Consider the following 55,011-nt stretch of genomic DNA (forward strand, 5'->3'; position numbering starts at 1 on the left):
AGAGATCGTGTCCGGTGAGCCGCTCGCTCGACAGCCTTCGGCAGGCTTCGCGGATGGCCAGCATCTCGGCATGGGCCGTGGGATCGGCAAGCTCCCGGGTGCGGTTGCCGGCACTGGCCACGACCGTGCCGGCGCTGGCGATGACGGCGCCGACCGGCACTTCGCCGCGCGAGGCTGCCGCTTGCGCCTCCTCCAGCGCCAGCGCCATGAAATCGGGCCGCTTCACGCGGGTTTCCATTCCGATTATCTCCTCGCCACTCGACGGTGATCCTGTTATTGAGCGCATAACCTCGAAAATCGGGTACGGTTTTCGGAAATGATCATGCGCCAAATCAAAAATGCTACAGCGTTCGTTGCGCGCCCGAAAGGATGCGCCACGCTGTAGCAGCGCAAACGGACAAAGGCCACATGGACGACAACGACAAGAAATCTCCGCGCCAGAAGGGTCCGGGCAAAAGCGGTCCGAAACCGGCGGGCGCGCGTGGGCGCGATGCCGGCAAAGGCGGCAAGCCAGCCTTCGGCGCCAAGAAACCGTTTGCCAAGCGTGGCGACGGCGGCAAGCCCTTCGAAAAGCACGAAGGGCCGCGCAAACCCTACGCGCCGCGCGGTGAGCGGCCGATGGCCGCCGATGGCGAACGGCCCCAGAAGCGTGAGTACAAGCCGCGCGAAGGCGGGGAAGGCGGGCGCTCGGAGCGGCCCTTCAACAAGGGTCCGCGTCCGCAAGGCAAGTCTTATGAAAACCACGAAGGCCCGCGCAAGCCCTATACACCGCGCGGCGGGCGGCCAATGGCGGCTGAAGGCGCGGCGGGTGAAAGACGCTTCGATCGTCCTAAGCGTGATTTTGCCGATCGGCCCAAGCCCGACTTCTCTGACCGTCCGAAGCGCGATTTCGCAGACCGTCCGAAGCGCGATTTCGCTGCCGACCGGCCGCAAGGCGGTTTCAAGTCCCGTCCCCGTCCTGCGGAGGCGCCCGAGGAAGCCGGCGAGCGGATCGCCAAGCGGCTGGCTCGCGCCGGGCTTGCCTCGCGCCGCGACGCCGAGGAGTTGATCGCGGCCGGCCGCGTCAAGGTCAACGGCCGGGTTCTGTCTTCGCCGGCCTTCAATGTGATGCCGGGCGACATCATCCATCTCGACGGCATGGAGATCCCGCCGATCGAGCGCACTCGGCTGTTCCTGTTCCACAAGCCTGCCGGTGTCGTGACCACCAACCGCGACCCCGAGGGCCGCAAGACCGTCTTCGATGTGCTGCCGGCTGAATTGCCCCGGCTGATGACCATCGGCCGGCTCGACATCAACACCGAAGGCCTGCTGTTGCTGACCAATGATGGCGGCCTGTCTCGCGTGCTCGAACTGCCGGCCACCGGCTGGCTGCGCCGTTACCGGGTGCGCGTCCATGGCAAGGTCGAGGAAAGTGCGCTTGCGGGTTTGCGCGAAGGCATTGCCGTGGACGGCGTCTTCTATGGCGCCATCGAGGCGAGCCTCGATCGCGAGCAAGGCTCGAACGCCTGGCTGACCATCGGCTTGCGCGAGGGCAAAAACCGCGAGGTCAAGAACATTCTCGGCGCGCTCGGCCTCGACGTGACGCGGCTGATCCGCATCTCCTACGGCCCGTTCCAGCTCGACGAGCTCCCCGAAGGCCATGTGCTGGAGATCAAGGGCAAGGTGTTGCGCGATCAGCTCGGCGAACGCCTGATAGAGGAATCCGGTGCCAATTTCGATGCCGAGATAACAAAGCCGTTTTCCAACCTGCCGGTGGGGCGGGTCGAGCCGCGGCGCGAGGAGGCCGAGCGGCCGAGATTTTCGCGCGAGGGTGACCACCGGCCGATCGGCGAGGGTGGCCTGATCAAGAACCGCAAGCGCCGCGAAGGCAGCCGTGACGAGGCGCTGGGCAAACTGTCGACCAGCCCCGACAGAGGCGCGAGGCCGGAAAAAAGCTTTGGCGACCGCGGCCCGAGACCCGAACGCGGTAGCTTCGGCGACAAGCCGCGCGGTGGTTTTGGCGGCAAACCGGGCGGCAAGAAATCCGAGCGCGAGCAGCGGCCGATCGAGCCGCCCGGCCAGCGCAAGGCCAATGTCTGGATGGCGCCGGGCGCGCGCCCAATCGGCAAGGGCAGGGCGGAAGCGGACGCTGCCAAAGCCGCTGAGGCCAAGGCCCGCAAGGCGTCTTTCAAGCCGGCCTATGGCAAGCCCGGCGGCCCCAAGCCGTTCGGCAAGCCGCGTGGCGAACGTCCGGGTGGCGGCGGCGAGCGGCCGCGCGGCGGTTTCAAGGGTCCAAGGGCGAAATGAGGATCGTCGGCGGCGAGTTTCGCGGGCGCCCGCTGGCGACGCCCCGCGGCAGCGCCATCCGCCCCACCACTGACCGCACCCGCGAGGCTGTTTTCAATGTGCTGGCGCATCGCTTTGCCGATCGGTTGCAGCGCGCGCGCGTGCTCGACCTGTTCGCAGGCACAGGCGCGCTCGGGCTCGAGGCGCTTTCGCGCGGCGCGTCCTATGGCGTCTTCATCGAGGAGTCGGCCGAAGGCCGCGGCCTGATCCGCGACAATGTCGAGGCCTTCGGCCTGACCGGCCGCACCAAGATATTCCGGCGCGACGCGACGGCTCTGGGCGAGGCCGGCACGCTGGCGCCGTTCGACCTCGTTTTCGCCGATCCACCTTACGGCAAGGGTCTTGGCGAACGCGCGCTGAGGTCGGCCAAGCAAGGCGGCTGGCTGCGTCCCGGCGCGCTGTGCGTGGTCGAGGAGGCAGCGGCGGCGCCTTTCGAGCCGGGACCGGGATTTTCAGTTGTCGACGAGCGCCACTATGGCGAGACGCTGATCCGGCTTGTCGAGGCCGCCTGAGTTAAGCTTCATTTGCGGGCGAAGATGGAATGCGAGCCCTCTTCCCAGGGGAGCAGGTCGTGCCATGCCAGTAATCAACAATTCACTTTCACAACATCGGCTCGCCGCCTATCGTCCGTCATGAGAAACCGGAGCCATTGATGACATTTCAGGCTGAATGGCTGCGCAAGACGCTCTTGGCCACATCGCTGGCTTTGGTCATTGCCGGACTGGCCCCGGCGACCTTCGCCGCCGACAAGCGGCCGGCCGAGTTCAAGGTAACGGATTTTCTGCTCGACAATGGCATGGAAGTGGTCGTCATTCCCGACCATCGCTCACCGATCGTCACCCATATGGTGTGGTATAAGGTGGGCAGCGCCGACGAGCCGCCAGGCAAATCCGGCATCGCCCATTTCTTCGAGCATCTGATGTTCAAGGCGACGGCCAATCACGCCGCCGGCGAGTTCGACCGCGCCGTCTCCGACATAGGCGGCTCCAACAATGCCTTCACCTCCTACGACTACACCGCCTTCCACGAGACGGTGGCGCCGTCGGCGCTCGAGCTGATGATGAGCTTCGAGGCCGACCGCATGCGCAACCTCATCCTCACCGACGATGTCATCAAGACCGAGCGCGACGTCATCCTGGAGGAGCGCCGTTCGCGCATCGACAACAGTCCCGAGGCGGTGCTCGAAGAGGAACTCGACGCCACGCTGTGGCAGAACCAGCCCTACCGAATTCCGGTCATTGGCTGGATGCAGGAGATGGAGCAGTTGAACCGCACCGACGCCATCGCCTTCTACAACAAATACTACCAGCCCAACAACGCGGTGCTGATCGTGGCCGGTGACGTCGAGCCCGACACGGTCAAGGCTCTGGCCGAGAAAACCTACGGCAAGATCGCGCGCGGGCCCGACCTGCCGCCGCGCGTCCGCCCGGTCGAGCCGGAGCAGAATACCAGGCGCACGGTGACGCTGTCCGACGCCCGCGTCAGCGTGCCGAATTTCTCCACCCAATGGGTGGTGCCATCCTACCACACGGCCGAGCCCGGCGAAGCCGAGGCGCTCGACCTGCTGGCGGAAATACTGGGCGGCGGCAACCGCAGCCGGCTGTATCAGGCGCTGGTGGTCAGGCAAGGCATCGCTTCCAACGCCGGGGCCTATTTCCAGGGCACCATGCTGGACGACACCAACTTCACCGTCTATGGCACGCCGCGCGGCGACGCCAGGCTCGTCGATGTCGAGGCGGCCGTCGACGCGGAGGTCGTGCGCATCGCCAGGGAAGGCGTCACCGTCAAGGAGCTGGACAAGGCCAAGGACCGCTATGTCCGCTCGATGGTTTTCGCCCGCGACAAACAGGATTCGATGGCCAATATCTATGGCGCCGAGCTTGCCACCGGCGGCAATGTGCAGGACATCGAGCAATGGCCGGAGCGCATCCGCAACATCACTCCCGGCGAGATCAAGGCCGTCGCCGCGCGCTATCTGGTGCTGGCCCGGTCGACGACCGGCTATCTCTTGCCGCAGCAACAGGCGGGGAATTGATGATGAAGAGCGAGCAACACGGCTCTTTCCCGTCTCCCAAACGGGGAGAAGGGAGGGCACGCGCAGCGCTTGTCACTTTGCTCCTTTCCATCTTCTTCCTGGTCCTGCCGGCGCTTGCCGCCCGCGCCATGGACATCCAGCAGGTCACCTCGCCCAAGGGCGTCACCGCCTGGCTGGTCGAAGACTATTCGGTGCCGATGGTGGCCATCCGTTTCGTCTTTGGGGGCGGCTCGACGCAGGATCCGCCGGGCAAGGAAGGGCTGGCCAATCTGATGACCGGTCTGTTCGACGAAGGCGCAGGCCCTCTGGACAGCGACGCCTTCCAGGTGAAGCTCGACGACGCCGGCGCCGAGATGAGCTTCGAGGAGACCCGCGACGGCATCTACGGTTCCATGCGCATGTTGGCCGAGCAGCGCGACGAGGCGTTCGACCTGCTGCGGCTGGCGGTCAACGAGCCGCGTTTCGACCAGGCGCCGATCGATCGCATCGGCGCTCAGATCCTGTCCGGCATCATCGCCGGAGAGAACGACCCCGACACGATCGCGCAGGACAGATGGGCGCGCGCGCTCTATGGCGATCATCCTTATTCGCGCTCCGATCAGGGCACCAGGCAGAGCATCGCCGCCATCACGCGGGACGATCTGAAGGCGCTGCACAAGGCGGTCTTCGCGCGGAGCGGGCTGCATGTCGCGGTGGTCGGCGCCATCGACCCGGAAACGCTGAAGAAGAAACTGGACATGGTGTTCGGCGGGCTGCCGCAGAACCAGGCGCTCGCGCCGGTTGCCGACGTCGAGCCGAATCTGGCGCGGCATATCGAGGTCGACTACGACCTGCCGCAGACCTCGCTTCAGCTTGCCTGGCCTGGCGTGAAGCGCAAGGCGGCGGATTTCTTCCCTGCGGTTCTGATGAACGAGATTCTCGGCGGCGGCACCTTCACCTCGCGCCTGTTCCAGGAGGTGCGCGAGAAGCGCGGGCTGGCCTACAGCGTCAATTCCTCGCTGATCAACCAGGACCATGCCGACGCTCTGATCGTCACCACCGGCACACGATCGGACCGGGCCGCCGAAACCCTTGGCATCGTGCGGGACGTGGTCAAGCGGCTTGCCGAGGACGGCCCGACCGACGCGGAACTGGCGGCGACCAAGAAATACATGATCGGCGCCTACGCCATCAACAACCTGGATTCCTCCAGCGCCATCGCCGCGACCCTGGTCGAGCTGCAGCTCGACGACCTCGGCGTCGATTACATTCAGCGCCGCACCGGCCTCATCAACGCGGTGACACTCGACCAGGTCAAGGCCGCGGCGAAGAAGCTTTTGTCGGCCGAGCCGACCATCATGGTCGTCGGACCGCCCTTGGCCGGAGCCAATAAGGGATGAGCCTCACCTTCGGCATCGCCTTTGGCGGCGGCGGCGCGCGCGGTCTGGCGCACATCCATGTCATCGAGGCGCTGGACGAACTGGGCATCAGGCCGGTCGCAATCGCCGGCTCGTCGATCGGCGCCATCATGGGCGCCGGCATGGCCTCCGGCATGACCGGCAAGGACATCCACGATTATGCCCGCTCGATCCTCGGCCGTCGCGCCGAGGTGGCGAGCCGCATGTGGCGGGCGCGGCCCGGCACCATCGCCGAGGCCATGCAGGCCGGCATCCGCGTCAGCCAGTTCAATGTCGAACGCATCCTCAAGGCATTCCTGCCCGAAGCCATTCCCGAAACCTTCGCCGAGCTGAAAATCCCGCTGAAGGTGACGGCGACGGACTATTTCGGCCACAAGCTGGCCGTGTTCGCCGAAGGCGACCTGCATTCGGCGCTCGCGGCGTCAGCGGCCATTCCTGCCGTGTTCCGCCCGGTGATGCGCGACGGCCGGCTGCTGATCGATGGCGGCATCTACAACCCCGTGCCCTTCGACCTTATCGAGGATGATGCCGACATCATCATCGGCGTCGACGTGGTCGGCGCGCCGGAAGAGGCCGACCACAGGCGGCCGACCTCCGTCGACCTGATGTTCGGCGCCACTCAATTGATGATGCAGTCGATCATCGCCAACAAGCTGAAGCAGTGCCAGCCCGACATCCTGATCCGCCCGGCGGTGTCCAAATACCGCGTGCTCGACTTCCTCAAGATCGAGGTCCTGATGACCGAGACGGCGGATATCAAGGACCAGCTGAAGCGCGAGGTGGAGAGGGTTGTGGAGGCTAGGGAAAGTGCTGCTGTCGAGCAAAGACGGGGAAAGCAGACCGGGTGACGCGAGGTCCACACGTTGCCTCACGTCACCGCTATAGTTTTGATCCCGAAAGCCAGGCGCCCTCCAGTCCTCTCTGGAAGAAGGGCACTCTAACCGATTACGATTTCGCCAGCACCGGCGCATACTCCAGCGCCACCACCCCATTGCTGAATGGCTTGGCGGAAATCAACTCAAACGACACCGGATCGCCGGCCGGAAACAGCTTTTTGCCTTGGCCAACGGTGCCGGGGTAGCTCAGCAGCCTGACGCGGTCGACCAGACCATGGCGCAACAGTTCCTGCGCGACGCTGAGGCTGCCATGCACATAGATGTTGCCGCCGCTACCTAGCTTCAGTGTCCTGACCGCCTCCGGCAGCGGCCCCCTGAGCAGCTCGGCCGGTTTCCAGTCGAGCACCTTCAAACTGCTGGACGCGACGTATTTCGGCAGCGCGTTGAACCGGTCGGCGAAGTCTCCGGTTTCGCTCGGCCACGAGCCGGCGAAAATCTCGTAGGTTGTGCGTCCCAAAAGCATGGCGCCGCTGTCAGCCAGCTCGTCCTCCTTGAACCTGTTCATCTCGTCGTTCCAGGTCACGCCAGGCAGTTTCTCGACTTCGGCGATGCCATCGACGCTGATGAATTCGGTGACGATAAGCTTTCTCATTGGCGTTCTCCTTCTTCACCCAAAGGACGAACTGCGCGAGCCATTTGCGACAGCTCTGTAAAAATCCGGGGAAGTTTATCGGAGAGGGGAGTTTCTCAAGGTAGAGTAAGCTCCCAAGATCGAGTTTTGGTGCTACATCTCCACGGATATCCCCCAAGCTGCAGGAAGATAATGGGATTCGGGGTCTTCATTCACCGGTCAGATTCGATCTACGATGACAGTCCCGCTGAGCGATATCAGTTTCCTAGCCAGTATCTGCGTCGTGTGGAAGCATGCGTCGGTGACTGGATCATCTACTACGAACCTAGCAAAGTAGACGATACCCGTGGCTATTTCGCCGTAGCCAAGGTCCAGCAGGTTCTCCCAGATCCAGTAGCGCCTGGTATGTATCTGGCTCTGATTGAGCCGGGAACCTACCTCGATTTGGCCACTCCTGTTCCCTTCAATGGGACGGATGGTCTCGTTGAACGCGGCCTGCTTAACGACCAAGGAAGGATTTCTGGTCGCGCCCAATCGGCCGTCCGACCAATCAGTCCAAGCGACTTCAATCGCATTATCGATCTGGGCTTTGACGACCATGAGCCGTTGCTGCCACGTGTGGATCAGATCGGCATTTCATCCGGGTTTCAGGACGAAAAGGCTCCATTCCAGTTCGAGGAGGGCCGTAGTCGTGTAAGCTATATCGGATCGCGAATTGTGCGGGATCGCATTTTTCGTCGCGTTGTCTTGCGCGCCTATGACGAGCGTTGCGCGATCTCAGGTCTCAAGTTGATAAATGGCGGCGGCCGGGCGGAAGTTTCTGCCGCCCACATTCGACCGGTTGAAAAGAACGGACCCGACATCGTCAACAATGGCATCGCGCTATCCGGCACAGCGCATTGGATGTTCGATCGCGGATTGATCAGCCTGTCCGATGATCTGGAAATACTGGTATCAAGGCAGGTTAACGACCTGGAGAGTGTGCAGGGATTCATAAACAGGAGCCGCCGCGCGCTTCCACCCCGTCGGCAGGTCGAGCGCCCACATCCTCGCTTCCTGCAATGGCATCGCGAACACTGTTTCAAACAGTGAGGCGGCGCTGGCTTCCGGGTAGACGTAAGAGTTCGCCTCAGTCCTTCGCGCGCTCCACATAGGACCCATCGGCCGTCATCACCACCACGCGGGTGCCCGGCGCGATATGCGGCGGCACGGCGGTGCGCACGCCGTTGGAGAGCAGGGCGGGCTTGTAGGAAGAGGACGCCGTCTGGCCCTTGGTCGTGGGCTCGGTCTCGACCACTTCGAAGGTGGCCCGCTGCGGCAGCACCAGGGAGATGGCGATGCCGTTGAACTGCGAGACCTGAACCGGCATGCCTTCCTGCAAATAGGGGGCGGCATCGCCGACGACGGCTTCCGACACCGCCACCTGGTCGTAGGTCTCGGGGTTCATGAAGTGATAGCCTTCGCCGTCGGCGTAGAGGAAGGTGTGCTCGCGCTCCTCGACATAGGCGCGCTCCACCTGTTCGGTGGTGCGGTAGCGTTCCGAAACCTTCACCCCGTCGCCGATGCGGCGCATGTCGAGCTGCGTCACGGGCGTGCCCTTGCCTGGGTGGATGTTTTCGGCAAAGAGGATCACATAAAGCTTGCCGTCCTTGTCGACGACATTGCCTTTGCGGAGCGAACTGGCGATGACTTTCACCACGGTTTTTTATCCTGCGAGAGTTGACGGGTCTTTGCCGGCTTGTGCGGCTTTGGATGGGGGCCTAGCGCATCTCGGCGCGAACCGCCAGCCCCCAACGCGAACCAGCGCGCCTTCAAACCGCCCATGACCGCCGCTTCGCCCTGGTGGACGCCGCATGTGCATGCCGATCGCCGTTCGCGCCTGATGCTGCGCAACGGCCTTGCCGCCGCCTTGCGCGACTGGTTCGCCCGTCGCGATTTCATCGAGGTGCAGGCATCGGCCCTGCAGATATCGCCCGGCAACGAGGCGCATCTGGCGGCCTTCGCAACCGAGGCGGTCGCGCCGGACGGGCAGCGCAAGCCGCTCTATCTGCACACGTCGCCGGAATTCGCCTGCAAGAAGCTGCTCGCTGCCGGCGAGACCAGGATCTTCAGCTTCGGCCCGGTCTATCGCAACCGCGAGCGTGGCCCTTTGCACCATCCCGAATTCACCATGCTCGAATGGTACAGGGTCGGCGAAACCTATGAGAGCCTGATGCGGGATTGCGCGGATCTGCTGGCGCTGGCCGCGACAAGGGCAGGGGCCACGCGCTTCAGCTTTCGCGGCCGCGACTGCGATCCTTTCGCGGAGCCGGAGCGGCTGACGGTGGCGGACGCCTTCGCGCGCCATGCCGGGATCGATCTGCTTGCGACGGTCAGCGCCGACGGCATCACCGACCGCGATTCGCTCCATCAGGCCCTGACCGGTGCCGGCCTGCGTACCGCGCCCGACGACGGCTGGGCCGACCTGTTCAGCCGGGTGATGGTGGAGAAGATCGAGCCCAATCTCGGTATCGGCCGCGCGACCATCCTTTGCGAGTACCCGGTCGCCGAGGCGGCTCTGGCGCGACCGAGCCCACGCGACCCCCGCGTCGCCGAGCGCTTCGAGCTCTATTGCTGCGGCGTCGAACTTGCCAACGGCTTCGGCGAGTTGACGGACGCCGAGGAGCAGCGCCGGCGCTTCATCATGGAAATGGACGAGAAAGAGCGCGTCTATGGCGAGCGCTATCCGCTGGACGAGGATTTTCTCGCGGCACTCGCGGTCATGCCACAGGCCAGCGGCATCGCGCTCGGCTTCGACAGGCTGGCGATGCTGGCCACCGGCGCGCAAAAGATCGAGGATGTGATCTGGACGCCTGTTGCCGGGTCCTGAGTCCGCGCGCCACGGCTTGCACCATGTCAATGCGCGAAAATCTGCTCCAGCGAACGAAAGCCCTTGAATTCCAGCGCGTTGCCCGAGGGATCGCGGATGAACAGCGTCGCCTGTTCGCCGGGCTCTCCCTTGAAGCGGATCATCGGCCGCTCCAGCCAGTCTATGTCGGCGCGTGCTTCCAGCCGCGCGGCAAGCCGCTGCCAGTCATCCATCAAAAGCACGGCGCCGAAATGCGGGATCGGCACCGCCATGCCGTCGACCTTGCCGTCGCTGGCAGCCGGCGCGGCCGGTGGCCGCAGATGCGCCGACATCTGGTGGCCGAACAGGTCGAAATCGACCCAGGTCTCCGAAGAGCGGCCGATGGCGCAACCCAGCACCTCGCCATAGAAAGCGCGTGTTTCATCGAGATCACGGACCGGGAAGGCAAGATGGAAAGGCGTCATTGGAAATGCTCCGTGCTGGCGATGCGGTGCCGCGCTTCGCGATGGGCGGCTGAACCGATGCATTTTGATTGAAGCTTGTGCCATTGCACAAGCCGGACCGGAACAATAGATGGGGGACGGCGGCTCTCGGGCCAGCCGCAACAGCAGGATCACGCGCATGAGCGATATATCGGACGCATCAAGATTGACCGACCGCGTCGCGGCCCTGGTCGAGGCTGCCAAAAAAGCTGGCGCCGATGCCGCGGATGCCGTCGCGGTGCGTGGCCGCTCGACCGGTGTGTCGGTGCGGCTGGGCAAGATCGAAAACACCGAGGCCTCGGAAGGCGACGACGTTTCGCTGCGTGTCTTTGTCGGCCAGCGGGTGGCAAGTGTTTCCGCGACTGCCGCGTCCGACCCGAAGGCGCTTGCCGAACGTGCCGTCGCCATGGCCAGGGTCTCTCCCGAAGATCCCAACCAGGGCCTCGCGGATCCGGCGCTGCTGGCCAGGCAGACGCGCGATCTCGACCTGTTCGATGCAACAGAAGTATCGGCCGACCAGTTGAAGGAAGCGGCACTGGCCGCGGAAGCGGCGGCTCTGGCCGTCAAAGGCGTGACCAATTCGGCGGGCAGCAATGCCAGCGCCGGGCTCGGAGGGCTGGTATTGGCCACCTCGCACGGCTTCCTCGGCCATTATGTCGCCTCGCGCTTCTCGCGCTCCACGAGCGTCATCGCCGGCGAGGGTACCGGCATGGAGCGCGATTATGAATTCTCCTCGCGCCAGCATTTTGCCGACCTGGATGCGCCGGAAGACATAGGCCGCAAGGCCGGGGAACGCGCCGTGCGCCGGCTCGGCGCGCGCAAGGCCGCGACCGGACCGGTCGACGTGGTGTTCGATCCGCGCGTGGCGCGCGGCATTGCCGGCCATCTCGCGGGCGCCATCAACGGCGCTGCCGTCGCGCGCAAGACGTCGTTCCTGCGCGACATGATGGGCAAAAAGGTGGCTGCATCGGCCATTACCGTCACCGACGAGCCGCTGAGGCGGCGCGGCCAGGCCTCGCGTCCGTTCGACGGCGAAGGCGTCGAAGGCGACAAGCTTTTGATGATCGAGAACGGTGTGCTCAACCACTGGTTCCTGTCGACCTCGGCGGCGCGGGAACTGGGTCTCGTTACCAATGGACGCGGTTCGCGCAGCGGCTCCTCCGTCTCGCCGTCTTCGACCAATCTTGCCATCGAGCCGGGCGAGCGCTCGCCGGAAGAACTGATCGCCTCGCTCAAGACGGGCTTCTACGTCACCGAGGTGTTCGGGCAAGGTGTCGACATGGTGACCGGCGAATACAGCCGCGGCGCTTCCGGGTTCTGGATCGACAACGGCCAGCTTGCCTACCCCGTCGCCGAAGTCACGATCGCCTCCAACCTGAAGACGATGTTCCTCAACATGGTGCCGGCAAGCGATCTCGATCGCAATTTCGGCACCGCCGCCCCCACGTTGCTGATCGAAGGCATGACCCTTGCCGGAGCATGATCTGACCACGACTGGCGCCACGGAGGATCTGCCGCTGCTGCGCGACGCTGCCCGCAAGGCCGGCGTCATCGCCATGCGTTACTTCGGGAACAGCCCGCAGGTCTGGATGAAAGGCGGCACGTCGCCGGTCAGCGAGGCCGATCACGCCGCCGATGCGTATTTGCGCCAGACCCTGCTTGCGGCGCGACCGGATTATGGCTGGCTGTCCGAGGAGACGGTCGACGATCCAGTGCGGCTTTCGGCGCGCCGAACCTTTGTCGTCGATCCGATCGACGGCACCCGCGGCTTCCTGGAAGGCCAGCGCACCTGGTGCGTCAGCGTCGCCGTCGTGGAGCATGGCCGTTCGCTTGCCGGCGTGCTCGAGTGTCCGGCGCTTAACGAGACTTACTGGGCGCTGCCTGGTCAGGGCGCCTTCCGTAACGGCAGGCGCATCGCGGTGCGCCAGCCCGGCGACAAGGCCGAAATTTCCGGATTGAAGCAGTTGCTCGACAGGATACCGGCCGGCTGGCAGGAACGGCTGAAGCGGGCGCCCTACAGCCCTTCGCTTGCCTATCGCCTGGCAATGATCGCCAACGGCACGCTCGATGCCACTTTCGTAAAGCCGAACGCGCACGACTGGGATATCGCCGCCGCCGACCTTATCCTGCGCGAGGCGGGCGGCCAGTTGCTCGACCCGCATGGCCGCGCGCCGCTCTATGCCGGCGAGGTGACCCGCCACGGCGCGCTCGCCGCCGGCAGCGGTGAACTGCTGGCGGTGCTCGTGAGCGTCATTGCCGGACTGGATGATTGAAAGCATTATCGAAGGTTCCAAAGTCGGCGGCTTTGGTCTAGACCTGTCACAAACTCACAATATGTGAAGGACCGAAATGGCCGCGGAAGACGGAAAGAAACAGCTTTTGCACCTGGTGTTCGGCGGCGAACTGAAGAAGCTTGGCGGCACCGAATTCCGCGATCTTGACGCGCTCGACATCGTCGGCATCTATCCCGACTATCAATCCGCCCATACGGCATGGAAAGCCAAGGCACAGGCCAGCGTCGACAATGCCCATATGCGTTATTTCGTCGTGCACCTGCATCGGCTCCTCGACCCCGACCACAAGGCCGTCGGTTGACTTCGATGGACAATGATCTGGCGAAAGCGCCGCCCGGCCAGGCAACGCCAACGGGCAGGGGCCGCAGCCGCGCCACCAAGGCCTTCTGGCGCAGGATCCGCAAGCCGCTGGCGCAGTCGCGATTCGTCAAGAACATCATTGTCAGCCTGCTGGCGCAGTTCGTCCGGCTTGTGCGCCTGACCAACCGCATCGTCGACGGCTCGGCGAAGTTGACCGGCGGTGCCTATGCCCAGTTCGAGCCCGGCATCATTGCGCTCTGGCACGGCCAGCATCTGTTGACGCCGGCCTACTACCCCAAGGGCAGGCCGTTGGTCGCCATGGTGTCGCGCAGTGCGGATGCCGAACTCAACGCCCTGATGATCGAGAAATTCGGCATTGAGGCCGTGCGCGGCTCCGGCGGGCGCGATAATGCCAAACATCTCGACAAGGGCGGCGCCAAGGCGCTGATCGCCCTGAAAAAGTCGCTCGTCGCCGGCAAGAACGTCGCCATGATCGCTGACATCCCCCATGGCACGCCGCGCGATGCGGGGCTTGGCATCGTTCTCCTGGCGCGGCTCTCCGGCCGGCCGATCCTGCCGGCGGCCATAGCCACCAGCCGCCGCAAGGTGCTGGAGAAGAGCTGGGACAAGACGACCATCAACCTGCCGTTCGGCCGCTCGTCCATCATCATCGGTACACCGGTTTTCGTGCCGGCCAATGCCGATGACGCCGAGATGGAGCGCAAGCGCCTCGAAGTGACGGCCTCGCTCAATGCCGCGACCGCCGAGGCCTACCGTCTCGTGGATGCCCCGCGATGAGCGGTCGCTGGGCGCGTACCATGCTGACGGCATATCGTTTGGCGGGCGCTGTCGCCTATCCGCTGGTCGGACCCTATGTTGCCTGGCGCACCTCGCGCGGCAAGGAAGACCGCAACCGCCGCCGCGAACGCTACGGCGTCGCCGGCCGGCCTCGCCCCGATGGGCCTGTTATCTGGATCCACGCCGCGAGCGTCGGCGAAACCATAGCTGTCGTTCCCCTGGTCGAGAGCATACTCGACTACGGCGTCAATATCGTGCTGACGACCGGCACCGTAACGTCGGCCAAGGTCGCCGACGAGAGATTGGGCGACCGCATCATCCACCAGTATGTGCCGCTCGACCTCAAGCCGGCGGTCAGCCGTTTCCTCGACCACTGGAAGCCGGATCTGGCGATCATCGCCGAATCGGAGATCTGGCCGATGACGATTCTCGAGCTTGGCGCCCGCCACGTGCCGCAGGTTCTGGTCAATGGCAGGCTGTCCGACCGCTCCTTCACGTCCTGGAAGAAGCGCCCCAACATCGCCGAGGCGCTGTTCGAGAACCTTGCCCATGTCGTTGCCCAGTCCGATGTCGACGGCGAGCGTTTCCGCGCGCTCGGCGCCCGGCCGGTAACCGTTTCCGGCAATCTCAAGGTCGACACCAACCCGCCGCCCGTCGACGAACGGGCGCTGGCCACCTTGCAGCGGCAGATTGGCGGCCGTCCGACCTGGGCGGCGATCTCGACCCATGACGGCGAGGAAGTTGTTGCCGCCGAGGTTCATGCGATGCTGCACAAGCGTCACCACGGCCTGCTGACGATCGTCGTCCCGCGCCATCCCGACCGCGCCGGGGCCCTGGCCGAGCAGATTTCCGGCATGGGCCTCAAGGTCGCGCGGCGCAGCAAGGCCGACAGGATCGGGCCCGACGTTGACATCTTGCTCGGCGATACGATCGGCGAGATGGGGCTCTATCTCAGGATGACCGAGATCGCCTTTGTCGGCCGTTCGCTCACCTCCGAAGGCGGCCAGAACCCGCTCGAGCCAGCGATGCTCGAGACGGCGGTCCTTGCCGGACGCAACGTGCAGAATTTCCGCGAGGCCTACCAGCGCCTGCTCGACAGCGGCGGCGCCAAGCTGGTGCGCGACCGCGACATGCTGGCCGGTGCGGTCAACTTCCTGCTCACCAACGAAGTCGCACGCCATGAGATGATGGCGGCCGGCGCCGCGACCGTCGATGAGATGCGCGGCGCGCTGGCGCGCACGCTGAAGTCGCTTGAGCCCTACATCCAGCCACTGGTCGTCAAGGCGCGCCTGAAGGGCGCGAACGGGCGCTAAAATGGCCTCCGAAGCACCGCCATTCTGGTGGGAGGAGCCGGACTGGCGCGTTTTCGCGCTGTCGCCGCTGTCGGCAGCCTATGCATTTGTCGCCGGACGTGGCATGCGGCGGGCCAGGCGCGAGAAGATCGAAGCGCCGGTTCTGTGCATCGGCAATTTCACCGTCGGCGGAACGGGCAAGACGCCGGTGGCGATCGCCATGGCCGAACACGCCAGGCGCATGCGGCTCAAACCCGGTTTCCTCTCGCGCGGCCATGGGGGCTCCTTCGCCGAGCCGCATGTCGTCGACATCAAACACGACAGCGCCAGGCATGTCGGTGACGAGCCGCTGCTGCTGGCCGAACACGCGCCCGTGGCAGTGACGCCGCACCGCGCTGCCGGAGCACGGCTGCTCATGGAAAACCATGGCTGCGATTTCCTGATTATGGATGACGGTTTCCAGAGCGCGCGCATCCATATCGACTATGCGCTGGTCGTCGTCGACGCGCGCTACGGCATTGGCAACGGCCGTGTCATCCCGGGCGGACCGCTCAGGGCCAGGGTCGTCGATCAGCTGGTCTTCACCAGCGGGTTGCTGAAGATGGGTGACGGCACCGCCGCCGACGCGGTGGTGCGCCAGGCGGCGCGCGCCGGCCGGCCGATCTTCGAGGCTCACACCGAGCCGAGCGGCAAGGAGCGCCTCGCCGGCAAACGTTATCTTGCCTTCGCCGGCATCGGCCACCCCGAGAAATTCTTCGACACGGTAGAGGAGGCCGGCGGCGAGGTGGCTTTGAAGCGGCCGTTTCCGGATCATCATTTCTACGCCGAGGATGAGCTTGCTGAACTGGCGGCCACCGCGCGCGCCGAAGGGCTCGGCCTCATCACCACCGCCAAGGATGCCGCCCGGCTGCGCCACGGCGCTTCGAAGGACTTTCTCGATCGTCTCGACGTGCTGGAAATCGACGCGGTCTTCGAACTCGACCACGTTCCCGAACGTATCATCGAGGAGACGCTCGATGCCTGGCGCCAGCGTAAGCTTAAGCTTAAGGGCTAAGGCGTTCAGCCTTCGATGGAATCGCCGACCCGCTCTGCTTCTTGGTTTTTACGCAACGGCGGACAGAAACGGCTGCGCATTCCGGGATTTGCTCAGCTTCGCTTGCGCAATTCCGGATGCGCCTCGATCTCGCGGCGCAATGAGGCCGCGGCGTTGATGTAGGGCTCCTGCCTCTCAACGCTCCAGTACTTCAGCTCGTCGAGCGGAATGCTTTCGCCGGTCACCGCGCAGCGCACGAACGCGCCCGGGCTCGTCACCTGGAAGTCGCCGTCGAGATAGCGAATACGGGCTTCCTTGCCGCCGGGGCCTTCGAAACGGTTCATCATGCTTTGGTGCCGAGCTTCATGCCGAGTTCATCGCCACAAATTGCCGGCAAGGTCAAGCATGGGACAAGCTCGAGGCAATGCTGATATCCTATTTGATGAGCCGAAGGGTACCATTGGTGGGGACATGATAGACATTTCTTCCGCTCGGCTGGCTTCCTTGCTCAAGGAGGCGATGACGCCGCAGGCGGTGCCGTCGGCGAAACCCGATGCGCTCAAGGCAGCGCTGGTCAAGATGGCCATGCAACCGCCGCTGCCGGCCTTGCGCCCGCAACCGCCCTTGGAAGCGCTGGCGGCCCTGCCGCCCGCGTCGGCCGAGACGTCGCAGCAATTGGCCGCACCGCAGATCGTACGGGCCTATCAGGCGGCGATGGAGCCGGATATGGACACCGCCGGAAAGGCCGTTTCCGAGATTGCGGCGCGCAAGCAGACGTCGCCAGGCGACGAGGCTCAGCGCGGCGTGCCAGTGGCCGTCACAAGAGCCGAAGACGGCGGCGCTGCACGGCCCGCGCCGCTCTCGTGGCCGGCGTTCGTCTCGCCCCGGGTATCCGTCGTGCAAAAGGCGTCAGCCGACAATGTGGTGCCGGGGTGCATGAGCGGCCAACCAAAGGGAGCCGCACCGGGGAATCGCGAACAAGGCGCGGTCGGCATCGGCCCCATCGCAACGGGCCTGCTGGTTGCCGCGCTCATTGCATTTGTCTGGTTGGCCATTCGCTAAAGCAAGTGTGTACGGTTTTCCCGGGAAAAGCGCGTAGCGCTTTCCCTATGGAATTGCGCAAAACAAAGACATAGAGCGGTTCGCCGTTTCCGTGAAACGGTGAACTGCTCTGAAACCTACGTGTCGGCTTCGATGAAGTGTTCGATCTTTTCCGCCGACACACCGGCCTGCGCCGCGATGCGGCGCGACAGGTCGGCGGCAGCGGCGCGGGGCCTTCCGGCGGGACGATCGAGCCAGTAGGAAACGGGATTGAGCACAACGCGATCGTCGACGGCCACGACGCGCCCCGACCGTATCTGGTGTTCGGTGAGCGGCGGACGCGCCAGGGCGATGCCCAGGCCGTGTGCGGCGGCATCGAGCACCAGATTGTAGTCTTCGAAGCGTCGGTCCTGCGGGCGCGGCCGGTAATCCATGTCCTGCGCGGCGAACCATGCGCGCCAGCCGGATGCGTCGGAATCGTTGATCAGCGGGAATTTGAGCAGCCGGGCCGGGTCGCCGCAGCCGATCTCCGGCGCGAGGCTCGGCGAGGCGATCGGAAACAGATACTCCTCGAACAACTGCATCGAAACGCGGCCCGGGATGCGGCCGCGTCCGCAGCGCACCGACAGATCGATGCCTTCGTCGGCGAGATCGGCCTGGCGGTTGTCGACATCCAGCACGATGCGCAGGCGGGTGGGATCATTCTCAAGCGCCGCCATGCGTGGCATCAGCCACAAGCCGCTCACCGAAGGGATCGAAGCCAGCCGCACCACTGCGGTGCCGCGCGGTTCAACCCAACGGTCCGAATTGACCGAGATCAACGCGAAGGCTTCTGTGGTCCTGAGATGCAGGCGATTGCCTTCGTTCGTCAGCGTCACGCCGCGCGCCCCGCGTTCGAAAACCTTCAGGCCAAGCCAGTCCTCCAGCTTGGCGATCTGCCGGCTGACAGCGCCATGGGTAAGGTGGAGCCTCTGCGCGGCTGCCGAAAAACTCCCCGTGCGTGCCGCTGCATCGAAGGCGCGCAGTGTCTCGAGCGGCAAGATGCCGTCTAAGCTGTGATCCATAGTCACAGCTGACCCTCGATTTGGTCGTTTGTCAATTGGTCCGAAAAAGCGTTTTCTCCCCATCGAGAGGCGAAAGAACGGGAGGACGATGAGATGAGGGCGATGACGAGCACGTTGAATCCAGCACAGCGGATGGACACCACCGCGGCCGTAGCGGTGGCGCTGACGGTGATTGGCTGGGCCTCGGCCTTTCCGGCGATCCGGGCTGGCCTCGCCGCGTTCGGGCCGCTCGAACTCGGCGCCCTGCGCTTTGCCATCGCCGCGGTACCTGCGGCGATCTTCCTTGCTGTCAGGCGGCCGACGCTGCCGCACATAGGCGAGTTGTGGCGCCTTGCCTTTGGCGGCGCCGTTTTCGTCGCGCTCTACACCGCCATGCTCAATTTCGGGGAACTGACGGTTTCGGCCGGCGCTGCCGGCTTCATCATCAATGTCAGCCCGATCTTCACCGCCATCATGGCGATGGCGCTGCTCGGCGAACGATTCTCGACGATGGCCTGGGTCGGCACCGCCATTTCCTTCAGCGGCATCGGCATTATCGCCATGGCCGACGGACAGGGCCTGCATTTCGACACGGGTGCGCTTCTGGTGCTGGGATCGGCGCTCTGTTCGGCCGTCAACACCATCGTGCAGAAGCCGCTGTTCGCCCGTCACCATCCACTGACCATCGCGGCCTCGAACATGGTGCTCGGCGCGCTCTGCCTGGCGCCCTTCCTGCCGGCAGCTTTCTCGCAGGCGGCGGTCGCCGATATGGCGGGGCTGGGCGCTGTCATCTATCTCGGCGTCGTGCCGAGCCTGATCGCCTATGCCGCCTGGGCGACGGCGCTTTCGCGCTTGCCTGCGGCGCGTGCCTCGAACTTCCTTTATCTGGTCTCTCCCATGTCCGCCCTGATCGGCTTCTTCTGGCTGGGCGAAGTCCCGACGCTGCTCGGCCTGCTTGGCGGCGCGCTGGCGCTAGGGGGCGTCATCGTAGTGAATTTGAAGCGATAAATCAGAGAGTTGCGGCTGTTTCCCGACTCAAATCCACAAGTCGCGCTGCTTCAACCGACAGCCCCTGTGATACGGGCATAAGACGCGCTATCCTGATTTGCGCTGATGGAGGGGCTCGGGATGGGAAGAGCGTTCGTGGCCGCGTTTTTCTGCTTGCTGCTGCTGAGCGAAGAAGCTGTCGCCGGCTGGTATCACGTGGAGAACTACGAAGGGTCGATAGGGCCCGATCCCGTTCATTTATCGCTTCAGACATATGACAGCTTCGGCAGCGGCATAACGGTCGAGGGAAGCTACTTCTACGACGCCGGGCAGAGTCCGATCGCGCTCTATGGCACGGTCAGCGGCACCAAGCTCTCGCTGTGCGCGATTTCGGACGACCAAGAATTTGAACGCATCATGGTGATGGGATCGAAGACACCAGTCGATACCACGAATTGCCCGCTTTCCCTCGACATCGGCGAAAGCGGTGCGAGAGGGACCTGGCGCAAAGGCGCGGACAAATTTCCGGTCACGCTGAAGAAGGTTGCAAGCCTGGACGACACGGGCGAGGCGAAACTCGACGGAACTGTCGAAATTCCCTTTTGGGCTGAGACCGCTGCCGACCGGTTTGCCGGACTTTACACAAACACCGGTTCAGGGATTTGCATGACGAAAATGCAGGTCATCAAGAAGACCAGCGGCAAGGTCGTCCAGCAAATCCCTTTCGATGACGATGGTTGCGATGCGGGCATGTTGATGACGCCTATCTACATGAACGTCCAGAAATGGGTGGAGCGTCGCAAGGACATCATCTCCGTGAACTTTCGTGGCGGCGGCAACGGACACACGATGGATTACATTTTCAATCGTTCCGCCAGGAACTACCAGCAAAAGAAGTGACCGATGGCGCCCGGCCTTGCCGACATAGGGCCAAACTTCACCGCCGCCCGAACAGCCTTTCGATGTCCGCCAGCTTGAGTTCGATATAGGTCGGGCGGCCGTGGTTGCAGGTGCCTGAGCCGGGCGTGGCCTCCATCTGGCGCAGCAGCGCGTTCATCTCCTCGGCCTTGAGCAGGCGGCCGGAACGCACTGAACCATGGCAGGCCATGGTCGCCGCGATTTTGTCCAGCCTTTCCTTCAGCGTGTCGACGGTGTCGTTGTCGGCGATCTCGTCGGCGAGGTCGCGCACCAATTGCTGGACGTTGGTCTCGCCCAGCATCGACGGTGTCTCGCGCACGGCCACGGCGCCCGGCCCGAAACGCTCGATGCCGAGCCCGAAGCGGGCGAGCGTTTCGGAATGCGTGGCGAGCCGTTCGGCATCCTCTTCAGGCAGGTCGACGATCTCCGGCAGAAGCAGCATCTGCGACGGCACGGCGCGCGCGTGCAGCGCGTTCTTCAACGCCTCGTAGACCAGCCGCTCATGCGCGGCATGCTGGTCGACGATGACAAGTGAGTCCCTGGTCTGGGCGACGATGTAGTTCTCATGCACCTGCGCCCGTGCCGCACCGAGCACCGTGCCAAGCAGCGTCTCCGCCGCTTCGCCCTGTCCCGCCCGGGCGTCGGCGCTGGCGATCGGGCCGGCATCGAACGCCGCCTGCTCGTTTTCGCCGAACCCGCCGTTTCGTTCGAATCCTGAACCCTGGAACTCCATGTCGAGTGGCCGTTGCGGCGAGCGTGCGCGGTCGAAACCGGCAGAGCCCGAGGCGCGGTAGGCCGCTTCGTAGCTGCGGTGACCATTGGCCGGGCCGCCATGGGCGTATGACGTCGCTCCCGGCCGGAACGCCGCCATCATGCCGGCGGCACCGGAAGTGGCGGCGCGGATGCCGGCTTCGGCAAGCGCCTGACGGATGGCGCCGACGATCAGCCCGCGCACCAGGCCGGGGTCGCGGAAGCGGACATCCGCCTTGGCTGGGTGGACATTGACGTCGACGATCGCCGGGTCGAGTGTCAGGAAAAGCACCGTGACCGCATGGCGGTCGCGTGGCAGGACGTCGGCGAAGGCGCCTCTGATAGCGCCGGCGATCAGCTTGTCGCGCACCGGCCGGCCATTGACATAGGCATATTGCTGCAGCGCGTTGGCGCGGGTGAAGGACGGGATCGATACATGGCCGGTCAGATGCACGCCTTCGCGCATCGCATCGATGGCAATGGAATTGTCGGGAAACTCGGCCCCCATCACCTGGGCGATGCGGCGCAGGCGTCCGTCCGCGCTGTCATCGGTCGCCGGCAATTCAAGCGTCGAGCGGTCGGAACCGCTGAGCGTGAAGCGAACGGTCGGAAAGGCGATCGCGATGCGCTTGACCACGTCGCTGGTCGCCGAGCTTTCGGCGCGCTCGCCTTTCATGAATTTCAGCCTTGCCGGGGTGGCGAAGAAAAGGTCGCGCACCTCCACGGTGGTGCCGCGATTGGCCGCCGCCGGCCTGACGGGCGAGATCCTGCCGCCCTCGATGCCGATCTCGGCGGCGCTGTCGCTTGCCGCCGTGCGCGAGCGGATCGACAAGCGCGATACTGAGCCGATCGATGGCAGCGCCTCGCCGCGAAAGCCGAGTGAGCGGATGTCGTGGATGTCTTCGGCAAGCTTGGAGGTGCAATGGCGTGCGATCGCCAGCGAAAGCTCCTGTTCGGGGATGCCGAAGCCGTCGTCGGTGACACGGATCAGGTTCAACCCGCCGCCTGATGTGACGAGCTCGACCTTTCCCGCACCGGCATCAAGCGCGTTCTCGACCAGTTCCTTCACCACGCTTGCCGGACGCTCGATGACTTCGCCGGCGGCGATCTGGTTGATCATCGTTTCGGAAAGCTGGCGTATGGGCATGATGACAGTATAGGCGGATTCGTGCCGAGCGGGCGAGGGTGAAGTACGGTGAAAACAGTGAACGACCTCACGCTTGCGCTGCCAGCCAATCCCGTACCTTGCGGGCATTCTCGCTAAGCTCCCGGTTCCTCGGCCAGATGACATAGAACGCCTTGCCGGTCCTGAGCACATGGTCCGTCACCGGCACCAGCAGTCCCGTCGCGAGCATCCGCTCGGCAAGGTGGCGCCAGCCGAGCGCGATGCCTTGCCCTTCCATGACGCCCTGGATTACCAGCCCGTAGTCGTTGATGCGCAGGCCGCGCGCGGTATCGCCGAGACGGGCGCCGGCCGATTCGAACCACTCATTCCAGCTCGCCGCCTCCCGATAGGGCTCCTCAAGATGGATGAGACGGTGCGTGGCCAGTTCCGCGACCGATTTGGGCAGGCCGAACTTCGCCGCGTAGCTGGTGCCGGCGACGGGAAAGATCTCTTCGTCGGCAAGCGGCAGCGAATGATAGTCCTGCCAGTCCCTCGGTTCGCCGCCGCGCACGGCAAGCGGGATCCCCTCTGCGATGATGTCGAGGTCGCGGTCGGCGGTCTGGATCCGCAGATCAATGCCCGGCAGTTCGTCGCGGAACTGCTGCAGCCGCGGCATCATCCAGAAGGAGCCGAACGCAGTCGAGGCGGCAAGCGTCACGTGGCCTCCGGTCGCCTGCAGGCGCAGATCCTCCGCCGACTTTCGGATGTGGGACAGGCCCAGCGAAACGTCGGCGTGGAAACGCTCGCCGGCCTCCGTCAGGCTGACCTGCCGGTGACGGCGCTGGAACAGCTTGGCGCCGAGCTGTTCCTCCAGCCCGCGCACCGCGTAGGAAACGGCGGCCTGGGTCATGCCGAGCTCTCGCCCGGCGGCGGTGAAGCTCGACAGGCGGCCCGCCGCCTCGAAGACGATCAGGCTGCCGGCCGAGGGCAGGAGGTGGCGCAGGTTTCGCATAAGCAGAGCTTATACAAGAGATCAGGATTTTCCAGCGTCACATTCCTGTTTTGTGCGTCTAGGCTGCGAGGTATAAGAGGAATGGAGTTGCCATGAACGCACCGGCCGCTGTGACCGAACACGCCAATCGTCGAGCCGGCGGCCGCCTGGGGCGCAAGGCGCTGCGGGGAGCTCCGGTAACGTCGTTTCCGACACTGGTCCGCCAAATCCCCGTCTATCAGATGGTGCCGGACGAGGCAGTGGAACTCATACACCAGGAATCGCTCGCCATCCTGGAGGACGTGGGATGCGAGTTCCGCGACGATGAGGCCATCGAAATGTGGAAGGCCGCCGGCGCGGACGTCTCCGAGACAAGAGTGCGGATCGACCGCGCCTTGCTGATGGAGCTCGTCTCGAAGGTGCCGTCGGAGTTCACGCTCAACGCGCGCAACCCTGAGCGTACGGTGCGCGTGGGCGGAAAGAATTCCATCTTCGTGCCGATGTATGGCGCGCCTTATGTGCGTGACCTCGACAATGTCAGGCGCTACGGCACGCTCGCCGACCTCAACAATTTCCACAAGCTCGCCTACATGGCGCCAGCCCTGCATTCCTCGAGCTCGATCATTTGCGAGCCGATGGAAATAGCGGTGCCCAAGCGTCACCTCCACATCATCCATTCGGCGCTGAAGCATTCCGACAAGCCGTTCATGGGCATCGTGACGTCGAAGGATCGGGCGGAAGACACGATGGCGATGGCGGGCATCGTGTTCGGTGAGGATTACGTGCGCGACAACCCTGTGCTGGTGTCGATTACCAACTGCAATTCACCGCTGGTATGGGATGCCACCATGCTGGATGCGATGAAGGTCTATGCCCGTCACAATCAGCCGCTGATCCTGGCGCCCTTCGCGCTCTGCGGCGCCTCGACCTCGGCCTCGGCCGTGGGCGCGGTGGCGCAGGTCAATGCCGAGGCGCTTGCCGGTGTAGCGTTCACCCAGCTCCTGCGTCCCGGCTCGCCTCAAATCTACGGCCAGTTCATGGTCACGGTCGACATGAAGACCGGCGCTCCGATGGGCGGCACGCCGGAGGCCGCGCAGATGATGTATCTGATGGGCGCGCTGGCGCGGAAATACGGGCTGCCGTGGCGCACGTCCGGCTTCCATGTCGGCTCGAAGCTGAACGATGCCCAGGCCGGCTACGAGGCGAACATGCTCATGCATGCCGCCATCCTTGCCGGAGCCAACTACATCTGGCACTCGGCCGGATGGCTCGAGGCGGGTCTCACCTGCGGCTATTCGAAGTTCGCGACCGATTGCGAACAGCTCGTCGGCTGGTACAAATATGCCGGCGGGCTGCCGTTCGACGATTTCAAGGAAGCGATGGCCGCCATCCGCGAGGTGGGGCCGCAGGGCCATTTTCTCGGCACCCAACACACGCTTGAGCATTTCGAGCGGGCCTTCTTCATGCCCAGCATCATGGATTTCAATTCCTATGAACAGTGGAAGGCCGAAGGGGCGAAGGACCACGACACGCGCGGCCGGGAGAAAGCGCGTAACATGCTGGCCGATTATGAGGAGCCGAAGCTCGATGTGGGCATCGCCGACGGTCTCAGAGATTTTATCGCGCTGCGCGAGGAGAAATTGCCGGACAGCGTTAGCTGACGGGACGAAGATCTGACGGGAACCACAAGGGAGGAAGAAATGAGGCTTTTCAAAAGCAATGGTGATCGTTTTCCAAGCGCCATAGAGGAGATGGCCAACGAGGCGCGTGCGGGTCGGTTCGATCGGCGCGAATTCCTGGCGTTGGCAAGCGCCTTCGGGGCATCGACGGCTCTGGCCTATGGCATGATCGGCCTTGCCGCGCCGACGAACGCCTTGGCCGAGGAGCCGAAGAAGGGCGGAACGCTGCATGTCTCGATGTCGGTGAAGGCGCAGAAGGATCCGCGCACCTATGACTGGGTTGAGCTTGCCAACATCTCGCGCACCTGGCTGGAGCCGCTTGTGCGCTATACCAGGCAGTTCACCTTCGAGCCGGTGCTGCTCGAAAGCTGGGACATCAACGACGACGCCACCGAATATACGCTGCATGTGCGCAAGGGCATCACCTGGAACAATGGCGATACCTTCAACGCCGATGATGTGGTGCACAATGTGACGCGCTGGTGCGAGAAGGGCGTCGCCGGCAACTCCATGGCCGCGCGTGTCGGCGCGCTGATCGACGCCAAGACCGGCAAGGCGAGGGACGGCGCGATCACCAAGGTCGACGACAACACGGTCAAGCTGAAGCTCTCCGAGCCCGACATTTCGCTGATCCCGAACTTCACCGACTATCCGGCGCTCGTCGTCCACCGCAATTTCGATGCCGATGGCGCCGATCCGATCAAGAAGCCGATCGGCACCGGACCCTTCGAGCTGGTCTCTTACGATGTCGGCCAGAAAGCCGTCGTCAAGCGCCGCGAGAACGGCAAATGGTGGGGCGGCGAAGCTCCGCTCGACGGCGTCGAATTCATCGACTACGGCACCGATTTCAACGCCACGGTGAATGCCTTCGATTCCGGCGAAATCGACCTCAATTTCGAGTCGCCTGCCGATTTTATCGACATCCTCGACAAGATGGGGCTGGAGAAATCGGAGGTGGCGACCGCGACCACCCTGGTTGCGCGCACCAACGTCACGCACAAACCCTACGATGACAAGCGTGTTCGCAACGCGCTCCAGATGGCGGTCGACAACAACGCGGTGCTGCAGCTCGGCTACAGCGGTCGCGGCACGGTCGGCGAAAACCACCATGTCAGCCCCATCCATCCGGAATATTATCCGCTGCCCAAGAAGGAGCGTGATGCCGCCGGCGCCAAGAAGCTGATGGCGGAGGCGGGTCAGGCCGACTTCGAGCATGAGCTGATCACCATCGAGGACGATTGGCAGAAGAACACCGGCGATGCCATCGCGGGCCAGCTGCGCGAGGCCGGAATCAAGGTGAAACGGACGGTGCTGCCGGGCTCGACGTTCTGGAACGACTGGACGAAATATCCCTATTCGATGACGATCTGGTACATGCGCCCACTCGGCGTCCAGGTGCTGGCGCTCGGCTATCGCACCGGCGAGGCCTGGAATGAATCGGCGTATTCGAATCCCGATTTCGACGCCAAGCTCAAGCAGGCGCTATCGCTGATCGACGTCGCCAAGCGCAAGGAGGTGATGAAGGATGTCGAGCAGATCCTGCAGGATTCCGGCGTCATCATCCAGCCGTTCTGGCAGAAGCTCTACAGTCATACGAGCAAGAAGGTGAAGAACTACGGCGTCCACCAGACTTTTGAAATGGACCTCCAGAACGTCTGGCTGGACGCCTAGCTGCAATGGTTGGCGAATGCCGGCACCCTTTCAGGTGCCGGCTGTCCGGCAAATCGATTATGGCTGCGGGCGCTGGCGCTCGGGTGCTGCCGCTAGGGCTTTTGAGGAGCGGTACATGTCTGGGCAGGTCTTCAACCGGTTGTTCACGCCGATTGCTCTGCGCGGCAAGACCTTACGCAACAGGATCGTGTTCGGAGCCCATACCGCGAACATGGCGGTAGAGGGACTGCCGACAGAACGGCATGTCGGCTATTATGCCGAACGCGCTATCGGCGGCGCGGGCATGATCGTCGTCGAGCCGATGCCGGTGCACCGGGCCGCGATTCTTACCCGCGGCAACTTCCGTCCTTCCGACGACAGCGTGATCCCCCATTTCCGCAAAGTGACGGAAGCGATCCGCGGCAATGGCGCCGTCGCCATCCAGCAGCTCTATCATGTCGGTCAGCACGCGGACGCGGACAACTCGTTCCATGCCGGCTGGTCCCCTTCCGGACTGCCGAGTTATCACGACTCTGACGGTTCGCATCGAATGTCCGAAGCCGAGATCGAAGAAACGATCGACGGTTTCGTGCAGGCGGCGCGCCGTTGCCGCGAGGCCGGTTTCGACGGCGTCGAGGTCTGGGCGGCGTATCATTCGATGCTGGACCAGTTCTGGACGCCCTGGTCGAATCGCCGCGACGACCGGTGGGGCGGCAGCCTTCAAAATCGCACCCGGATGAGCCGTGAGGTGATGAGCAGAATTCGCCGGGAATGCGGCGATGATTTCATCATCGGCCTTGCGGTCAACGACGAACCGGAAGTGGAGGTGGCGCTGAAGCGCGAAGCATTGGCCGAGATAATCGACCTCCACGACCGCGATTCTTTGATGGATTATGTGACTTGTGGAACGGGCTCCTACTTCGATTTCTACAAAATCATCCCGACCTTTGTTTATCCGGAAAAGCTCGGCGCCGACCTGGCGTCCGTGCTCAAATCCACCGTGCGCCACGCGTTGGTCACCGCCGAGAGTCACATCCGTACGCCGCAGAATGCCGAAAGTGTGCTGAGCGAAGGCCACGCTGATCTGGTTTCCATCGTGCGGGGGCAGATCGCCGATCCGCACCTGGCCGCAAAGGCCGCCGCCGGACGGCCGGAAGACATTCGCGGGTGCCTGTCCTGCAACCAGATGTGTTGGGGCCGACGCAGCCGCGACTACTGGATCAGCTGCGTCATCAATCCCTCGGCGGGGCGGGAATGGGAATGGGGCGGAGATCGCTTCGCCCCGGCTAGCCAACCCAAGCGCGTACTGGTCGTCGGCGGCGGTCCCGCCGGCCTCGAAGCGGCGCGTGTAGCAGCCGAACGCGGTCACCGTGTCACGCTGGCCGAGGCTTCCGACCGTCTTGGGGGGCAGTTCCGCCTTGCGGGGCTGCAACCGCGCCGCGCCCAGATTCTGGATCTGATCGACTGGTACCAGCGCCAGCTCAGCCAGCTTCAGGTCGACGTCCGGTACGGACAATATGTCGAGGCGGAGGATGTCGAGCGCGAAGGCGCGGACCACGTCATCATCGCAACCGGCTCGATGCCGTCAGACGGCGCTTTCCAACGGGCATTGCCGCAGTGGGAAAGCATCCCGGGCGGCGGGCTGGTTCTCTCGGCCGAAGCCGTGATGGCCCGTGAGGCGAGACCAGGCAAAAATGTTATCTTGCTCGACGATGGCGGCAATTGGAAAGGGTGCGGCACCGCCTGGAAACTCGCCGAGGACGGTCACAATGTGACGCTTGTGACACCTGACGCCCTGGTTGGCAAAGAGCTTCAGCGAATGGCCGTCGACGCGCCGCTGCGCCGCGCACTCGTCAGGCTGCGGGTGCGGTTTCTGACCGAGAGCGCCATCGTTCATTGGGACGGCAAGGCGGCCAGGGTCGCTTCCCTGCTCGACGGAACCGAGCAGGACGTCGAAGCCGATGCGCTGGTCTTCGCCACGACGAATATGGCAGCCGACATGCTTTCCGTCGAACTCGACAGGCGCAAAATTGCCCACACGTCGATTGGTGATTGCACCGCCTCAAGGCAGGCGGCTTTTGCCATCCATGATGGCCGCAAGGTGGCGCTTGGTCTCTGATCGCAGTCTTGGCACGCACGACTGTCGGATGACCTGCATCGGCCGCGACGCGGCCGCGGGCTTCATGAGCCGCAAAAAAGCCGATATGCAGGATGCGTGCTACTGGATTGCGCCAAGCCATCAAAAGCCGGAGATTCTGCATGAGACTGACAGTGCTCCTTGCCGCCCTTGCGACGGCCTTTCCCGCTGTCGCCCTGGCCGGTCCGGCGTCGGACGCCGTGAAGTTCTTCTATGTTCCGGATGTCAAGTTCGAGGCCGACGCAAAATACCGGGATCGCTTCACCGAGCCGGTGACGAGACTGTTCGACCTCAACGATCAGGCAACGAGGAAGAATCCGGACCAGGTCGCCTGCATCGATTTCGATCCGGGCCTCGATGCGCAGGATTTCGACCAGAAGACCGTCTCCAAGACCCTGAAAGTGTCCGAGATGGTGGATGGCGATACTGCCCAGGTGGTGGCGAGCTTCAGCCTCTTTCCGGAAGGAGACGATGCACAACGCGAAATGCATTGGTCGCTGAGGAAGATCGACGGCAAGTGGAGGATATCGGACATCGCATCGAAGACCAGCGATTGGACGCTGAGCCAGCTCGAATGTCTGGCGGGCCAAGATCCGGAGTGATCCGATGGCCCGCCGCCGGTTCCTGGCACTGTCGGCCGTGTGCATTATGGCGGCGGACTTGAGTGGCGGCGCCGCGCAGGGGCTACTCGGCACGCCGCCGGCGAATGCTCCGGCTGCCCCCGCGCCCGATGACCACGGGTCGCCGCCAGCGCCTGCACCTCGCGGAGCCGCCGAGCCGGCAACGCCACCGGCTGCCTCGCCAAGCATACCTGCCGCCCCAATTCAGCCGGGCTCGCCGACAGCGGTGGTGCGGCCATTCTACGACCAGGTCGGCTTGGAGGTCGGTCCGTCGCAGCGCCGCCATTTCGTCGATCCGGCGAAAACGGTGCTCGACAAGAGCGATGCGCTGCGCAAATCCGGGCAGGGCGAGTGCCTGGACCCCAACATGGCGCTCGACAATGCCGACTATGATAAGGGCGAGATCGACAAAAGCCTGAAGACGCTCGAGGCGATCAATGGCGACCAGGCCAAGGTCATCGTCGCCTTCGTCGTCGCGGGCAACCCGCACCGCCTTGAGTGGAAGTTCAAGAAGGTCGATGGCGAATGGAAGATATCGGACCTGCTGTCGGTGACCGGTGAATGGGCGCTCAGCCAATACCAATGCGAATGATGGTTCGAGCTAGCCTCGCCCGCGATAGGGCGCCACTCCGGTCTCGGGCAGCCAGGCGCCTTCCGGCGGCGCGCCCGTCTGCCAGAACACGTCGATCGGAATGCCGCCGCGTGGATACCAATAGCCGCCGATGCGCAACCATAGCGGGCTCGTTGCCGCCACGATGCGGCGGCCGATCATGACGGTGCAATCCTCATGGAAAGCACCATGATTGCGAAACGAGGTCATGAACAGCTTGAGCGACTTCGATTCCACCAGAGCCGCGTCGGGTGCGTAGTCGATGACGATATGGGCGAAATCAGGCTGGCCGGTGACAGGGCACAGCGACGTGAATTCCGGGCAGGTGAAGCGCACGATGGCCGGCGGGCCGTCGCCGCGCGAAAACGGCACGGTTTCCAGGACCGCCGCTTCCGGGCTCTGTGGCGTCTCGACATGCGCGCCGAGCTGGGTGAGGGTTTTGGTATCGATCATGGACGGCTCCTTGCCTGCCTGTCGCCGGAAGCACGCTTCCATGGCGGTCGGCGCGAACGAAGATTGGAATAAACGCCGCAATCCATTCAGGGGCGGCGCATCTGGCCGCTCAATAACACAATTTGAAACCGCAGGAAGACGATGACCAGCAACGATCCGCTTCTCCAGCCCTATCAGCTCAAGCATCTGACGTTGAAGAACCGGGTGATGTCGACCAGCCACGAGCCTGCCTATTCGGAAGACGGCATGCCCAAGGCGCGGTACCGGCTCTACCACACGGAGAAGGCCAAGGGCGGCATGGCGCTGACAATGACCGCCGGCTCGGCCATCGTTTCACGCGACAGCCCGGCCGCCTTCGGCAATTTGCATCTCTATGATGAGGGGATCGTGCCATGGCTCGCGGAACTGACCGACGCCTGCCACGAGCATGACTGCAAGGTGATGATCCAGATCACTCATCTCGGCCGTCGAACCGGCTGGAACAAAGCCGACTGGCTGCCCGTGCTGTCGGCTTCGCCGGTGCGGGAGCCGGCACATCGCGCCTTTCCCAAGACCATCGAGGATTGGGATATAGAGCGCATCGTTTCCGACTATGCTTCCGCCGCCCAGCGCTGCCAGGCCGCCGGTCTCGACGGCATCGAATTCGAGGCTTACGGCCATCTGATGGACGGCTTCTGGTCTCCGTCCACCAACCATCGCGACGACGAGTTCGGCGGCTCGCTCGACAACCGGCTGCGGTTCACCGACATGGTTCTCGACGCCGTGCGGGCGGCCGTCGGCGAAAAATTCGTCGTCGGCATACGCATGGTCGCCGACGAGGATTTTTCGCAAGGCCTGTCGAAAGAGGAGGGCGTCGAGATCGCCAGGCGGCTGGCCTCATCAGGCAAGGTCGATTTCCTCAACATCATCCGCGGCTCGATCGAGACCGACGCGGCACTGACGAAGGTCATTCCGGTGACCGGCATGCGCTCATCGCCGCATCTCGACTTCGCCGGCGAGGTGAGGGCGGCGACGAAATTCCCGACCTTCCACGCGGCGCGAATTTCCGACGTCGCAACCGCGCGCCACGCCATCGCCGCCGGCAAGCTCGACATGGTCGGCATGACCCGCGCCCACATCGCCGATCCGCACATCGTCCGCAAAGTGATGGAAGGGCGCGAGCACGAAATCCGCCCGTGTGTCGGAGCCACCTACTGCCTCGACCGCATCTACGAAGGCGGCGAGGCGCTCTGCGTCCACAATGCGGCGACCGGCCGCGAGGCGGACATTCCGCATATCATCACCAAGGCCGAGGGACCAAAGCGAAAAGTCGTCGTCATCGGCGCTGGTGCAGGCGGACTGGAAATAGCGCGCGTGGCCGCGGAGCGCGGCCATCAGGTGACGGTGCTGGAGGCATCGGGCCAGGCCGGCGGGCAGGTCAGGCTGGCGACGCAGAACCCGCGCCGCAAGGAATTGATCGGCATCGTCGACTGGCGGCTGGCCGAACTCGACCGGCTCGGCGTCGAGATCCGCTACGACAGTTGGGCCGAGAAGGACGACGTTCTGGCGTTGTCGCCCGATGTCGTGGTGATCGCCACCGGCGGACTGCCGCAGAATCCGCCGCTGACGGCGGGCGACACTCTTGTCACATCGAGCTGGGACATCATGGCTGGCAGCGTCAAGCCGGCTGAAAACGTGCTGCTCTATGACGACAATGGCGGCCATCAGGGAATGGGCGCTGCGGAACTCGTCGCGGCCGCCGGTTCGAAGCTGGAACTGGTTTCGCCGGAGCGATTCTTCGCGCCGGAAATGGGCGGCATGAACCACGTACCCTACATGCGCGCCTTCCAGGAGAAGGGGGTCACCATCACTATCAACACAAGGCTGCGCTCGGTGCGCCGCGAGGGCAATCAACTGGTTGCCGAGCTTGCCTCCGATTTCGCCGATGGCTGGCGCGGCGAGCGGCGGGTCGACCAGGTGGTGGTCGAGCATGGCACGGCGCCGCTAGACGACCTTTATCTCTCGCTGAAGCCATTGGCGACGAACGGCGGCGCCATAGACTATGAGCGGCTGGTGAGTGGCGGCGACATTTTTCCCGAGCGCAATCCGCAAGGATCTTTCGTGCTGTTCCGCATCGGCGATGCCGTCGCCTCGCGCAACATCCACGCCGCCATCTATGACGGCATCCGGTTCGGGCTAAGGATTTGAAAGGCTGCTGTCGCTAACAATTTCGAGGAGGCGCAACGGAACCTCCGCAAGGAGAGCCATCTGCTGCCTTGGTTCGTTGCGCGCCGCGTACGCCGCCTGCTTGCGCCGGCACCGTACGATCCGTGATCAGAACATTCTGGCGGTGGCCATGCAGAGCACGGTGAGAACCAGCAGCCAGGCGGCGATTCGCTCGCCTTGGGCCATCTTCGCGCGCAGGGCAGGTTCGGTGGCCGCGTCGGCACCAGCAAGCTGCGTGCTGGTGCGGCGGACCATGGTGCGTAGCACTCCAGCCGCGACGAAGGCGGCAACGATGCCGAGGGCCAGCACCATTTCCATCGAGCCGAAATAGGCACCATGGAAAAAATACCAGAGCAGCGCACCGGTGAGAAACACCATGCCGGCCGCTCCCATTTGCGGTCCAATGAAGCGTTCAGCCCGGATCTCGGGGTCGCGCGCCAGCGTGATGGTGGTGCCGGCCCAGAACACCCCCGCCATGACGTGAAGACCGATGGTGATGATGTAGACATATTGCATACCAGCTCTCCTCTCTTGCCCGCCCTCGCCTAAATAGTTAGATATCTAACTGTTAGATGTCAATGTATAAATGAGTGCCAGTTCCATCCGTGGAAAACACCGTCTAGTGTCTTGCCATGACGCCCTTTGAACGCCCGCCGGTCGGCATGAATCTCGGCCGCACCGCCAAGCTTGTTGCACAGGCCTTCGACACCGCGTTGGTTGAAGCGGGCGGCACGTTGCCCGTCTGGCTTACTCTGCTGTCGGTCAAATCGAGCGAGCTAGCCAACCAGCGCGAGCTCGCCGGAATGATCGGCATACAGGGAGCGACGCTCACCCATCATCTAAACGCGATGGAGGCGCAAGGATTGCTGACGCGCCGCCGCGATCCCGTCAACCGCCGGGTCCATCTGGTCGAATTGACAGAGGCCGGAGAAGCGATGTTCGAGACACTGCGCAAGGCGGCGCTTGCCTTCGACAAGCGGCTGCGTGTGGGCCTGTCAGACGACAGGCTGGCGGAGTTTGCGCAAGTGCTGGCGACCTTGCGGGCCAACGTGGAAAGCTGACGATGTCCAAGGCGCGCCGCGTGAATCTCTTCGACACTACGCGCTGTAGGAAAGCCGGATCACCGCCTCAGTCGTCATAACTCTGGATTGTCCCAAAGGCATAGCCGCGCTGCTTCAGCGCGGTAATCAGCATGGCCAGTTTCGTCTTGCCGTCGAAGCCGTCCTGAAACATCTCGTCATGCATGAGCAGGATCATCTTTCCGTGCTTGACGAAGCGGCCATAGCCGAACAGGTGATCGATCTCGCTGACCAGGTGGTCGACGCTCTGCACCGGCTTGCCTGTGTCGTCATGCACCCACTCATGGTCCCAGCCATAGAGATAGAAGCCGGAAGCGGCGACGAATTCGTAGTCCGGCTCCTCCCGGCCTTCCTGCGCAAGGCCGAGCGAGGTGTCGTTCTTCGACATTGAGGGCAGTCTGAACACGTCGCGCCCAGGCAGCCTCGCATGAACCTCCGGAGCGAGCCCGAGCACGGCGTTGGCCCGCAGCATGTCGGCCACCACGCCTTCCGTATCGGCATAGAAATGCTGGTAGCGGTTGTTGGCGTGGCTGTAGCTGTGATTGCCGACCGTCACCAGCGGCAGAGCTTTTGCGCGTCTGACTAATGCCTTGTTGCCCGCGCTCGCCTGCGCATGCATGCCGACCATGAACAACGTCGCCGGCACCTGCTGCGCTTCCAGCACGTCGAGGATGTTGCTGGTGCCGTTCAGCGGTCCGTCATCGAAAGTCAGATAGATGGTGCGATCCACTGCATAAGCGGGAAATGCGGCGAGCATGGTCAGCAAAGCAAGCAGAAGCGGCATCGGGACTACCCGTTTGCGATCGTCACAGGGCGCCATCTCGGTGATGAGTTGTCAAGCGCGGGTGAGGGCTGCCTACGCCAGGCTTCCCTGCAGCACCGTTAGCCTGGCCTTCTTCGGCATGCGGGCGCTCAGCCAGTCACGGGCTTTGTCCTGCGGCATCGGGAAGGCGATGGAGTAGCCCTGCACCTGGTCGCATCCGATGGCCATCAGTGAATCGAGTTCGGCTTCGGTCTCGGCGCCCTCCGCGACGATCGAGATACCAAGGCCGCGCGCGAGCTCGGTGATGGCGCGCACGATCTTGGAGTTGTCACCGTTCTCATGGATGTTCTGGACGAAGCGGCGATCGATCTTCAGCCGGTCGATCTCGTTGGGATTGACGTGGCTGAGCGACGCGTAGCCAGTGCCGAAATCGTCGAGCTCAAGATGGACGCCGGCGGCCCTGATATGGCGTAGCTTTGCCGCGATGCCTGTCTTCTCGTCATCGAGAATGACGGATTCGACGATTTCCAGCGACAGTTTCTGCGGCGGTAGGCCGGCCTTCTCAAGCGTCTCGAACAGGAAAGCATCGAAGTCGTGCTCGCGCAATTCGGTTCCGGATACGTTGACCGCAAGTCGTCCGAAAGCAATGCCGTCGCGGTTCCATTCGGCGGCTTCGTTGATCGCCTTGCTGATGACGATGCGGCCGATATCAGGCATGAAACCGCATTTCTCGGCGACGGGAATGAATTCGCCAGGCGAGATCATGCCGCGCTCGGCATGGTTCCAGCGCACCAGCGCCTCGATGCCACTGATCGTGCCGTCGCTCAGTGAAACCTGCGGCTGGAAATAGACCTGGAATGCCTGCTGTGAAATGGCAACCTTGATGTCGTGCTCGAGTTGCTTGCGATAATCGAGTTCGCGACGCAATTCCTCGGAGAAGAACGAGAAATTGCCGCCGCCCATCTTCTTGGCGGAGTAAAGCGCCAGATCGGCGTGAACCAGCAGGTCCTGGGCGTTGTCGGCGTCGATCGGATAGACGGCGATGCCGCCGCTGGCGCCCGGTAGAATGGTCGTGCCCTGGAAGACGATCGGCTCGTTGATGTGCGCAAGAATGCGCCGTGCCAGCATGTTGATGTCTTCGCTGCCGCCGGCGCCGTTGAGGATCATCACGAACTCGTCGCCACCGAGGCGCACGCACAGATCCGACGCCCGACAGGAATCGCGCATGCGCTGGGCCGTGATGACCAGCACATAGTCGCCGGCGGCGTGGCCGAGCGTGTCGTTGATCTGCTTGAACCGGTCGAGATCAAGCTGCACCACCGCAAGACGTTCGCGCCGACGATGCGCGCTCTTGATCAGCGTGTCGAAATGGTCGGTCAGGAATGTGCGGTTGTGCAGACCTGTCAGCCCGTCATGAACGGCGATGAAGGCCATCGAATTGCGCGCATCGACGAGTTCGCGCGTCTTGCGCAGGATCGCGTTTGACATGGGCCGGAAGATGAACAGCGCCACCAGAACGATGACGCCGATCGTGGCGTAAAACAGCGTGCGGTGCAGATCGAGCATCTTTTCGGATCGTTCGTCGGCGAAAGCGCTGATGCGCTGGCCCAGCGCCGAATAGCCCGACAATGTTGCGTTGGCGACCGAGGCGTCGAGGGTGACGCGCTCGTAACCGCCCTTGTAGCCGCCATTGTCGCCGAGTGCGAGTTGGGACGAGAAGGCCGATACCAGGCGTTCGCCATTGGCGACCAGCCCGACGGAAAAATAGTCGAGATGGAAAGGCTTGCCGAAAAGGACGTTCTCGATCGTCTTCGGATCGAGCCTGGCCGGCGACTTTGGATCGGCGGCCGTCTGCTTGAGCAGCAGGTCATAGTTGGTTTCGAACTCCGCCGTCGCCTGCTTGAGCGCGTTGACGAGCGCCGGCTGCTTGTCGCGCGAAGCAGCACCGGTCGCACCGGCGAGGAAGACGATGCGCTGCGACAGCGTCTTTTGCGTGCTGACGATATCGAGCAGCGTATGGTTGTGCCGTTGGGTGGCCATCACCTGCTGCAGCAGGATGAAGGAAGCCACCACCATGGCGGCGATGATCAGCAGCGCCAGCCAATAACCAGCCTTGATCAGCAGTATGAGCTTGCCTGAAACGGTTTGCACCGGCTGCTGCGACATCTTGGGGGGCGGCCCTCTCGCCAACGGATTCCTGTATGAGCATCATTGAACTGCAAACATTAACAGGACTGGAAATCGACAGCTGGCCGACAAGGGGAAAGGCTTAAAGGTCGCGAAATGGTTATCGGCCTCTTTCGCGGCCGGTCCGCATTTGAACATTCGCCGGCCCATGTGATCCGGATCGTCCCTCGAGCCATGCCTGCGGCATCCGTTCGACATTACCCAGCCACCTGATCCGGTCGCTTTTGCGGTGGATTTTTTGTGCGTGCGGGACGACAGTCGGCCCACGTCAAACGAGGCACGATCATGACCGCAGCATTTCTCTCCCATATCGACGGCGAACTTGAGGGGCTCAGATCGGCCGGACTGTACAAGTCCGAGCGGGTGATTTCCTCCACGCAGTCGGCTGAGATCGAGGTCGGCCGCGAGAAGGTGCTGAATTTCTGCGCCAACAACTATCTCGGCCTCGCCGACAGCCCCGACCTGCGCGAGGCGGCAAAGCACGCGCTCGACCGCTACGGCTACGGCATGGCTTCGGTACGTTTCATCTGCGGCACGCAGGAGGAGCACAAGCAGTTGGAAGCGACGATATCGTCCTTCCTCGGCATGGACGACACCATCCTCTACGGCTCCTGCTTCGATGCCAATGGTGGACTGTTCGAGACGCTTCTGGGCGAGGAGGACGCCATCATCTCCGATGCGCTGAACCACGCCTCCATCATCGACGGGGTCAGGCTGTCCAAAGCCAAGCGCTTCCGCTACGCCAACAACGATATGGCGGATCTCGAGGCGCGGCTGAAGGAGGCGAAGGATTGCCGGTTCCGGCTGATCGCCACCGACGGCGTGTTCTCGATGGATGGCATCATCGCCAATCTCGCGGGTGTGTGCGATCTGGCCGAAAAATACGATGCCATGGTCATGGTCGACGACAGTCACGCGGTCGGCTTCGTCGGCAGGAACGGCCGCGGCTCGGCTGAGCATTGCGGCGTCGAGGGCAGGGTCGACATCATCACCGGTACGCTCGGCAAGGCGCTGGGCGGCGCTTCCGGCGGCTACACGTCCGGCAAGAAACAGGTGGTCGACTGGCTGCGCCAGCGCTCGCGGCCCTATCTGTTTTCCAACACGCTGATGCCGGCGATCGCCGGCGCCTCGATCAGAGTGTTCGACATGATCCGCAATGGCGATGCCCTGCGCGAGCGCCTATATGCCAATGCGGAACGGTTTCGGACACAGATGGGGAAGCTCGGCTTCACGCTGGCAGGCGCCGGCCATCCGATCATCCCGGTCATGCTGGGCGATGCCAGCTTGGCGCAGGAGATGGCGGCGCGCATGCTGCAACGCGGCATCTATGTCATCGGCTTCTCCTTCCCGGTGGTGCCCAAGGGCCAGGCGCGCATCCGCACGCAGATGTCGGCTGCGCATTCCAGCGCCGACATTGATCGGGCGGTCGAGGCTTTCGGTGCGGTTGGCAAGGAACTAGGTGTGATTTCCTGAGCGACCGGCGCCGCAAACCGCTTCCGGATCAAGAGATTCAAGGGACAAAAGAATGTCGAACATGATGAAGGCGCTGGTGAAGGCCAAGGCCGAGCCGGGCATCTGGATGGAAGAGGTGCCGGTGCCGGAAATCGGCCCCAACGACGTCCTGATCAAGGTGAAGAAGACCGCGATCTGCGGCACCGACGTCCACATCTACAATTGGGACCAGTGGGCGCAGAAGACGGTGCCCGTGCCGATGGTGACCGGCCATGAATTCGTCGGCACCGTCGCGGATTTCGGCGCCGCGGTCACCGAATACAAGGTCGGCCAACGCGTGTCGGGCGAAGGCCACATCGTCTGCGGACATTGCCGCAACTGCCGCGCGGGCAGGGGGCATCTGTGCCGCAACACGCTCGGCGTCGGCGTCAATCGCCCGGGCGCCTTCGGCGAGTACCTGGCGATCCCACAGCACAATGTCGTGCCGATCCCCGACGATGTGCCGGACGAGATCGCCGCGATCTTCGATCCCCTGGGCAATGCGGTTCACACCGCATTGTCATTTGATCTGGTCGGCGAGGACGTGCTGGTCACCGGCGCCGGACCGATCGGCATCATGGGCGCGCTGGTGGCGCAATGCGTCGGCGCCAGGAAGGTCGTTATCACCGATATCAATCCGGTTCGGCTGGATCTTGCGCGCAAGCTTGGCGTCCAGCACGTCGTCGACGCCTCCAAGGAAAAACTGAGCGACGTGATGCCGGCGCTCGGCATGACGGAGGGTTTTGATGTCGGCCTGGAAATGTCGGGGGCAGCCCCCGCCTTCCGCGACATGATCGACACCATGAACAATGGCGGCAAGATCGCCATCCTCGGCATTGCGCCGACCGGGTTCGAGATCGACTGGAATAAGGTCATCTTCAAGATGCTGCATCTCAAGGGCATCTATGGCCGCGAGATGTTCGAGACCTGGTACAAGATGATCGCGCTGGTCCAGGGCCCGCTCGACGTCTCAGGCCTGATCACGCACCGCATCGGCATCGATGATTTCCAGGTTGGATTCGACGCGATGCGCAGCGGCAGTTCGGGCAAGGTGGTGATGGACTGGTAATCGATGCGCCGGGAGTCTCAGGCTTCGAGGCAGGCGATGCTAGGGTCGCCTGGTTTTCAGCCATCGCACCTGTCGCCAGGCGCGCCGCAACGCAGTTGCGGCGGCGCCGATGGCAATGGCGGCGAGCGCAAGCGTCAAGACTTCGTTGTGGCCATTCCAAAGGAATTCTCCGGTAGATAGCAGTGCCGCGACGGTTGCGACTGCCATGCGATGTGGCTTGGCCATCGGTCCGGTGAAATCACTCGGCGTCTCGTTGGCCCGCCCCAATTCCCGCACATAGGCGGTGAGAACCGAAAAACAGGCCGCTGCCCAGCCAAGGCCAGGCATGCCGATGCCGTAACCTATGCCGGCCATGATGGCGATATCGGCGAGCCTGTCCGGGAACTCGTTCCAGAACGGCCCGTCGGCCGACGCCTTGCCGCCCTCGACGGCGACTATGCCATCGAACAGATTGCACAGCAGCCGCAGTTGGCAAAACAGCGCCGCGCCCAGCAACAGCAGCAAACGAGAAGTGCCGCCGCTCTGCCCGCCAAGCCAGAAGGCCGTGCCTGCCAGGGCGCCGGCGAGGATACTGGCCTGCGAAATCTGGTTGGGGGTCACGGAGAGTGCGGCGAGACGTCTGGCCGTCGCTTGTGCCCAGCGCGTGTCGCGGCTTGCAAGTGGTCTGCGATCGCCCGTGTTCATCACTGCCTCATCCCGGCGACCAGAAATAACGCGTGAGATGGAAGAAGATCGGAGCGGAGAAAACCACCGAATCCAGCCGATCTATCAGGCCGCCGTGGCCGTCGATCAGATGGCCCCAATCCTTCACGCCGCGGTCACGTTTGATGGCGGACATCACAAGGCCGCCGAAAAAACCCATCAGCGTGATCAGGAAGGCCATCGCGCCCGCCTGAAGCGGAGAGAATGGCGTGATCCACCACAGGCCAGCGCCGATGAGGCTGGCGCTTGCAACGCCTCCGAGGAAACCTTCAAGCGTCTTGGACGGCGAAAGCTTTGGTGCGATCTTCGTATGCCCGATCGCCTTTCCCCAGATATATTGCAGTACGTCGCTCAATTGCACGACGATGACAAGAAAGGCTATCAGAAGCACATTGCGGCCCTCGTAGCCGGGAATATGCAACGTCAGAAGAGCCGGGACGTGGGAGGCGCAGAAAACGCAGATCATCAGCGCCCATTGCACCTCGGCAATTCGAACGAGGAAGTGCTGGGTGTCGCCCCGTATGGCCGAGATGATGGGCATCAACAGGAAGGCGTAGACCGGGATGAAAACAGAAAAGATCTCGTAGTCCTCGATCCAGAGCAGCACATACTGTACCGGCAGCACGACGAAAAACGCCGTGGCCAGCGCCCAGTGGTCGGCACGCCGGGTGTTGGTCAGCGTCACGAATTCGCGAAGTGCCGCGAAGGAACAGAAGCCGAAGAGAAGCAGGACGCCGATCCGCCCGGCGATGAATGCTATGGCGATGAGGATCGCCATTACCCACCAGGCATTGATACGGGCGTTGAGGTTCTCGATGGCTGGGTTGGAGCCTTCCGGCGACAGCCGTCGCTCCAGGATATGCCCCACGAAAGAGGCCACGAGCAGGATCCCGCAGACGCCGAGCACGAGAACCATCATATCGAATTGGGTTAAGCTCATTCCGCTGCCTTTTTCGGTGCCAGCGCCAGCAGCGCCCCACGTGCCCGCTCGAGGAACATCTCCTTGCTCTCGCCGTCAGCCAGGTGCATTGCCTCGCCGAACGTCACCGTGCAGATCAGCGGGATAGGCACGAATTCCCCTTTCGGCATCACCCGGTTGAGATTGGCGATCCATACCGGCACCAACTCGAAATCCGGGTGCGATGCCGCCAAATGGAACAGCCCGGACTTGAATGGCTGCAAGGACGCGTCGGATTGGTTGCGCGTGCCTTCCGGGAAGAGAATGAGCGAAGAGCCTTCTCTCATCGCCTCCCCCATGCTCTCGACGGGATCCATCGTGCGTCCATTGCGATTGCGCTCGATCAGGACGGCATTGAAAACGTCGCGGCCGATGAAGGCTCGGACTTTTGATTTCAGCCAGTAGTCGGCACCCGCTACGGGACGCACCCGCCGACGCAGGCGCGGCGGCAGAACAGCCCAGATCAGGATGAAATCGCCATGGCTGGAATGATTGGCAAAGAAGATCGAGCGACGCCGAGGCAATCTGCCTTCATGCCAAAACGGCCGCACAGCGGTGATGACTCTGGCAAACAGCAAGACGACCACGGCCACCGGCCTCGCGAGCAGCGACTTCATCCTTCCCCCCAATTCGCCCGTCGATGATCACTGGCTGACATACAGCGCTGAAAATCCGCCACCGAGCAAGCAGCGATCGAAAATGACCGCCAGACAGTCTCTGCTTCAAGGCGCTGTCGCGTCGAGCCACCGTCTCATATTCTATCTGCCGATAGCCGCTATCTCAGACCCAACGCGCTTTCCAATGACGCAACGCCTTTGACGATGGAGGCTTGCTGGTCGGCGCTCAGCTGGGCCAGCAGCTCCCGTTCGAAAGCCTTCGCCAGTGGCACCATCTCGCTATAGGCCGCAAGTCCGGCTCTGGTCAGCGCCAGGTGCTCGACGCGGCGATCGTTCTCGTCAGTGGTTCGGATTAGCCAGCGGCGACGCTCGAGCTCCGCCACGGCACGCGAAACCTTTGTCTTGTGCATCGCCGACTGCGCGCCGAGTTCCGTCGCGGTCATTGTGCCGCGCTGGCCAAGCCCCGAAAGCGTACGCCATTCCGGCCGTGTGAGGCCGTGACGCTCCTTGTAGATCCGAGAGAATTCGCGGCTCAGCGCATCGGCCAGCCGATACAGCCGGTAGGGCAGAAAGCTTTCGAGTTCCAGGATTTCGGATTCCATGACCAGCCATCGAGAAATGCCCGCGCACGGCATTGATAGTTACATTTTGGATGGTTACAAATGAAACCAATTTGGTCAAGCATTCGCGAGGAGGAAGCGATGGCCTTTTCCTACATGCCGGGTTTCGGTAACGATTTCGAAACCGAAAGCCTGCCGGGTTCGCTGCCGCACGGGCGTAATTCACCGCAGCGGCCGGCCTACGGCCTCTATGCCGAGCAGCTCTCCGGTTCGCCCTTCACCGCGCCGCGCGGCACCAATGAGCGCTCCTGGCTTTACCGCATCAGGCCGAGCGTCAGACATACCGGGCGCTTCAAGTCGGTGAGCTATCCCTTCTGGAAAAGTGCGCCCAATGTCGGCGATCATGAGCTGGCGCTCGGCCAGTATCGCTGGAGCCCGGTGCCGATGCCGAAGGAGCCGACCGACTTCATCGCCGGCATGCGCTCGATCACCACCGCCGGCGACGTGCTTGGGCAGACCGGCATGGCGGCGCATGTCTATGTCGCCAACAGGTCGATGGTCGACGACCATTTCTTCAACGCCGACGGCGAGTTGCTGGTGGTGCCGCAGGTGGGCGCCTTGCGCTTCGTCACCGAGATGGGAGTCATCGAGCTCAGGCCCGGCGAGATCGCGGTCCTGCCGCGCGGCCTCGTCTTCAAGGTCGAACTGGTCGATGCCGAAGTGCGCGGCTATGTCTGCGAGAACTACGGCGCCAAGCTGACGATGCCCGACCGCGGCCCGATCGGCGCCAACTGCCTGGCCAATCCGCGCGATTTCAAGACGCCCTGCGCCTGGTTTGAGGAGAAGGAGACGCCCTGCCGGCTGATCGTCAAATGGTGCGGACATTTTCATGTCACGGAAATCGGCCATTCGCCCCTCGATGTGGTGGCGTGGCACGGCAACTATGCACCCTATAAATATGATCTGGCGGCGTTTTCGCCGGTTGGTGCGATCCTCTTTGACCACCCCGATCCGTCGATTTTCACGGTGCTGACGGCGCCGAGCGGCGAGGAGGGCACCGCCAACATCGATTTCGTCATCTTTCCGCCGCGCTGGCTGGTGGCGGAGGATACGTTCCGCCCGCCCTGGTATCACCGCAACATCATGAGCGAGTTCATGGGGCTGATTCACGGCCAGTACGACGCCAAGGAAGAAGGGTTCGTTCCCGGCGGCATCAGTCTGCACAATCTGATGCTGGCCCATGGCCCGGATGCACCTGGCTTCGAAAAGGCCTCGCGCGCGGATCTGAAACCGGTCAAGCTCGACAACACCATGGCCTTCATGTTCGAGACCCGGTTCCCGCAGATGCTGACCCGCTACGCTGCCGAACTCGACACCAGGCAGGACAATTACATCGACTGCTGGGCCGATCTGAAGAAGCGCTTCAATGGCACGCCCGAGGGCGATTGGTCCTGAAGGATCGCTGCCGCCGGAAAACTGCCTTCAGGAAAGTTGAGCCGGCGGCTTGACGATTGCCCATAACAGCCTTGTTGTGGGCCTTGCGGCGCAAGGCCGCGTCAGGAGAGGAAACCGCATGAAGCTTGCCACATTGAAGAACGGGATGCGCGACGGAAAGCTCGTCGTCGTCTCGCGCGATCTTACACGCTTCACTGATGCCTCCTTCCTGGTGCCGACGCTGCAGGCGGCGCTCGACGATTGGCGGCGGATTTCGCCGCATTTGGCCGCAATGGCGGAGTCGCTCGAGAGCAATGCGGTGCCGTCGGCGCGCTTTCACGAACATAATGCCCATTCGCCGCTGCCGCGCGCCTATCAATGGGCTGACGGTTCGGCCTATGTGAACCATGTCGAGCTGGTGCGAAAAGCACGCGGCGCCGAAATGCCGGCAAGCTTCTGGACCGACCCGCTGATCTATCAGGGCGGCTCCGACAGCTTCATCCCGCCGCGAGACCCGATCCGCATGGCCGACGAGGCCTTTGGCATCGACATGGAGGCGGAAGTCGCGGTCGTTGTCGATGATGTGCCGATGGGCGCTGGCCTTGAAAAAGCGCGGGAGGCGATTCGCCTGGTGATGCTGGTCAACGACGTGACGCTGCGTGCCATTACCGGACCGGAACTCGCCAAGGGGTTCGGCTTCTTTCAATCCAAGCCGTCCTCGGCCTTCTCGCCGGTCGCGGTGACGCCGGACGAGTTGGGCGAGGCCTGGGATGGCGGCAAGGTCAGCCTGCCGCTGCTTGCCGACCTCAACGGCAAACCTTTCGGCCGGGCGAATGCCGGCGTCGACATGACGTTCGATTTCCCCGCGCTCATCGTGTACGCGGCGAAAACACGGCCGCTGGCGGCCGGCACCATCATCGGCTCCGGCACCGTCTCCAACAAGCTCGGCGGTGAGCCTGGCAAACCTGTCTCGGCCGGCGGCGCGGGCTATTCCTGCATCGCCGAACTGCGCATGATCGAGACCATCGAGACAGGCGAGCCGAAGACGCCGTTCCTGCATTTCGGCGACACGGTGCGCATAGAGATGAAGGATAAGGCCGGGCATTCGATCTTCGGCGCCATCGAGCAGACGGTCGAGAAATATGAAGGGTGAGAGCGCAAGAAGTTGAAGGATGAACCTGCTTGATCATCTGCGCCGCATGGCCCGCAACAATCGCTGGTCGAACGACCGGCTCTACCGCGCCGTGCTTATGCTGGGGCCTGGTGAATTCGAAGCCAATCGCATCAGCTTCTTCCCTTCGATAAGGGCGACGCTCAACCACATCCTTGCGGTCGATCTTCTCTATCTCGATTTTCTGGAGCAGGGCGGTATCGGCGCCGCAGTGTACGATGATTTCGTGCCGTTCGATAGCGCAGCCGACTTGTCAGTGGCCCAGATCAAGTTCGACCGCAGGCTGATCACCTTCTGCGATGCCTTGTTGGAAGCCGACCTCGACCGCCATGTCATCACTGACCGGCGTGGAGACGGCATGATCCCGGAAAAGATCGGCGATATCCTCGCCCATGTTTTCCTGCATGACATCCACCATCGCGGCCAGGTGCACGCGATGCTGTCCGGCACGTCGGTCGCGCCGCCGCAACTCGACGAGTTCCTGCTCGATTATGATTTGAAGCTGAGGCAGGAGGAGGTTGGACGGCTGGGTTTGTGAGACCACTGCTTATGTCAGGGCGACGTCGTAGCGGGCGAAATGCGGGTCGGATGTCATGATGGTTAGTTTGTCCGTTTGCGCCTGCGCAATCAGTAGTCTGTCGAATGGATCGCCATGGTGGTGGGGTAGGCCAGCGACAGCGTTCGCATGCTGGAAGGTGACGGCGAGCGGCTGAAATTGCATCCTTGGAAGCAGTGTTGGCAGATCATCCGGCGCATCGAGTTTTCTGATTGAGCGCTTGATGGCAATTTCCCAGACGCTTGCCGCGCTGGCGAACACCACCGCTTCCGAAGCCAGGATGGCGCGGTAGTGCTTGCTGAGACGTCGATCGTCCGAAATCGACCAAAGGATGATATGTGTATCGGCGAGAAACGGGCCGATCATCATTTGACGTACTCGTCCCATTCGGGGCCGAGTTCGTCAAAATCGTCCGCAATCCAGATCTTGCCTTTCAACGCGCCGATACGCGGCAAGGGTTCCGCCGCTGCCGGAGGCACGATACGCGCAGCCACCTTGCCGTGGCGCGTGAGTACAATCTCTTCACCGGCTTCCGCGCGGCTGACGAGTTCCGACAATTTGGCCTTGGCCTCGGCGATGGAAACATTCATGGCTCGATCCTTTGTGACCATAATTTAGGTCATAATTTATCGAACCGCAAGCCGCCTGGTCGGGATCGATCTACTCAGCGGCCTGCACCTTGATCACGCCGCGCTTGATCTGGTCCTGCTCGATCGATTCGAACAGTGCGCGGAAATTGCCTTCGCCAAAGCCTTCGTCGCCTTTGCGCTGGATGAATTCGAAGAAGATCGGTCCGATCACGGTCTTGGAGAAGATCTGCAAGAGGATCTTCGTCGTGCCGCCGTCGACCACGCCTTCACCGTCGATCAAAATGCCATGCTTCTTCATGCGCTCGATCGGCTCGTCATGGCCGTTCACGCGTGCATGCGACATCTCGTAATAGGTCTCCGGCGGGCCGGGCATGAATTTCAGCCCATTGGCGGCAAGCTTGTCGGTGGCCTCGTAGATCGCGTCGGTGCCCACCGCTATGTGCTGGATGCCCTCGCCATTGTACTTCTTCAGATATTCGGCGATCTGGCTGGTGTCGTCCTTGGACTCGTTGAGCGGAATGCGGATCTTGCCGCAGGGCGAGGTGATCGCCCGGCTGACCAGCCCGGTGATCTTGCCGTCGATGTCGAAGAAATGGATCTGCTTGAAGCCAAACAGGTCGCGGTAGAAATCCCACCATTTGTCCATGTTGCCGCGGTAGACATTATGCGTGAGGTGGTCGAGGAAATAGAAGCCGACGCCTTCCGGCCTGGGGTCGCGTTTGCCCAGCCATTCGAATTCGGCATCATAGGCCGAACCCCTCTCGCCATAGGTTTCGATGAAGTAGAGCAGCGAGCCGCCGATGCCAACGATCGCCGGCACGTCAAGCGTCTTGTCGGCGCCTTCGTAAGGCGTGGCTCCTTTCGATACCGCGTGTTCGAAGGCATGCTTGGCGTCCACGACCCGCCACGCCATCGAGGAGGCGCATGGGCCATGCTTGTCGACGAACTTCATCGCATGCGAGCTGGGCTCGGCGTTGACGACATAGTTGATGTCGCCTTGCCGCCAGACAGTGATGTCCTTGGTGCGATGCCTGGCCACGGCTACGTAGCCCATGCGGGTGAACAACTCGGCCAGCTTCCGCGGCTCCGGATGCGCGAATTCGACGAACTCGAAACCGTCGGTGCCGGCAGGGTTGGTCTTGCTGATCTTGGCGGGCGGGGCGTCGTGCGGGAAGGGACCCATGATAATCCTCCGGAAGCTGGCTTGGCCTGGATGGGCCATCTCAACTCATCATAGCGCGGGCAGGTCGCACGGTGCTTGCATTCAAACGCTTGAAATGTTTATCTGATGCATGAAATGTGCATGGTTTTTGGAAGTATCATGAATGATGCGCGTCTTGATCAGTTTGATCGCAAGATATTGGCGCTGTTGCAGTGTGACGCACGGCTCACCAACAACGACCTTTCGGAGCGGGTGAACCTCTCGGCCTCGCAATGCTCGCGCCGCCGCCAGCGGCTTGAGGAGGACGGCTATATCAAGGGCTATCGCGCCGTGCTTGACCGCGACCGGCTGGGCTTTTCGCTGGTCAACGTCATCTCGGTGACCTTGGCCACTCACAACCGCGACAATGCGCGGCGCTTCGGCGAACTGGTGGCGCGGCTGCCCGAAGTGCAGGAGGCGCACGCGCTGACCGGCGAAATGGATTATATCCTGAAGGTGGTTACGCCCGACCTGAAATCATTGTCGGAGTTCGTCAATGGCGTGCTCTTGCCCCACGAATCTGTGCAGCACGTCAAGACGGCGATTGTGCTCGAGACGCTCAAGGAGACGGGCGCGCTGCCAATCTAACCCTTCGACTGCTGAATCAGCCCATAGAGATTGGTGCAGCGGGCGCCGGAACGGCAGTAGGCGAACACCGGGCCTTCCAACTCGTCGAGCGCTTGTCCCTGGTCCTCGACATTCTCCGCCGTGATCTGGCCGCTGATGACGGGGATGTAGCGGAAGGCAAGCCCGGCAGCCTCGACTGCGGCCTTGAGCGTGTCGGCCGAAGGCTGGCCGGGCTGCTCGTCGTCCGGCCGGTTGCAGATCACGCTCTTGAAGCCTGCTGCCTTGATGGCGGCGACGTCCTCGGGCTGGATCTGGCCCGAGACCGAATAGTCCTCGCTGATCTCGCGGTATTCCATTGTGGTGTCCTCGCAATCTGGTTGGGCAGTCTTGCCACTCCCCGGCACGGCCGGCAATCCACGCCGAGGGATTTCTCTGCCAAATAGCGAGTGCTGACCGGAAAATCCAACCGGGCCGCGAGGGCCCGGTTGGGTCGGAGCGGCTCAACTGCCGAGGATCGCGCCTTTGATCTGCGTGATGTTGTTGTGCATCATGTCGACATAGGTCGAGGCCGGGCCTTCGGGCTGCGACAGCGCGTCGGAATAGAGCGTGCCGCCGACCTTGATGCCGGTCTCGCTGGCGATCTGCTCGATCAGGCGCGGATTGGTGATGTTCTCGACGAAGATCGCCGCCGCTTTGTCCTGCTTGACCTGCTCGACCAGCTTGGCGACGTCGGCGGCCGACGGTTCGGAATCCGTCGAGACGCCCTCCGGCGCTAGGAAGGTCAGGCCGTATTCGTGCTCGAAATAGCCGAACGCGTCATGCGAGGTGATGACAACGCGTTTTGCCTCGGGGATGGACTGGATCGCCGCCTTCACCTCGCTTTCGAGCGCGTCGAGCTTCTTTGTGTAAGCCGCGGCGTTGGTCTGGTAGCTGACGCAGCCATCATTGTCGGCCGCGCAGAACGCTTCGGCAATGTTCTTCACATAGATCTTGGCGTTGGCGATCGACTGGAAGGCATGTGGGTCGGTGACCGTCTTGCCGGCGCCGGTACCCGCGCCCTCCGCCGCGTCCGCATCGGCGAATTCCGGTTTGAAGTCGATCGCCGCCACGCCCTTGGTCAGGGTGACGATCGAGGCCTTAGTGGCGCTGGCATCGACCAGCCGCTGTAGAAAGCCCTCGAAATGCAGGCCGTTGACCAGCACCAGATCGGCGCCCGCCATGGCTACCGCATCAGCCGGGCTCGGCTCGTAGACATGCGCATCGCCGTCGGGTCCCACGATGGTGGTGATGTTGACGCGGTCGCCGCCAACATTCCTGGCGAAATCAGCAATGACGGTAAAACTTGCGACCACTTTCAAGGGCGCCGCAAAGGCCGACGACGCGTCGAGAGCAGTTAATGTTATAACGCTCATCGTAAGGGCGGCGCGGATCGATTTCAACATGGGCGGTCTCCTTGGAGGCTGGGGTGGATCAGGCCGTCCGATGACGGTGATGGATGATGCGGGCGCGCAGCGCGCCGCGTGTGCCGAACAGGATCGAGGCGAAATAGACGACGCCTGCCGACAGGATGATCGCCGGGCCTGAGGGCAGCGAGGCGTGGTAGGACAGAAGCAGTCCGGCGATGCAGGAGGCAAAGCCGATCAGCACGGCCAGCACGCACATCGGTTCGACGCGCACGGTCCAGAAACGGGCCGCGGCGGCCGGCAGCATCATCAGTCCGACCGACAGAAGCGTGCCCAGCGCCTGGAAGCCGCCAACGAGGTTGAGCACGACGAGGCCGAGGAAAATGAAATGCACCGGACTGCCCCACCGGCTGACCGAGCGCAGGAACAGCGGGTCGAGGCATTCGGCGACCAAGGCCCGCCAGAAGACGGCGAGACTGGCAAGCGTCACCAGCACGATGCCGCCGATCAGCGTCAGCGCTTCATCGTTGAGCGCCAGCACCGTACCGAACAGCACATGCATGAGGTCGACGCTGGAGCCACGGACCGAAACCATCAGCACGCCGACGGCGAGCGAAATCAGGTAGAAGGCGGCCATCGAGGCGTCTTCGCGCTGGATGGTGAATCGCGAGACGGCGCCCGCGCCGAGTGCAACGACGATGCCGGCGATCAGGCCGCCAATGGTCATCGGCAGGATTTCCAGCCCGTAAAGCAGGAAGCCGGCGGCGGCGCCCGGCAGGATCGCGTGCGCCATGGCGTCACCCGAGAGGCTCATGCGCCGCAACATCAGGAACACGCCGACCGGACAGGCGCCGAGCGACAGCATCAACGAGCCGAACAGCGCCCGCTGCATGAAGGCGAAATCGGCGAAAGGCGCGATGAAGAGTTCGTAGAAGACGTTCATCATGCAGCCCTTGGTCCGGCGCCATGATGGTGGTGACGATCCTGTGCATGGGCAGGCTCATCATGATTGTGATCATGTCCGTCATGGTCATGATCGGGTCCGCCCGGCTCGCACCATGGCGCGTTCTCTTCCCACGCTTCATGGAAGCGCCTGGCCCGCAGGAGATTCTCAGGCCGCAGCGTCTCCTTCGTCTCGCCCCAGGCGACAGGCTGGCGGGCCAGCAGCAGCGTTTCGGGAAAATTCTGCCGGACAAGGTCGAGGTCGTGGACGACGACCATGATTGTGCGTTCCTCGCCATGCCAGCGCTTGATCAGCGCAATAAGATCGCCCATCGTCTTTGCATCGACGGCGTTGAACGGCTCGTCGAGCAGGATTAGATCCGCATCCTGCAACAGCACGCGGGCAAACAAGGTGCGCTGCAACTGGCCGCCCGACAGCGTGTCGATCGGGCGGGTCTCGAAGCCGCCAAGGCCGACCGCCATCAACGCCTCGCTGACGGATTGGCGATCCTCCTTGGTATGGCGGCCGAGCAGCCCGCGTTTCGGCCACAGGCCGAGCGAGACCAGATCGACGACCCGGGCCGGAAAGCTGCGGTCGAGTTCCGACTGCTGCGGCAGATAGGCGGCGCGCACCCCAGGCGCCCGCGTCACAGCGCCGGCCATCGGCTTCAGCACGCCGACGATACCCTTCATCAACGTCGACTTGCCCGAACCATTGGCGCCAACGACGGCGGTCAGCGAGCCTTTGCGTATGATGCCGTCCAGATGATGGATCGCCGGATGGCTGTTATAGCCAAGCGTCAGGTCACGGAATGTCAGGCAGGTTTCGGTCATTTGACGGTCCGTGGGGCGGTAGTGCGGCTGCCGGGCAGCGCCGATTGGATATGTGATGTTATTACATTAGTCAACAAGCCAATCGAGCGGAATTGTGGCTGCCGGCTCAACTTGCCGTGACTCTCCGGCGCCGCTGGTCCAAGGGGATTTGGAACGCTCGGCCTTGCCCGAAGCCGGTGCCAACTCTAAAGAGGCGCGACCACAAAGGAAGGAAACCTCCCATGAGCATTCGTCGCATCGATGTTGGCCCGCGCATGAGCCAGATCGTCATTCACGGCAATACCGTCTATCTGGCCGGCCAGGTCGGAGAGCCGGGCGGCAATGTCGCCTCGCAGACTCGCGATATTCTGGCGACGATCGACGAATTGCTGGCCAAGGCCGGCACCGACAAGACCAAGATCGTCCAGGCGATCATCTGGCTGGCCGACATGGGCACCTTCGCCGAGATGAACTCGGAATGGGACAAGTGGGTGCCGCAGGGCCACACACCCGCACGCGCCACCGGCGAAGCCAAGCTCGCCGGTCCGGAATATCTGGTCGAGATCATTATCACCGCGGCGATCTGAGGCGCTGCGCTTTCCCTTCTCCCCTTCCTTGCGAGGCAAAAAGGGGAGAAGGGAAGAGATGCTATCCGTGTGACGGCGTGAATCTTGCCACCAACGTGTGGCTCTCGGCTGCATAGGTGAAGCGCACATGGGTGACCGGGTGCTCGGCGCTCCATGTTCGGCGCTCGACCACAAGACAGGCCGCACCAAGGCCGATGTCGAGGGCATCGGCAACACGCTCGTCGGCGGCAACAGCACGAATGCGATGCTCGGCCTCGCTCCACGGCACACGGCCGATCAGCCACGGGCCCGGCGCAATATCCAGGAACTCTTCCTCGCCGGCTTCCTTGACGGCGGAGAGATTGATCAGCCGCTCTTCGAGCGCGAACGGCCGTTCTCCGGCGAAATGCAGGCATTCCAGCGATAGTACCCAACCCGAGGCAGAAAGCCCGAGCAGCGACCGGTCTTGCGCGCTGCTGCGCCGCTTCAGGCGCGCCAGCCGCTCATAGCGATAGGGCAGCCCGAGCGCTTCGACCTCGATCCTGATGTCATGGATTTCCAGCACCGCCGCTTGCGATTGCGGCTGACGCACGAAGCTGCCTGAGCGCCGGCGGCGTTCGATCAGTCCTGACTTGGCAAGCTGCGACAGCGCCTTGTTCACCGTCATGCGCGAGCAATCATATTCGGCCGTCAGCTCGTGCTCGAACGGGATGCGATGCCCCGGCGCCCAGGCGCCGGACAGGATTTTCTCGCTTATGTCCGACAGGATGCGCTGATGCAGCGACACCGTCTCGCCGCCCTCCGTCTCCGCTGTCGCCACCATGCTCATGGGCTGTCTCTGATCAGCCTGCCGAAAGCGCGGTCATGACATTGCGGAAACACGCCGCGATGGCGTCGCGCCTGGCGTGCCTGCCGCCGCTGACTTGCTTTTGGCCGTGCACCCAGACGCAATCGACCTTGGTGCCGTTGGCGAAGATCCAGGCGTCGAGGATCGCGTCTCCGGTCTTGCCGGCAAGCGAAGCCTGGCTGTGGTCGAGCGATACGAGGTCGGCGGATGCGCCAATGGCGATCCGCGAGGCGCCGGCGCCAAGGGCGACGCTGCCGCCGTCAAGCGCTGCGTCGAACAGCGCGCGGCCGGTCGAGCCGCCGGCGACCGCCAGCACGTTGCGGGCGCGGTGGGCAAGACGCTGCGAATATTCGAGTTGCCGAAGTTCGTCCGGCAGCCCGATCAGCACGTTGGAATCGGAGCCGACGCCGAAGCGGCCGCCATGTTGCGCGAACAGCGGCGCCGCAAAAATGCCATCGCCGAGATTGGCTTCGGTGATCGGGCACAGCCCCGCGATCGCGCCGCTTTTTGCCATCGCCATGGTCTCGGTATCGGTCATATGGGTGGCATGGATCAGGCACCAGCGCCGGTCGACATTGGCATGGCCAAGCAGAAACTCGACTGGACGCGCGCCCGACCAGGCGATGCAGTCCTCGACCTCCTTCACTTGTTCCGCGACGTGGATGTGGATCGGTCCCTCCGGCGTCATCGCAGCGACTTGTCGCAACTCCTCGACCGTCGCCGCACGCAAACTATGGGGGGCGACGCCGATGACCGCTTGATTCAAGGTGCGAACGCATTCGCGACTTTTCTCAACCAGGCGTGAGAACCGGTTAACATCATTGAGAAATCTGCGCTGACCTTCGTTGGGAGCCGCGCCGCCGAAAGAAGAGTGTGCATAGAAGACCGGCAGCAGCGTCAAGCCTATGCCGGTTTCTGCGGCGGCGGCCGCGATGCGCTCGGCCATTTCGGCAATGTTGGCGTAGGGCTTTCCGTCGCGGTCGTGATGCAGATAATGAAATTCGCCCACACGCGAAAAGCCGGCCTCCAGCATCTCGACATAGAGCTGGGCGGCTACCGCCTCGACCTGGTCGGGCGTCATCGACAGCGCGAAACGGTACATCACCTCGCGCCAACTCCAGAAACTGTCGGCCGACGGGCCGCGCAACTCGGCAAGTCCGGCCATGCCGCGCTGGAACGCGTGGCTATGCAGGTTGGGCATGCCCGGCAGGACGATGGCGTGGCGCTCGTCGCCGGTGTTCGGCGCAACCCCGGCGTCGATTGCCGCAACGCGGCCTCCGCCCAGGGCGATGCGCACATTGCTTCGCCAGCCTTCCGGCAGAAGCGCCTGTTCCGCAAAGATCGCCGTCACGTTGTTCTCCGAATCCTGGCTTATGATGACAATAGCACTTGCGGTGCTTTTTAATATGTATATACATAACCGCCATCCTTTCAAAGGGAAAATATGATGGCTGGAGAAAGCAGGAGCCGGACGGCGGCGGTTCGCATATGGCGCAATGCGCGCCTTGCGACTTTTGCCGAAGGTGCGGCAGGGCAGGGCGTCGTCGAAAAGGGCGCCGTCGCCGCGCGTGACGGCATCATCGTCTATGCCGGAGCCGAAGCCGATATTCCGGCGGCGTTCGAGCGGTATGCCGAGATTGTCGATTGCGAGGGTCGCTGGATCACGCCCGGCCTGATCGACTGCCACACCCATCTCGTCCACGCCGGCGACCGCGCCAACGAGTTCGAGATGCGGCTGGCCGGCGCCACCTATGAGGAGGTCGCCAGGGCCGGCGGCGGCATCGTCTCGTCGGTCAGGGCCTTGCGTGCCGCGGGTGAGGACGAACTGGTCGCTCAGACACTGCCGCGTCTGGATGCGCTGATCGCGGAGGGCGCTACCACCGTCGAGGTCAAGTCCGGCTATGGCCTTGACCTGGAAAACGAGAAAAAGTCGCTGCGCGCGGCGCGCCGTTTGGGCGCCGAGCGCCCGGTGACGATCCGCACGACCTTTCTCGGCGCCCATGCCTTGCCGCCGGAAGCCAAGGGCGACAAGGACGCCTTCATCGATCTCATCACCGCCACGATCCTGCCGGCCATCGCTGCCGACGGGCTTGCCGACGCCGTCGATGGTTTCTGCGAAGGCATCGCGTTTTCGGTCGAGCAGATGGCACGGGTCTTCGAAGCCGCAAAGGCGCTTGGCCTGCCGGTAAAGCTCCATGCCGACCAATTGTCGAACCTGCATGGCGCCGAGCTTGCCGCGCGCTATGGCGCGCTGTCGGCCGACCATCTCGAATATACCGATGAGGCAGGCGCGGCGGCAATGGCTGCATCGGGCAGCGTGGCGACGATCCTGCCCGGCGCTTACTATTTTATTCGCGAGACAAAGAAACCTCCGATCGAATTATTCCGCAGGCATGACGTCAGGATGGCCGTCGCCACCGACAACAATCCCGGCACCTCGCCGCTGACGTCGTTGCTGCTGACCATGAACATGGCGGCGACCTTGTTCGACATGACGGTCGATGAATGCCTCGCGGGCGTGACCCGCGAAGCCGCCCGCGCACTGGGTCTGCTCGGACAGACCGGCACGCTGGAGGCGGGCAAATCCGCCGATCTAGCGATCTGGAGCATCGAGCGCCCTGCCGAACTCGTCTACCGCATGGGCTTCAACCCCTTGCACGCGCGCATCTGGAGAGGACAATGACCGAACTCGTACTGAAACCCGGCAACGTGACCCTGGCCGACTGGCGCGCCATCTATCGCGGCGCCGTGCCCAGGCTCGACGATGCCTGCCGGCCAAAGATCAAGGCGAGTGCGGAGGCTGTCGCACGCATCGTCGCCAAGGGCGAGCCGGTCTATGGCATCAACACCGGTTTCGGCAAACTGGCCAGCGTCCGCATTCCTGCCCAGGATCTCGAAACGCTTCAGCGTAACATCGTGCTCTCGCACGCCGCCGGCGTCGGCGAGCCGATGCCGGTCGCTGTTTGCAGGCTGATGATGGCCTTGAAGCTTGCCAGCCTGGCGCAGGGCGCCTCCGGCGTGCGGTCGCGCACCAT

Annotated in this window: 57 protein-coding genes (2 of these 57 cut by a window edge); 32 read left to right on the forward strand and 25 right to left on the reverse strand. The window is 63.2% G+C overall.

Features of this window, described 5'->3' with window-relative positions; all coding sequences use genetic code 11:
• Positions 1–226, reverse strand: partial view of a nucleoside deaminase gene (locus FJ951_RS14735; RefSeq protein ID WP_140515808.1) — the 5' portion only. The gene continues 224 nt to the left of window position 1, outside the view; only the first 226 of its 450 coding nucleotides appear in the window; its start codon is at positions 224–226; its stop codon lies beyond the left edge, outside the window.
• A 182-nt stretch (positions 227–408) separates the two neighbouring features.
• Here FJ951_RS14735 and FJ951_RS14740 point away from each other — a divergent pair, with 182 nt between their 5' ends.
• From FJ951_RS14740 to FJ951_RS14760, 5 genes are all read left to right on the forward strand, one after another.
• Positions 409–2,286, forward strand: coding sequence for a pseudouridine synthase (locus FJ951_RS14740; RefSeq protein WP_140515550.1), 1,878 nt, complete (start codon positions 409–411; stop codon positions 2,284–2,286).
• Positions 2,283–2,837, forward strand: coding sequence for a 16S rRNA (guanine(966)-N(2))-methyltransferase RsmD (gene rsmD, locus FJ951_RS14745; protein WP_140494223.1), 555 nt, complete (start codon positions 2,283–2,285; stop codon positions 2,835–2,837). Before FJ951_RS14740 ends, rsmD begins: the two co-directional genes overlap by 4 nt.
• A gap of 140 nt (positions 2,838–2,977) precedes the next feature.
• Positions 2,978–4,360, forward strand: a complete 1,383-nt coding sequence (locus tag FJ951_RS14750) for a pitrilysin family protein (protein WP_140515552.1) — start codon at positions 2,978–2,980, stop codon at positions 4,358–4,360.
• A gap of 2 nt (positions 4,361–4,362) precedes the next feature.
• Positions 4,363–5,739 carry a pitrilysin family protein gene (locus tag FJ951_RS14755; protein ID WP_181167395.1) on the forward strand — a complete coding sequence of 459 codons (1,377 nt, stop codon included), beginning with the start codon at positions 4,363–4,365 and terminating at the stop codon, positions 5,737–5,739.
• Positions 5,736–6,605 (forward strand): patatin-like phospholipase family protein, encoded by an 870-nt coding sequence (locus tag FJ951_RS14760; protein WP_140494217.1) that lies wholly within the window; start codon positions 5,736–5,738, stop codon positions 6,603–6,605. The genes FJ951_RS14755 and FJ951_RS14760 overlap by 4 nt, the downstream gene beginning before the upstream one ends.
• A 97-nt stretch (positions 6,606–6,702) precedes the next feature.
• On the opposite strand, the gene FJ951_RS14765 is transcribed toward FJ951_RS14760, so the two are convergent.
• Positions 6,703–7,245, reverse strand: a complete 543-nt coding sequence (locus FJ951_RS14765) for a dihydrofolate reductase family protein (protein WP_140515556.1) — start codon at positions 7,243–7,245, stop codon at positions 6,703–6,705.
• 171 nt (positions 7,246–7,416) lie between these two features.
• Here FJ951_RS14765 and FJ951_RS14770 point away from each other — a divergent pair, with 171 nt between their 5' ends.
• Positions 7,417–8,316: an HNH endonuclease gene (locus tag FJ951_RS14770; protein ID WP_140515558.1), complete on the forward strand. Its 900-nt coding sequence runs from the start codon at positions 7,417–7,419 to the stop codon at positions 8,314–8,316.
• A 37-nt stretch (positions 8,317–8,353) separates the two neighbouring features.
• Here FJ951_RS14770 and efp read toward each other — a convergent pair whose 3' ends face one another.
• A complete protein-coding gene (efp, locus tag FJ951_RS14775) occupies positions 8,354–8,923 on the reverse strand; it encodes an elongation factor P (RefSeq protein WP_140494213.1) in 570 nt (189 codons plus the stop codon).
• A 123-nt stretch (positions 8,924–9,046) separates the two neighbouring features.
• On the opposite strand from efp, the gene epmA reads away from it, so the two are divergent.
• Positions 9,047–10,093 (forward strand): EF-P lysine aminoacylase EpmA, encoded by a 1,047-nt coding sequence (gene epmA, locus FJ951_RS14780; RefSeq protein WP_140515560.1) that lies wholly within the window; start codon positions 9,047–9,049, stop codon positions 10,091–10,093.
• Positions 10,094–10,119: 26 nt separating this feature from the next.
• On the opposite strand, the gene FJ951_RS14785 is transcribed toward epmA, so the two are convergent.
• Entirely contained in the window at positions 10,120–10,536 is a 417-nt protein-coding gene (locus FJ951_RS14785; RefSeq protein ID WP_140494209.1) for a VOC family protein, read from the reverse strand.
• Positions 10,537–10,693: 157 nt separating this feature from the next.
• Here FJ951_RS14785 and FJ951_RS14790 point away from each other — a divergent pair, with 157 nt between their 5' ends.
• From FJ951_RS14790 to lpxK, 6 genes are all read left to right on the forward strand, one after another.
• Positions 10,694–12,037 carry a TldD/PmbA family protein gene (locus FJ951_RS14790; protein ID WP_140515562.1) on the forward strand — a complete coding sequence of 448 codons (1,344 nt, stop codon included), beginning with the start codon at positions 10,694–10,696 and terminating at the stop codon, positions 12,035–12,037.
• The gene (locus tag FJ951_RS14795; protein WP_140515564.1) at positions 12,024–12,827 is read left to right on the forward strand and encodes a 3'(2'),5'-bisphosphate nucleotidase CysQ; all 804 of its coding nucleotides are present in this window, start codon (positions 12,024–12,026) and stop codon (positions 12,825–12,827) included. Before FJ951_RS14790 ends, FJ951_RS14795 begins: the two co-directional genes overlap by 14 nt.
• Positions 12,828–12,903: 76 nt before the next feature.
• On the forward strand, positions 12,904–13,149 hold the full coding sequence (locus FJ951_RS14800) for a DUF4170 domain-containing protein (protein ID WP_140494203.1): 246 nt from the start codon (positions 12,904–12,906) through the stop codon (positions 13,147–13,149).
• Between the two features lie 5 nt (positions 13,150–13,154).
• Positions 13,155–13,946, forward strand: a complete 792-nt coding sequence (locus tag FJ951_RS14805; RefSeq protein WP_140494201.1) for a lysophospholipid acyltransferase family protein — start codon at positions 13,155–13,157, stop codon at positions 13,944–13,946.
• Complete coding sequence (waaA, locus tag FJ951_RS14810; protein WP_140494199.1) at positions 13,943–15,259, forward strand: lipid IV(A) 3-deoxy-D-manno-octulosonic acid transferase; 1,317 nt, start codon at positions 13,943–13,945, stop codon at positions 15,257–15,259. The genes FJ951_RS14805 and waaA overlap by 4 nt, the downstream gene beginning before the upstream one ends.
• A 1-nt stretch (position 15,260) precedes the next feature.
• Positions 15,261–16,292 carry a tetraacyldisaccharide 4'-kinase gene (gene lpxK / locus FJ951_RS14815; RefSeq protein ID WP_140515566.1) on the forward strand — a complete coding sequence of 344 codons (1,032 nt, stop codon included), beginning with the start codon at positions 15,261–15,263 and terminating at the stop codon, positions 16,290–16,292.
• Between the two features lie 92 nt (positions 16,293–16,384).
• Here lpxK and FJ951_RS14820 read toward each other — a convergent pair whose 3' ends face one another.
• Positions 16,385–16,618 (reverse strand): DUF2093 domain-containing protein, encoded by a 234-nt coding sequence (locus FJ951_RS14820; RefSeq protein WP_140494196.1) that lies wholly within the window; start codon positions 16,616–16,618, stop codon positions 16,385–16,387.
• A gap of 157 nt (positions 16,619–16,775) precedes the next feature.
• On the opposite strand from FJ951_RS14820, the gene FJ951_RS14825 reads away from it, so the two are divergent.
• Positions 16,776–17,333 carry a hypothetical protein gene (locus FJ951_RS14825; protein WP_140515568.1) on the forward strand — a complete coding sequence of 186 codons (558 nt, stop codon included), beginning with the start codon at positions 16,776–16,778 and terminating at the stop codon, positions 17,331–17,333.
• 116 nt (positions 17,334–17,449) lie between these two features.
• Here the strand turns inward: FJ951_RS14825 and FJ951_RS14830 are convergent, their stop codons facing one another.
• Positions 17,450–18,376, reverse strand: a complete 927-nt coding sequence (locus FJ951_RS14830) for a LysR substrate-binding domain-containing protein (protein ID WP_140494194.1) — start codon at positions 18,374–18,376, stop codon at positions 17,450–17,452.
• Between the two features lie 93 nt (positions 18,377–18,469).
• On the opposite strand from FJ951_RS14830, the gene FJ951_RS14835 reads away from it, so the two are divergent.
• Together FJ951_RS14835 and FJ951_RS14840 are read left to right on the forward strand one after the other, a co-directional pair.
• Positions 18,470–19,363: an EamA family transporter gene (locus FJ951_RS14835; RefSeq protein ID WP_140494193.1), complete on the forward strand. Its 894-nt coding sequence runs from the start codon at positions 18,470–18,472 to the stop codon at positions 19,361–19,363.
• 135 nt (positions 19,364–19,498) lie between these two features.
• The gene (locus FJ951_RS14840; RefSeq protein WP_140494191.1) at positions 19,499–20,242 is read left to right on the forward strand and encodes a hypothetical protein; all 744 of its coding nucleotides are present in this window, start codon (positions 19,499–19,501) and stop codon (positions 20,240–20,242) included.
• Positions 20,243–20,279: 37 nt separating this feature from the next.
• Here FJ951_RS14840 and mutL read toward each other — a convergent pair whose 3' ends face one another.
• Both mutL and FJ951_RS14850 read right to left on the reverse strand, forming a co-directional pair.
• Positions 20,280–22,157 carry a DNA mismatch repair endonuclease MutL gene (gene mutL, locus FJ951_RS14845; RefSeq protein WP_140515570.1) on the reverse strand — a complete coding sequence of 626 codons (1,878 nt, stop codon included), beginning with the start codon at positions 22,155–22,157 and terminating at the stop codon, positions 20,280–20,282.
• A gap of 67 nt (positions 22,158–22,224) precedes the next feature.
• Positions 22,225–23,127: a LysR substrate-binding domain-containing protein gene (locus FJ951_RS14850; protein WP_140515572.1), complete on the reverse strand. Its 903-nt coding sequence runs from the start codon at positions 23,125–23,127 to the stop codon at positions 22,225–22,227.
• A gap of 92 nt (positions 23,128–23,219) precedes the next feature.
• Between FJ951_RS14850 and FJ951_RS14855 the strand changes: the two genes are divergently transcribed.
• The 5 genes from FJ951_RS14855 to FJ951_RS14875 all read left to right on the forward strand — a co-directional run bounded on the left by FJ951_RS14855 (position 23,220) and on the right by FJ951_RS14875 (position 29,784).
• Positions 23,220–24,767 carry a trimethylamine methyltransferase family protein gene (locus FJ951_RS14855; RefSeq protein WP_140515574.1) on the forward strand — a complete coding sequence of 516 codons (1,548 nt, stop codon included), beginning with the start codon at positions 23,220–23,222 and terminating at the stop codon, positions 24,765–24,767.
• Positions 24,768–24,806: 39 nt separating this feature from the next.
• The gene (locus FJ951_RS14860) at positions 24,807–26,456 is read left to right on the forward strand and encodes an ABC transporter substrate-binding protein (RefSeq protein ID WP_140515576.1); all 1,650 of its coding nucleotides are present in this window, start codon (positions 24,807–24,809) and stop codon (positions 26,454–26,456) included.
• 115 nt (positions 26,457–26,571) lie between these two features.
• Positions 26,572–28,554, forward strand: coding sequence for an FAD-dependent oxidoreductase (locus FJ951_RS14865; RefSeq protein WP_140515810.1), 1,983 nt, complete (start codon positions 26,572–26,574; stop codon positions 28,552–28,554).
• A gap of 140 nt (positions 28,555–28,694) precedes the next feature.
• Positions 28,695–29,174: a DUF3828 domain-containing protein gene (locus FJ951_RS14870; protein ID WP_140515578.1), complete on the forward strand. Its 480-nt coding sequence runs from the start codon at positions 28,695–28,697 to the stop codon at positions 29,172–29,174.
• A gap of 4 nt (positions 29,175–29,178) precedes the next feature.
• A complete protein-coding gene (locus FJ951_RS14875) occupies positions 29,179–29,784 on the forward strand; it encodes a hypothetical protein (protein ID WP_140515580.1) in 606 nt (201 codons plus the stop codon).
• 9 nt (positions 29,785–29,793) lie between these two features.
• Here FJ951_RS14875 and queF read toward each other — a convergent pair whose 3' ends face one another.
• The gene (gene queF / locus FJ951_RS14880; RefSeq protein ID WP_140515582.1) at positions 29,794–30,255 is read right to left on the reverse strand and encodes a preQ(1) synthase; all 462 of its coding nucleotides are present in this window, start codon (positions 30,253–30,255) and stop codon (positions 29,794–29,796) included.
• A gap of 141 nt (positions 30,256–30,396) precedes the next feature.
• Here queF and FJ951_RS14885 point away from each other — a divergent pair, with 141 nt between their 5' ends.
• Positions 30,397–32,442, forward strand: coding sequence for an NADH:flavin oxidoreductase (locus FJ951_RS14885; protein WP_140515583.1), 2,046 nt, complete (start codon positions 30,397–30,399; stop codon positions 32,440–32,442).
• 126 nt (positions 32,443–32,568) lie between these two features.
• Here the strand turns inward: FJ951_RS14885 and FJ951_RS14890 are convergent, their stop codons facing one another.
• Positions 32,569–32,976, reverse strand: a complete 408-nt coding sequence (locus FJ951_RS14890) for a hypothetical protein (protein ID WP_140515585.1) — start codon at positions 32,974–32,976, stop codon at positions 32,569–32,571.
• Positions 32,977–33,122: 146 nt separating this feature from the next.
• Here FJ951_RS14890 and FJ951_RS14895 point away from each other — a divergent pair, with 146 nt between their 5' ends.
• On the forward strand, positions 33,123–33,521 hold the full coding sequence (locus FJ951_RS14895; RefSeq protein WP_224655784.1) for a MarR family winged helix-turn-helix transcriptional regulator: 399 nt from the start codon (positions 33,123–33,125) through the stop codon (positions 33,519–33,521).
• Positions 33,522–33,588: 67 nt separating this feature from the next.
• On the opposite strand, the gene FJ951_RS14900 is transcribed toward FJ951_RS14895, so the two are convergent.
• Together FJ951_RS14900 and FJ951_RS14905 are read right to left on the reverse strand one after the other, a co-directional pair.
• Positions 33,589–34,323: a polysaccharide deacetylase family protein gene (locus FJ951_RS14900; protein ID WP_140515589.1), complete on the reverse strand. Its 735-nt coding sequence runs from the start codon at positions 34,321–34,323 to the stop codon at positions 33,589–33,591.
• A gap of 72 nt (positions 34,324–34,395) precedes the next feature.
• Complete coding sequence (locus FJ951_RS14905; RefSeq protein WP_140494180.1) at positions 34,396–36,468, reverse strand: EAL domain-containing protein; 2,073 nt, start codon at positions 36,466–36,468, stop codon at positions 34,396–34,398.
• 306 nt (positions 36,469–36,774) lie between these two features.
• Between FJ951_RS14905 and FJ951_RS14910 the strand changes: the two genes are divergently transcribed.
• Together FJ951_RS14910 and tdh are read left to right on the forward strand one after the other, a co-directional pair.
• Entirely contained in the window at positions 36,775–37,962 is a 1,188-nt protein-coding gene (locus FJ951_RS14910) for a glycine C-acetyltransferase (RefSeq protein WP_140515591.1), read from the forward strand.
• Positions 37,963–38,014: 52 nt separating this feature from the next.
• On the forward strand, positions 38,015–39,049 hold the full coding sequence (gene tdh, locus FJ951_RS14915) for an L-threonine 3-dehydrogenase (RefSeq protein WP_140494176.1): 1,035 nt from the start codon (positions 38,015–38,017) through the stop codon (positions 39,047–39,049).
• A 39-nt stretch (positions 39,050–39,088) separates the two neighbouring features.
• Here tdh and FJ951_RS14920 read toward each other — a convergent pair whose 3' ends face one another.
• The 4 genes from FJ951_RS14920 to FJ951_RS14935 all read right to left on the reverse strand — a co-directional run bounded on the left by FJ951_RS14920 (position 39,089) and on the right by FJ951_RS14935 (position 41,928).
• Positions 39,089–39,736: a CDP-alcohol phosphatidyltransferase family protein gene (locus FJ951_RS14920; RefSeq protein ID WP_181172241.1), complete on the reverse strand. Its 648-nt coding sequence runs from the start codon at positions 39,734–39,736 to the stop codon at positions 39,089–39,091.
• Between the two features lie 4 nt (positions 39,737–39,740).
• On the reverse strand, positions 39,741–40,691 hold the full coding sequence (locus FJ951_RS14925) for a phosphatidate cytidylyltransferase (RefSeq protein WP_140515595.1): 951 nt from the start codon (positions 40,689–40,691) through the stop codon (positions 39,741–39,743).
• Positions 40,688–41,326: a lysophospholipid acyltransferase family protein gene (locus FJ951_RS14930; protein ID WP_140515597.1), complete on the reverse strand. Its 639-nt coding sequence runs from the start codon at positions 41,324–41,326 to the stop codon at positions 40,688–40,690. Before FJ951_RS14930 ends, FJ951_RS14925 begins: the two co-directional genes overlap by 4 nt.
• A 158-nt stretch (positions 41,327–41,484) precedes the next feature.
• Positions 41,485–41,928 carry a MarR family transcriptional regulator gene (locus FJ951_RS14935; RefSeq protein WP_140494170.1) on the reverse strand — a complete coding sequence of 148 codons (444 nt, stop codon included), beginning with the start codon at positions 41,926–41,928 and terminating at the stop codon, positions 41,485–41,487.
• A 99-nt stretch (positions 41,929–42,027) separates the two neighbouring features.
• Here FJ951_RS14935 and hmgA point away from each other — a divergent pair, with 99 nt between their 5' ends.
• The 3 genes from hmgA to FJ951_RS14950 all read left to right on the forward strand — a co-directional run bounded on the left by hmgA (position 42,028) and on the right by FJ951_RS14950 (position 45,029).
• On the forward strand, positions 42,028–43,341 hold the full coding sequence (gene hmgA, locus FJ951_RS14940; RefSeq protein ID WP_140515599.1) for a homogentisate 1,2-dioxygenase: 1,314 nt from the start codon (positions 42,028–42,030) through the stop codon (positions 43,339–43,341).
• Positions 43,342–43,459: 118 nt separating this feature from the next.
• A complete protein-coding gene (locus FJ951_RS14945; RefSeq protein WP_140515601.1) occupies positions 43,460–44,473 on the forward strand; it encodes a fumarylacetoacetate hydrolase family protein in 1,014 nt (337 codons plus the stop codon).
• A gap of 19 nt (positions 44,474–44,492) precedes the next feature.
• A complete protein-coding gene (locus FJ951_RS14950; RefSeq protein ID WP_140515603.1) occupies positions 44,493–45,029 on the forward strand; it encodes a DinB family protein in 537 nt (178 codons plus the stop codon).
• Positions 45,030–45,038: 9 nt separating this feature from the next.
• Here FJ951_RS14950 and FJ951_RS14955 read toward each other — a convergent pair whose 3' ends face one another.
• The 3 genes from FJ951_RS14955 to hppD all read right to left on the reverse strand — a co-directional run bounded on the left by FJ951_RS14955 (position 45,039) and on the right by hppD (position 46,820).
• A complete protein-coding gene (locus FJ951_RS14955; RefSeq protein WP_140515605.1) occupies positions 45,039–45,416 on the reverse strand; it encodes a type II toxin-antitoxin system VapC family toxin in 378 nt (125 codons plus the stop codon).
• Positions 45,413–45,637, reverse strand: a complete 225-nt coding sequence (locus FJ951_RS14960) for a type II toxin-antitoxin system prevent-host-death family antitoxin (RefSeq protein WP_023813589.1) — start codon at positions 45,635–45,637, stop codon at positions 45,413–45,415. Before FJ951_RS14960 ends, FJ951_RS14955 begins: the two co-directional genes overlap by 4 nt.
• A 70-nt stretch (positions 45,638–45,707) precedes the next feature.
• Entirely contained in the window at positions 45,708–46,820 is a 1,113-nt protein-coding gene (gene hppD, locus FJ951_RS14965; RefSeq protein WP_140515607.1) for a 4-hydroxyphenylpyruvate dioxygenase, read from the reverse strand.
• A gap of 138 nt (positions 46,821–46,958) precedes the next feature.
• Here hppD and FJ951_RS14970 point away from each other — a divergent pair, with 138 nt between their 5' ends.
• Positions 46,959–47,426, forward strand: coding sequence for an Lrp/AsnC family transcriptional regulator (locus FJ951_RS14970; RefSeq protein ID WP_140515609.1), 468 nt, complete (start codon positions 46,959–46,961; stop codon positions 47,424–47,426).
• On the opposite strand, the gene FJ951_RS14975 is transcribed toward FJ951_RS14970, so the two are convergent.
• From FJ951_RS14975 to aztA, 4 genes are all read right to left on the reverse strand, one after another.
• Positions 47,423–47,761 (reverse strand): TIGR01244 family sulfur transferase, encoded by a 339-nt coding sequence (locus FJ951_RS14975; RefSeq protein ID WP_140494156.1) that lies wholly within the window; start codon positions 47,759–47,761, stop codon positions 47,423–47,425. The genes FJ951_RS14970 and FJ951_RS14975 overlap by 4 nt on opposite strands.
• Before the next feature lie 144 nt (positions 47,762–47,905).
• Positions 47,906–48,847 carry a zinc ABC transporter substrate-binding protein AztC gene (gene aztC / locus FJ951_RS14980; RefSeq protein WP_140515611.1) on the reverse strand — a complete coding sequence of 314 codons (942 nt, stop codon included), beginning with the start codon at positions 48,845–48,847 and terminating at the stop codon, positions 47,906–47,908.
• 28 nt (positions 48,848–48,875) lie between these two features.
• Positions 48,876–49,751 (reverse strand): zinc ABC transporter permease AztB, encoded by an 876-nt coding sequence (gene aztB / locus FJ951_RS14985; protein ID WP_140515812.1) that lies wholly within the window; start codon positions 49,749–49,751, stop codon positions 48,876–48,878.
• Positions 49,751–50,584, reverse strand: a complete 834-nt coding sequence (aztA, locus tag FJ951_RS14990; protein ID WP_140494152.1) for a zinc ABC transporter ATP-binding protein AztA — start codon at positions 50,582–50,584, stop codon at positions 49,751–49,753. The genes aztB and aztA overlap by 1 nt, the downstream gene beginning before the upstream one ends.
• A gap of 221 nt (positions 50,585–50,805) precedes the next feature.
• Between aztA and FJ951_RS14995 the strand changes: the two genes are divergently transcribed.
• Entirely contained in the window at positions 50,806–51,150 is a 345-nt protein-coding gene (locus FJ951_RS14995) for a RidA family protein (RefSeq protein ID WP_056562755.1), read from the forward strand.
• A 61-nt stretch (positions 51,151–51,211) separates the two neighbouring features.
• Here FJ951_RS14995 and hutC read toward each other — a convergent pair whose 3' ends face one another.
• Positions 51,212–51,958: a histidine utilization repressor gene (hutC, locus tag FJ951_RS15000; protein ID WP_140515613.1), complete on the reverse strand. Its 747-nt coding sequence runs from the start codon at positions 51,956–51,958 to the stop codon at positions 51,212–51,214.
• 13 nt (positions 51,959–51,971) lie between these two features.
• Positions 51,972–53,327, reverse strand: coding sequence for a formimidoylglutamate deiminase (locus tag FJ951_RS15005; protein WP_140515615.1), 1,356 nt, complete (start codon positions 53,325–53,327; stop codon positions 51,972–51,974).
• A gap of 96 nt (positions 53,328–53,423) precedes the next feature.
• Between FJ951_RS15005 and hutI the strand changes: the two genes are divergently transcribed.
• Together hutI and hutH are read left to right on the forward strand one after the other, a co-directional pair.
• Positions 53,424–54,659: an imidazolonepropionase gene (gene hutI / locus FJ951_RS15010; RefSeq protein WP_140515617.1), complete on the forward strand. Its 1,236-nt coding sequence runs from the start codon at positions 53,424–53,426 to the stop codon at positions 54,657–54,659.
• Positions 54,656–55,011, forward strand: partial view of a histidine ammonia-lyase gene (gene hutH, locus FJ951_RS15015; RefSeq protein WP_140515619.1) — the 5' end (the start) only. The gene runs 1,180 nt beyond the window's last position; only the first 356 of its 1,536 coding nucleotides appear in the window; its start codon is at positions 54,656–54,658; the stop codon falls past the right edge of the window. The genes hutI and hutH overlap by 4 nt, the downstream gene beginning before the upstream one ends.

Source organism: Mesorhizobium sp. B2-2-3 (genome assembly GCF_006442405.1).
Taxonomy (GTDB): Bacteria; Pseudomonadota; Alphaproteobacteria; order Rhizobiales; family Rhizobiaceae; genus Mesorhizobium.

What these genes read in the sequence shown, in the direction of transcription:
- FJ951_RS14740 (WP_140515550.1), top strand. Translation starts at nt 409, where the DNA reads ATGGACGACAACGACAAGAAATCTCCGCGCCAGAAGGGTCCGGGCAAA.
- rsmD (WP_140494223.1), top strand. Translation starts at nt 2,283, where the DNA reads ATGAGGATCGTCGGCGGCGAGTTTCGCGGGCGCCCGCTGGCGACGCCC.
- FJ951_RS14750 (WP_140515552.1), top strand. Translation starts at nt 2,978, where the DNA reads ATGACATTTCAGGCTGAATGGCTGCGCAAGACGCTCTTGGCCACATCG.
- FJ951_RS14755 (WP_181167395.1), top strand. Translation starts at nt 4,363, where the DNA reads ATGAAGAGCGAGCAACACGGCTCTTTCCCGTCTCCCAAACGGGGAGAA.
- FJ951_RS14760 (WP_140494217.1), top strand. Translation starts at nt 5,736, where the DNA reads ATGAGCCTCACCTTCGGCATCGCCTTTGGCGGCGGCGGCGCGCGCGGT.
- FJ951_RS14765 (WP_140515556.1), bottom strand. Translation starts at nt 7,245, where the DNA reads ATGAGAAAGCTTATCGTCACCGAATTCATCAGCGTCGATGGCATCGCC.
- FJ951_RS14770 (WP_140515558.1), top strand. Translation starts at nt 7,417, where the DNA reads ATGGGATTCGGGGTCTTCATTCACCGGTCAGATTCGATCTACGATGAC.
- epmA (WP_140515560.1), top strand. Translation starts at nt 9,047, where the DNA reads ATGACCGCCGCTTCGCCCTGGTGGACGCCGCATGTGCATGCCGATCGC.
- FJ951_RS14785 (WP_140494209.1), bottom strand. Translation starts at nt 10,536, where the DNA reads ATGACGCCTTTCCATCTTGCCTTCCCGGTCCGTGATCTCGATGAAACA.
- FJ951_RS14790 (WP_140515562.1), top strand. Translation starts at nt 10,694, where the DNA reads ATGAGCGATATATCGGACGCATCAAGATTGACCGACCGCGTCGCGGCC.
- FJ951_RS14800 (WP_140494203.1), top strand. Translation starts at nt 12,904, where the DNA reads ATGGCCGCGGAAGACGGAAAGAAACAGCTTTTGCACCTGGTGTTCGGC.
- FJ951_RS14805 (WP_140494201.1), top strand. Translation starts at nt 13,155, where the DNA reads ATGGACAATGATCTGGCGAAAGCGCCGCCCGGCCAGGCAACGCCAACG.
- waaA (WP_140494199.1), top strand. Translation starts at nt 13,943, where the DNA reads ATGAGCGGTCGCTGGGCGCGTACCATGCTGACGGCATATCGTTTGGCG.
- lpxK (WP_140515566.1), top strand. Translation starts at nt 15,261, where the DNA reads ATGGCCTCCGAAGCACCGCCATTCTGGTGGGAGGAGCCGGACTGGCGC.
- FJ951_RS14820 (WP_140494196.1), bottom strand. Translation starts at nt 16,618, where the DNA reads ATGATGAACCGTTTCGAAGGCCCCGGCGGCAAGGAAGCCCGTATTCGC.
- FJ951_RS14830 (WP_140494194.1), bottom strand. Translation starts at nt 18,376, where the DNA reads ATGGATCACAGCTTAGACGGCATCTTGCCGCTCGAGACACTGCGCGCC.
- FJ951_RS14835 (WP_140494193.1), top strand. Translation starts at nt 18,470, where the DNA reads ATGAGGGCGATGACGAGCACGTTGAATCCAGCACAGCGGATGGACACC.
- mutL (WP_140515570.1), bottom strand. Translation starts at nt 22,157, where the DNA reads ATGCCCATACGCCAGCTTTCCGAAACGATGATCAACCAGATCGCCGCC.
- FJ951_RS14850 (WP_140515572.1), bottom strand. Translation starts at nt 23,127, where the DNA reads ATGCGAAACCTGCGCCACCTCCTGCCCTCGGCCGGCAGCCTGATCGTC.
- FJ951_RS14855 (WP_140515574.1), top strand. Translation starts at nt 23,220, where the DNA reads ATGAACGCACCGGCCGCTGTGACCGAACACGCCAATCGTCGAGCCGGC.
- FJ951_RS14860 (WP_140515576.1), top strand. Translation starts at nt 24,807, where the DNA reads ATGAGGCTTTTCAAAAGCAATGGTGATCGTTTTCCAAGCGCCATAGAG.
- FJ951_RS14865 (WP_140515810.1), top strand. Translation starts at nt 26,572, where the DNA reads ATGTCTGGGCAGGTCTTCAACCGGTTGTTCACGCCGATTGCTCTGCGC.
- FJ951_RS14870 (WP_140515578.1), top strand. Translation starts at nt 28,695, where the DNA reads ATGAGACTGACAGTGCTCCTTGCCGCCCTTGCGACGGCCTTTCCCGCT.
- FJ951_RS14875 (WP_140515580.1), top strand. Translation starts at nt 29,179, where the DNA reads ATGGCCCGCCGCCGGTTCCTGGCACTGTCGGCCGTGTGCATTATGGCG.
- queF (WP_140515582.1), bottom strand. Translation starts at nt 30,255, where the DNA reads ATGATCGATACCAAAACCCTCACCCAGCTCGGCGCGCATGTCGAGACG.
- FJ951_RS14885 (WP_140515583.1), top strand. Translation starts at nt 30,397, where the DNA reads ATGACCAGCAACGATCCGCTTCTCCAGCCCTATCAGCTCAAGCATCTG.
- FJ951_RS14890 (WP_140515585.1), bottom strand. Translation starts at nt 32,976, where the DNA reads ATGCAATATGTCTACATCATCACCATCGGTCTTCACGTCATGGCGGGG.
- FJ951_RS14895 (WP_224655784.1), top strand. Translation starts at nt 33,123, where the DNA reads ATGAATCTCGGCCGCACCGCCAAGCTTGTTGCACAGGCCTTCGACACC.
- FJ951_RS14900 (WP_140515589.1), bottom strand. Translation starts at nt 34,323, where the DNA reads ATGCCGCTTCTGCTTGCTTTGCTGACCATGCTCGCCGCATTTCCCGCT.
- FJ951_RS14905 (WP_140494180.1), bottom strand. Translation starts at nt 36,468, where the DNA reads ATGTCGCAGCAGCCGGTGCAAACCGTTTCAGGCAAGCTCATACTGCTG.
- FJ951_RS14910 (WP_140515591.1), top strand. Translation starts at nt 36,775, where the DNA reads ATGACCGCAGCATTTCTCTCCCATATCGACGGCGAACTTGAGGGGCTC.
- tdh (WP_140494176.1), top strand. Translation starts at nt 38,015, where the DNA reads ATGTCGAACATGATGAAGGCGCTGGTGAAGGCCAAGGCCGAGCCGGGC.
- FJ951_RS14925 (WP_140515595.1), bottom strand. Translation starts at nt 40,691, where the DNA reads ATGAGCTTAACCCAATTCGATATGATGGTTCTCGTGCTCGGCGTCTGC.
- FJ951_RS14930 (WP_140515597.1), bottom strand. Translation starts at nt 41,326, where the DNA reads ATGAAGTCGCTGCTCGCGAGGCCGGTGGCCGTGGTCGTCTTGCTGTTT.
- FJ951_RS14935 (WP_140494170.1), bottom strand. Translation starts at nt 41,928, where the DNA reads ATGGAATCCGAAATCCTGGAACTCGAAAGCTTTCTGCCCTACCGGCTG.
- hmgA (WP_140515599.1), top strand. Translation starts at nt 42,028, where the DNA reads ATGGCCTTTTCCTACATGCCGGGTTTCGGTAACGATTTCGAAACCGAA.
- FJ951_RS14945 (WP_140515601.1), top strand. Translation starts at nt 43,460, where the DNA reads ATGAAGCTTGCCACATTGAAGAACGGGATGCGCGACGGAAAGCTCGTC.
- FJ951_RS14950 (WP_140515603.1), top strand. Translation starts at nt 44,493, where the DNA reads ATGAACCTGCTTGATCATCTGCGCCGCATGGCCCGCAACAATCGCTGG.
- FJ951_RS14955 (WP_140515605.1), bottom strand. Translation starts at nt 45,416, where the DNA reads ATGATGATCGGCCCGTTTCTCGCCGATACACATATCATCCTTTGGTCG.
- FJ951_RS14960 (WP_023813589.1), bottom strand. Translation starts at nt 45,637, where the DNA reads ATGAATGTTTCCATCGCCGAGGCCAAGGCCAAATTGTCGGAACTCGTC.
- hppD (WP_140515607.1), bottom strand. Translation starts at nt 46,820, where the DNA reads ATGGGTCCCTTCCCGCACGACGCCCCGCCCGCCAAGATCAGCAAGACC.
- FJ951_RS14970 (WP_140515609.1), top strand. Translation starts at nt 46,959, where the DNA reads ATGAATGATGCGCGTCTTGATCAGTTTGATCGCAAGATATTGGCGCTG.
- FJ951_RS14975 (WP_140494156.1), bottom strand. Translation starts at nt 47,761, where the DNA reads ATGGAATACCGCGAGATCAGCGAGGACTATTCGGTCTCGGGCCAGATC.
- aztC (WP_140515611.1), bottom strand. Translation starts at nt 48,847, where the DNA reads ATGTTGAAATCGATCCGCGCCGCCCTTACGATGAGCGTTATAACATTA.
- aztB (WP_140515812.1), bottom strand. Translation starts at nt 49,751, where the DNA reads ATGAACGTCTTCTACGAACTCTTCATCGCGCCTTTCGCCGATTTCGCC.
- aztA (WP_140494152.1), bottom strand. Translation starts at nt 50,584, where the DNA reads ATGACCGAAACCTGCCTGACATTCCGTGACCTGACGCTTGGCTATAAC.
- FJ951_RS14995 (WP_056562755.1), top strand. Translation starts at nt 50,806, where the DNA reads ATGAGCATTCGTCGCATCGATGTTGGCCCGCGCATGAGCCAGATCGTC.
- hutC (WP_140515613.1), bottom strand. Translation starts at nt 51,958, where the DNA reads ATGAGCATGGTGGCGACAGCGGAGACGGAGGGCGGCGAGACGGTGTCG.
- hutI (WP_140515617.1), top strand. Translation starts at nt 53,424, where the DNA reads ATGGCTGGAGAAAGCAGGAGCCGGACGGCGGCGGTTCGCATATGGCGC.